This is a genomic window from Segatella copri (genome assembly GCF_026015625.1).
In the GTDB taxonomy this organism is placed as follows: domain Bacteria; phylum Bacteroidota; class Bacteroidia; order Bacteroidales; family Bacteroidaceae; genus Prevotella; species Prevotella copri_H.
This window is the reverse complement of the sequence record NZ_JAPDVG010000001.1, coordinates 3,361,542-3,419,212: the sequence shown is the minus strand read 5'-3', so window position 1 is coordinate 3,419,212 and position 57,671 is coordinate 3,361,542. Positions and strand designations below refer to the sequence as shown.

The 57,671-nt window shown below is 43.4% G+C and carries 61 protein-coding genes (2 of these 61 cut by a window edge); 10 read left to right on the top strand and 51 right to left on the bottom strand.

Annotated elements, in window-relative coordinates:
• From ONT19_RS14265 to hpt, 6 genes are all read right to left on the bottom strand, one after another.
• A protein-coding gene (locus ONT19_RS14265; protein ID WP_264953135.1) for a peptidoglycan DD-metalloendopeptidase family protein crosses the window boundary here: on the bottom strand, nt 1-158 show its 5' end (the start). 1,036 nt of this gene lie to the left of the window's left edge; only the first 158 of its 1,194 coding nucleotides appear in the window; it begins with the start codon at nt 156-158; its stop codon lies beyond the left edge, outside the window.
• Nucleotides 159-322: 164 nt separating this feature from the next.
• A complete protein-coding gene (pgeF, locus tag ONT19_RS14260) occupies nt 323-1,162 on the bottom strand; it encodes a peptidoglycan editing factor PgeF (protein WP_264953134.1) in 840 nt (279 codons plus the stop codon).
• A gap of 5 nt (nt 1,163-1,167) precedes the next feature.
• Complete coding sequence (gene obgE / locus ONT19_RS14255) at nt 1,168-2,328, bottom strand: GTPase ObgE (protein ID WP_006848787.1); 1,161 nt, start codon at nt 2,326-2,328, stop codon at nt 1,168-1,170.
• 143 nt (nt 2,329-2,471) lie between these two features.
• Nucleotides 2,472-3,044, bottom strand: coding sequence for an adenylate kinase (locus ONT19_RS14250; RefSeq protein ID WP_264953133.1), 573 nt, complete (start codon nt 3,042-3,044; stop codon nt 2,472-2,474).
• Between the two features lie 148 nt (nt 3,045-3,192).
• Entirely contained in the window at nt 3,193-3,435 is a 243-nt protein-coding gene (locus tag ONT19_RS14245; protein WP_117695689.1) for a DUF6722 family protein, read from the bottom strand.
• 10 nt (nt 3,436-3,445) lie between these two features.
• Nucleotides 3,446-3,985: a hypoxanthine phosphoribosyltransferase gene (hpt, locus tag ONT19_RS14240; protein WP_217326406.1), complete on the bottom strand. Its 540-nt coding sequence runs from the start codon at nt 3,983-3,985 to the stop codon at nt 3,446-3,448.
• 166 nt (nt 3,986-4,151) lie between these two features.
• Here hpt and ONT19_RS14235 point away from each other — a divergent pair, with 166 nt between their 5' ends.
• A complete protein-coding gene (locus tag ONT19_RS14235) occupies nt 4,152-5,666 on the top strand; it encodes an NAD(P)H-hydrate dehydratase (protein WP_264953132.1) in 1,515 nt (504 codons plus the stop codon).
• Between the two features lie 29 nt (nt 5,667-5,695).
• On the opposite strand, the gene ONT19_RS14230 is transcribed toward ONT19_RS14235, so the two are convergent.
• From ONT19_RS14230 to ONT19_RS14215, 4 genes are all read right to left on the bottom strand, one after another.
• Complete coding sequence (locus ONT19_RS14230; protein ID WP_264953131.1) at nt 5,696-6,703, bottom strand: LuxR C-terminal-related transcriptional regulator; 1,008 nt, start codon at nt 6,701-6,703, stop codon at nt 5,696-5,698.
• A gap of 307 nt (nt 6,704-7,010) precedes the next feature.
• The gene (gene tnpC, locus ONT19_RS14225) at nt 7,011-8,591 is read right to left on the bottom strand and encodes an IS66 family transposase (RefSeq protein ID WP_264952447.1); all 1,581 of its coding nucleotides are present in this window, start codon (nt 8,589-8,591) and stop codon (nt 7,011-7,013) included.
• A 100-nt stretch (nt 8,592-8,691) separates the two neighbouring features.
• On the bottom strand, nt 8,692-9,039 hold the full coding sequence (gene tnpB, locus ONT19_RS14220; RefSeq protein ID WP_117588063.1) for an IS66 family insertion sequence element accessory protein TnpB: 348 nt from the start codon (nt 9,037-9,039) through the stop codon (nt 8,692-8,694).
• A complete protein-coding gene (locus ONT19_RS14215) occupies nt 9,027-9,437 on the bottom strand; it encodes a hypothetical protein (protein WP_264952448.1) in 411 nt (136 codons plus the stop codon). The genes tnpB and ONT19_RS14215 overlap by 13 nt, the downstream gene beginning before the upstream one ends.
• A 340-nt stretch (nt 9,438-9,777) precedes the next feature.
• Between ONT19_RS14215 and ONT19_RS14210 the strand changes: the two genes are divergently transcribed.
• From ONT19_RS14210 to ONT19_RS14175, 8 genes are all read left to right on the top strand, one after another.
• Nucleotides 9,778-10,362, top strand: a complete 585-nt coding sequence (locus ONT19_RS14210) for a DUF3575 domain-containing protein (protein ID WP_217313129.1) — start codon at nt 9,778-9,780, stop codon at nt 10,360-10,362.
• 12 nt (nt 10,363-10,374) lie between these two features.
• The gene (locus ONT19_RS14205; RefSeq protein ID WP_264953129.1) at nt 10,375-11,802 is read left to right on the top strand and encodes a DUF3868 domain-containing protein; all 1,428 of its coding nucleotides are present in this window, start codon (nt 10,375-10,377) and stop codon (nt 11,800-11,802) included.
• A gap of 160 nt (nt 11,803-11,962) precedes the next feature.
• Nucleotides 11,963-13,465: an Mfa1 family fimbria major subunit gene (locus tag ONT19_RS14200; protein WP_264953128.1), complete on the top strand. Its 1,503-nt coding sequence runs from the start codon at nt 11,963-11,965 to the stop codon at nt 13,463-13,465.
• 338 nt (nt 13,466-13,803) lie between these two features.
• A complete protein-coding gene (locus tag ONT19_RS14195; RefSeq protein WP_264953127.1) occupies nt 13,804-14,919 on the top strand; it encodes a FimB/Mfa2 family fimbrial subunit in 1,116 nt (371 codons plus the stop codon).
• A gap of 34 nt (nt 14,920-14,953) precedes the next feature.
• Nucleotides 14,954-16,702, top strand: a complete 1,749-nt coding sequence (locus ONT19_RS14190; protein WP_264953126.1) for a hypothetical protein — start codon at nt 14,954-14,956, stop codon at nt 16,700-16,702.
• A gap of 24 nt (nt 16,703-16,726) precedes the next feature.
• Nucleotides 16,727-18,619 carry a hypothetical protein gene (locus tag ONT19_RS14185; RefSeq protein ID WP_264953125.1) on the top strand — a complete coding sequence of 631 codons (1,893 nt, stop codon included), beginning with the start codon at nt 16,727-16,729 and terminating at the stop codon, nt 18,617-18,619.
• Nucleotides 18,620-18,633: 14 nt separating this feature from the next.
• Nucleotides 18,634-20,481, top strand: coding sequence for a hypothetical protein (locus tag ONT19_RS14180; RefSeq protein WP_264953124.1), 1,848 nt, complete (start codon nt 18,634-18,636; stop codon nt 20,479-20,481).
• 293 nt (nt 20,482-20,774) lie between these two features.
• Nucleotides 20,775-21,581 (top strand): DUF5106 domain-containing protein, encoded by an 807-nt coding sequence (locus ONT19_RS14175; protein WP_264953123.1) that lies wholly within the window; start codon nt 20,775-20,777, stop codon nt 21,579-21,581.
• Nucleotides 21,582-21,734: 153 nt separating this feature from the next.
• Here the strand turns inward: ONT19_RS14175 and ONT19_RS14170 are convergent, their stop codons facing one another.
• The 5 genes from ONT19_RS14170 to ONT19_RS14150 form a co-directional block, all read right to left on the bottom strand.
• Nucleotides 21,735-22,217 carry a hypothetical protein gene (locus tag ONT19_RS14170; protein ID WP_119228771.1) on the bottom strand — a complete coding sequence of 161 codons (483 nt, stop codon included), beginning with the start codon at nt 22,215-22,217 and terminating at the stop codon, nt 21,735-21,737.
• A gap of 437 nt (nt 22,218-22,654) precedes the next feature.
• Complete coding sequence (locus ONT19_RS14165; RefSeq protein WP_022122161.1) at nt 22,655-23,668, bottom strand: class II fructose-bisphosphate aldolase; 1,014 nt, start codon at nt 23,666-23,668, stop codon at nt 22,655-22,657.
• 262 nt (nt 23,669-23,930) lie between these two features.
• Nucleotides 23,931-25,151: a sugar MFS transporter gene (locus ONT19_RS14160; RefSeq protein ID WP_264953122.1), complete on the bottom strand. Its 1,221-nt coding sequence runs from the start codon at nt 25,149-25,151 to the stop codon at nt 23,931-23,933.
• Nucleotides 25,152-25,193: 42 nt separating this feature from the next.
• Complete coding sequence (locus ONT19_RS14155) at nt 25,194-26,756, bottom strand: glycoside hydrolase family 43 protein (protein ID WP_218434870.1); 1,563 nt, start codon at nt 26,754-26,756, stop codon at nt 25,194-25,196.
• A 279-nt stretch (nt 26,757-27,035) separates the two neighbouring features.
• Nucleotides 27,036-30,077: a PEP/pyruvate-binding domain-containing protein gene (locus ONT19_RS14150; protein ID WP_119237485.1), complete on the bottom strand. Its 3,042-nt coding sequence runs from the start codon at nt 30,075-30,077 to the stop codon at nt 27,036-27,038.
• Between the two features lie 97 nt (nt 30,078-30,174).
• Between ONT19_RS14150 and ONT19_RS14145 the strand changes: the two genes are divergently transcribed.
• Nucleotides 30,175-30,726 carry a septal ring lytic transglycosylase RlpA family protein gene (locus tag ONT19_RS14145; RefSeq protein ID WP_264913993.1) on the top strand — a complete coding sequence of 184 codons (552 nt, stop codon included), beginning with the start codon at nt 30,175-30,177 and terminating at the stop codon, nt 30,724-30,726.
• A gap of 143 nt (nt 30,727-30,869) precedes the next feature.
• On the opposite strand, the gene ONT19_RS14140 is transcribed toward ONT19_RS14145, so the two are convergent.
• From ONT19_RS14140 to rpoB, 36 genes are all read right to left on the bottom strand, one after another.
• Nucleotides 30,870-31,694: a glycine zipper family protein gene (locus ONT19_RS14140; RefSeq protein WP_264953121.1), complete on the bottom strand. Its 825-nt coding sequence runs from the start codon at nt 31,692-31,694 to the stop codon at nt 30,870-30,872.
• 176 nt (nt 31,695-31,870) lie between these two features.
• On the bottom strand, nt 31,871-32,365 hold the full coding sequence (rplQ, locus tag ONT19_RS14135) for a 50S ribosomal protein L17 (protein WP_264953120.1): 495 nt from the start codon (nt 32,363-32,365) through the stop codon (nt 31,871-31,873).
• Between the two features lie 31 nt (nt 32,366-32,396).
• Nucleotides 32,397-33,392, bottom strand: a complete 996-nt coding sequence (locus tag ONT19_RS14130) for a DNA-directed RNA polymerase subunit alpha (protein ID WP_022122154.1) — start codon at nt 33,390-33,392, stop codon at nt 32,397-32,399.
• A gap of 12 nt (nt 33,393-33,404) precedes the next feature.
• Nucleotides 33,405-34,010, bottom strand: a complete 606-nt coding sequence (rpsD, locus tag ONT19_RS14125; protein ID WP_006848811.1) for a 30S ribosomal protein S4 — start codon at nt 34,008-34,010, stop codon at nt 33,405-33,407.
• A 57-nt stretch (nt 34,011-34,067) separates the two neighbouring features.
• Nucleotides 34,068-34,457: a 30S ribosomal protein S11 gene (gene rpsK, locus ONT19_RS14120; RefSeq protein ID WP_022122153.1), complete on the bottom strand. Its 390-nt coding sequence runs from the start codon at nt 34,455-34,457 to the stop codon at nt 34,068-34,070.
• A 21-nt stretch (nt 34,458-34,478) separates the two neighbouring features.
• Nucleotides 34,479-34,859, bottom strand: a complete 381-nt coding sequence (gene rpsM / locus ONT19_RS14115) for a 30S ribosomal protein S13 (protein WP_006848813.1) — start codon at nt 34,857-34,859, stop codon at nt 34,479-34,481.
• A gap of 99 nt (nt 34,860-34,958) precedes the next feature.
• Entirely contained in the window at nt 34,959-35,075 is a 117-nt protein-coding gene (rpmJ, locus tag ONT19_RS14110) for a 50S ribosomal protein L36 (RefSeq protein WP_006848814.1), read from the bottom strand.
• Nucleotides 35,076-35,092: 17 nt separating this feature from the next.
• Nucleotides 35,093-35,311: a translation initiation factor IF-1 gene (gene infA, locus ONT19_RS14105; RefSeq protein WP_006848815.1), complete on the bottom strand. Its 219-nt coding sequence runs from the start codon at nt 35,309-35,311 to the stop codon at nt 35,093-35,095.
• Nucleotides 35,312-35,600: 289 nt separating this feature from the next.
• Nucleotides 35,601-36,938, bottom strand: a complete 1,338-nt coding sequence (gene secY / locus ONT19_RS14100; RefSeq protein ID WP_006848816.1) for a preprotein translocase subunit SecY — start codon at nt 36,936-36,938, stop codon at nt 35,601-35,603.
• 4 nt (nt 36,939-36,942) lie between these two features.
• A complete protein-coding gene (rplO, locus tag ONT19_RS14095; RefSeq protein WP_006848817.1) occupies nt 36,943-37,389 on the bottom strand; it encodes a 50S ribosomal protein L15 in 447 nt (148 codons plus the stop codon).
• Between the two features lie 26 nt (nt 37,390-37,415).
• Entirely contained in the window at nt 37,416-37,592 is a 177-nt protein-coding gene (gene rpmD / locus ONT19_RS14090; RefSeq protein WP_006848818.1) for a 50S ribosomal protein L30, read from the bottom strand.
• A 16-nt stretch (nt 37,593-37,608) separates the two neighbouring features.
• A complete protein-coding gene (gene rpsE, locus ONT19_RS14085; protein WP_006848819.1) occupies nt 37,609-38,121 on the bottom strand; it encodes a 30S ribosomal protein S5 in 513 nt (170 codons plus the stop codon).
• Between the two features lie 6 nt (nt 38,122-38,127).
• Nucleotides 38,128-38,472: a 50S ribosomal protein L18 gene (gene rplR, locus ONT19_RS14080; RefSeq protein ID WP_022122151.1), complete on the bottom strand. Its 345-nt coding sequence runs from the start codon at nt 38,470-38,472 to the stop codon at nt 38,128-38,130.
• A gap of 18 nt (nt 38,473-38,490) precedes the next feature.
• Nucleotides 38,491-39,063, bottom strand: a complete 573-nt coding sequence (rplF, locus tag ONT19_RS14075) for a 50S ribosomal protein L6 (RefSeq protein ID WP_153093123.1) — start codon at nt 39,061-39,063, stop codon at nt 38,491-38,493.
• A gap of 14 nt (nt 39,064-39,077) precedes the next feature.
• Nucleotides 39,078-39,473: a 30S ribosomal protein S8 gene (rpsH, locus tag ONT19_RS14070; protein WP_006848822.1), complete on the bottom strand. Its 396-nt coding sequence runs from the start codon at nt 39,471-39,473 to the stop codon at nt 39,078-39,080.
• A gap of 74 nt (nt 39,474-39,547) precedes the next feature.
• Complete coding sequence (gene rpsN / locus ONT19_RS14065; protein WP_006848823.1) at nt 39,548-39,850, bottom strand: 30S ribosomal protein S14; 303 nt, start codon at nt 39,848-39,850, stop codon at nt 39,548-39,550.
• A gap of 5 nt (nt 39,851-39,855) precedes the next feature.
• Nucleotides 39,856-40,410: a 50S ribosomal protein L5 gene (gene rplE, locus ONT19_RS14060; protein WP_022122149.1), complete on the bottom strand. Its 555-nt coding sequence runs from the start codon at nt 40,408-40,410 to the stop codon at nt 39,856-39,858.
• The gene (gene rplX / locus ONT19_RS14055) at nt 40,410-40,727 is read right to left on the bottom strand and encodes a 50S ribosomal protein L24 (protein WP_234564235.1); all 318 of its coding nucleotides are present in this window, start codon (nt 40,725-40,727) and stop codon (nt 40,410-40,412) included. Before rplX ends, rplE begins: the two co-directional genes overlap by 1 nt.
• Nucleotides 40,728-40,747: 20 nt before the next feature.
• Entirely contained in the window at nt 40,748-41,113 is a 366-nt protein-coding gene (gene rplN, locus ONT19_RS14050; protein ID WP_006848826.1) for a 50S ribosomal protein L14, read from the bottom strand.
• A 2-nt stretch (nt 41,114-41,115) separates the two neighbouring features.
• Nucleotides 41,116-41,382: a 30S ribosomal protein S17 gene (rpsQ, locus tag ONT19_RS14045; RefSeq protein WP_006848827.1), complete on the bottom strand. Its 267-nt coding sequence runs from the start codon at nt 41,380-41,382 to the stop codon at nt 41,116-41,118.
• A 2-nt stretch (nt 41,383-41,384) separates the two neighbouring features.
• The gene (rpmC, locus tag ONT19_RS14040; RefSeq protein WP_006848828.1) at nt 41,385-41,579 is read right to left on the bottom strand and encodes a 50S ribosomal protein L29; all 195 of its coding nucleotides are present in this window, start codon (nt 41,577-41,579) and stop codon (nt 41,385-41,387) included.
• A 2-nt stretch (nt 41,580-41,581) separates the two neighbouring features.
• Nucleotides 41,582-42,010 carry a 50S ribosomal protein L16 gene (rplP, locus tag ONT19_RS14035; RefSeq protein WP_006848829.1) on the bottom strand — a complete coding sequence of 143 codons (429 nt, stop codon included), beginning with the start codon at nt 42,008-42,010 and terminating at the stop codon, nt 41,582-41,584.
• 16 nt (nt 42,011-42,026) lie between these two features.
• Nucleotides 42,027-42,758 (bottom strand): 30S ribosomal protein S3, encoded by a 732-nt coding sequence (rpsC, locus tag ONT19_RS14030; RefSeq protein WP_006848830.1) that lies wholly within the window; start codon nt 42,756-42,758, stop codon nt 42,027-42,029.
• 9 nt (nt 42,759-42,767) lie between these two features.
• Complete coding sequence (rplV, locus tag ONT19_RS14025; protein ID WP_006848831.1) at nt 42,768-43,172, bottom strand: 50S ribosomal protein L22; 405 nt, start codon at nt 43,170-43,172, stop codon at nt 42,768-42,770.
• 35 nt (nt 43,173-43,207) lie between these two features.
• Entirely contained in the window at nt 43,208-43,474 is a 267-nt protein-coding gene (rpsS, locus tag ONT19_RS14020) for a 30S ribosomal protein S19 (RefSeq protein WP_006848832.1), read from the bottom strand.
• 10 nt (nt 43,475-43,484) lie between these two features.
• Nucleotides 43,485-44,312 carry a 50S ribosomal protein L2 gene (gene rplB / locus ONT19_RS14015; RefSeq protein WP_022122147.1) on the bottom strand — a complete coding sequence of 276 codons (828 nt, stop codon included), beginning with the start codon at nt 44,310-44,312 and terminating at the stop codon, nt 43,485-43,487.
• A gap of 8 nt (nt 44,313-44,320) precedes the next feature.
• Nucleotides 44,321-44,614 (bottom strand): 50S ribosomal protein L23, encoded by a 294-nt coding sequence (rplW, locus tag ONT19_RS14010; RefSeq protein WP_006848834.1) that lies wholly within the window; start codon nt 44,612-44,614, stop codon nt 44,321-44,323.
• A gap of 15 nt (nt 44,615-44,629) precedes the next feature.
• Entirely contained in the window at nt 44,630-45,259 is a 630-nt protein-coding gene (rplD, locus tag ONT19_RS14005) for a 50S ribosomal protein L4 (protein WP_022122146.1), read from the bottom strand.
• Nucleotides 45,259-45,873, bottom strand: coding sequence for a 50S ribosomal protein L3 (rplC, locus tag ONT19_RS14000; protein ID WP_022122145.1), 615 nt, complete (start codon nt 45,871-45,873; stop codon nt 45,259-45,261). The genes rplD and rplC overlap by 1 nt, the downstream gene beginning before the upstream one ends.
• A 19-nt stretch (nt 45,874-45,892) precedes the next feature.
• The gene (rpsJ, locus tag ONT19_RS13995) at nt 45,893-46,198 is read right to left on the bottom strand and encodes a 30S ribosomal protein S10 (protein ID WP_006283658.1); all 306 of its coding nucleotides are present in this window, start codon (nt 46,196-46,198) and stop codon (nt 45,893-45,895) included.
• Between the two features lie 111 nt (nt 46,199-46,309).
• A complete protein-coding gene (gene fusA, locus ONT19_RS13990; RefSeq protein WP_022122144.1) occupies nt 46,310-48,424 on the bottom strand; it encodes an elongation factor G in 2,115 nt (704 codons plus the stop codon).
• A 27-nt stretch (nt 48,425-48,451) separates the two neighbouring features.
• On the bottom strand, nt 48,452-48,928 hold the full coding sequence (gene rpsG / locus ONT19_RS13985) for a 30S ribosomal protein S7 (protein WP_006848838.1): 477 nt from the start codon (nt 48,926-48,928) through the stop codon (nt 48,452-48,454).
• Between the two features lie 180 nt (nt 48,929-49,108).
• Nucleotides 49,109-49,489 (bottom strand): 30S ribosomal protein S12, encoded by a 381-nt coding sequence (gene rpsL, locus ONT19_RS13980; protein ID WP_006848839.1) that lies wholly within the window; start codon nt 49,487-49,489, stop codon nt 49,109-49,111.
• 243 nt (nt 49,490-49,732) lie between these two features.
• Entirely contained in the window at nt 49,733-50,059 is a 327-nt protein-coding gene (locus tag ONT19_RS13975; RefSeq protein WP_006848840.1) for a DUF3467 domain-containing protein, read from the bottom strand.
• Nucleotides 50,060-50,291: 232 nt separating this feature from the next.
• Nucleotides 50,292-54,626 carry a DNA-directed RNA polymerase subunit beta' gene (gene rpoC, locus ONT19_RS13970; RefSeq protein WP_117727213.1) on the bottom strand — a complete coding sequence of 1,445 codons (4,335 nt, stop codon included), beginning with the start codon at nt 54,624-54,626 and terminating at the stop codon, nt 50,292-50,294.
• A 31-nt stretch (nt 54,627-54,657) separates the two neighbouring features.
• Nucleotides 54,658-57,671, bottom strand: the 3' portion of a protein-coding gene (rpoB, locus tag ONT19_RS13965; protein WP_022122142.1) for a DNA-directed RNA polymerase subunit beta. 799 nt of this gene lie beyond the right edge of the window; the window shows 3,014 of its 3,813 coding nt (coding positions 800-3,813); its start codon lies off the right edge, out of view; its stop codon occupies nt 54,658-54,660.

The window sequence follows — 57,671 nt, the reverse complement described above, 5'->3', positions numbered from 1 at the left end:
TCTACATTAAATGCCTGACTCTGGGCAAAGAGACCGGGTGTTGCAATACTCACCTGCTGCTGTTCGGCTGCCGTGAATACATTTTTAGCGGGCATAAAGCTGCTCAGCGAGAACACCATGAGTCCTGCCACAGCCAATAGCCTCAATCCTTTTTTCATTCTTTTCATTATTTACTCTTTCTTTCTGATTTTCAAAATATTCTATAAACTATTAACTATAAATATTAACTGAAAAACATCCATTTCTCCCTCTCCGTTCTTACAGAAAAGGAAAAATGGATGTTATCTTGAAAACTATCTGATACTTACCTGCTACCAGGCTTTTACTTCAGCAAGATGCCTGTATAGATTCTGCCACTCTCTACACCCAGCTTTCTGGCAGAGAAGTACTCATCGCTATGGGCAAAGGTACAGATGCCACAATCCTGGATATTCTCTTCGGCCACTCCACAATGCAGAAGTATCTGTCTGTTGCAGAGCGGAAGATTGAGATGCCATTTCAGCGGCTGCACGATATTACCCTCAGCTGCCAGGCGCTCACGCTCAGCAGGATCAACCGAGAAGGCGGCATTAGGACGCTGCTCGGCAATCTCTTCCATAGGGAAAGCTGCCTGCTCGAACGCCTCGTAAACCTCATCGCCCACCTCGAAATGGTCGAGCGAAATGCCCGGACCTATCACCGCCTTCAACTTCTTCGGGTCGGTATGATAGGTAAACGCCATCTCCTGAATGGTTTTATGCACGATGCGAGCCAGCGTACCACGCCAGCCGGCATGGATGGCAGCCACAGCATGATGCTCCTCATCATAAAGAAGCACAGGGATGCAATCGGCAGTAGAAACACCGATACATACACCTTTCTGGTCAGTCATCACGGCATCTACACCTTCGAGCACCATCTTGCGGATATTCTCAGGCATGGTGAGAAACTCACCGGCAATATTGCGCACCTCTACTCCATGCACCTGATGGGGCATGATGATATGGGCTGTATCAATACCCAACTCTGTGGCAAGACGCTTGCGGTTTTCAGCCACATGTTCTGCATTGTCACCGCAAAACTCATTGATATTAAATTCGCCATAGTTGCCCTGGCTCACTCCTCCCTTGCGGGTAGTAGAGAAAGCCTTGACACCAGAAGCTACCTGATATTCTTTGATCATAACATTTATTCGTATTCGAAATCATCGAGGTCGTCAACATCCTCGATTTCATCCTCATCAATATATTCTACTACATCCTCGCCCTCTGCAGCCAGTTCCTGCTGGAAGCGAGACATATCCTTGTCACGGTGAACAAGCGTATCTTCGGCAGTAATCTCCTGAAGTTTGTTGCTCTCTGAATTGAGTTCCTTCCAGAGCACATCCTTCAGTTCCTGGATACCCTGTCCGGTAACAGAGGAGATGAAGACCACCGGCAAATCGGTAGGCAAAGTTTCCTTGAGCATTTCAATCAGCTCTTCGTCGAGCAGATCGCACTTGGTGATAGCCAGCACGCGATGCTTGTCGAGCATCTCTGGATTGAAGTTCTTCAGTTCGCCCAGCAATACTTCATATTCTTTCTTGATGTCGTCGGTATCGCCCGGAACCATGAAGAGCAGCAGAGAGTTGCGCTCTATATGACGGAGGAATCGCAAGCCCAAACCTTTTCCTTCGCTCGCGCCCTCGATGATGCCAGGAATATCAGCCATGACAAAACTCTGGTGATCGCGATAATCTACGATACCCAGCGATGGTTCGAGCGTAGTAAACGGATAGTTTGCAATCTTAGGACGGGCACTTGATACGGCACTCAGCAAAGTTGACTTACCGGCATTAGGGAAACCTACCAGACCTACATCGGCAAGGAGCTTGAGCTCCATGATGATGGTCATCTCCTGCATAGGTTCACCCGGCTGTGCATAGCGAGGAGCCTGGTTGGTAGAGGTACGGAACTGGAAGTTGCCCAATCCGCCACGACCGCCCTTGAGGAGCAGAACTTCCTGCCCGTCATAAGCCACATCGCATACAAACTTGCCTGTTTCGGCATTATATACCACGGTACCGCAAGGCACATCGATATAAATATCCTTGCCATCGGTTCCATGACACTTATCACGGCCACCATTTCCACCATGCTCGGCAAAGAAGTGGCGCTGATACTTGAGGTGCAGCAACGTCCAGTAGTTATGGTTGCCGCGGAGATAGATGCTTCCTCCACGTCCGCCGTCGCCACCGTCAGGACCGCCGTTAGGCTGGTACTTTACGTGGCGCAGGTGCATGGAGCCCTTGCCACCCTTACCAGAGCGGCATTGTATCTTTACGTAGTCTACGAAATTGGATTCAGCCATTTATATATTGTAATGTTAAATGTTAAATGTTAAGTGTTAAATTATCCCGAAAGGAATATTCCGTGTCAACATCAGGCTAGGTTTTCCCCGAAAGGCGTACGCCCAACTTAACATTTAACATTTAACACTTAACATTATATCAATTAGAGATTGTCGATTACATTGCAAACACGTGCGAAGATCTCATCTACAGTACCGAGACCCTCGATGTGGTGATGAATGCCTTCCTTCTCATACCAGTCGATGAGCGGAGCAGTCTGTGTATGATAAACATTGAGACGCTTCTTGATAGTCTCCTCGTTATCATCAGAACGGCCGCTTTCCTTACCGCGGTTAATCAGGCGAGCCATCAGCTCATCCTCAGGAACAGCCAGCTCAATCATCGCAGCAATCTTATGACCACGCTCAGAAAGCATCTTCTTCAGAGCCTCAGCCTGTGGAGTGGTACGTGGGAAACCATCGAAGATTACACCAGCGTGATCCTTACCGAAGCTATCGTATACACCTGCGAGGATGTCAATCATCAACTCGTCTGGAATCAACTGACCATTGTCGATATAACCCTTAGCTGTCTTACCAAGTTCTGTACCGTTCTTGATTTCGTTACGAAGTACGTCACCTGTAGAAATGTGACCGAGACCATACTTCTCGATCATCTTGTCGCTCTGTGTGCCTTTACCTGCACCTGGAGCGCCGAAAATTACGATATTTTTCATTTTTACCTTAATATATATATAAAATATTTATGTTGTGTCAGAAACTAATATTCATTCATCCATTTCTGTCCCCAAGGAGACAAAAGTATAGCAATAGTAACACCAAAGAAAACGGCAAACATGCCTAAAAAAATTAAAGTGTTCATACTTACATCCTCCTATTTTTATTATTAAACTTATTATATTTTTTACGCTTTGCTTCTTTTTCTTTCTTACCTTTCTTATCAAAATACAGAGCGAACCCGAAAAGTCCCGCTGCCAAGATAAAACTGACCAGATAAATAAGCCAATGCAGTTCTTCCCCCATATCTCCAACAAAAGTCGTAATAAACGTAGCTGTTATAAGATATTTGGAGATATCAAGAAAATAATCACTCAGTTTCTCCCACATGCTTCACCCCCTATTCTTCTACAATGGTGTAGATGTCGCGGAGGTTTCTGCCTTCTTGGTCATAATCCAATCCATATCCCACGATGAAATCGTTAGGGATTTCCATAACAGCATAGTTGATATCAAGATCAACCTTCAAGTTGCCTGGTTTCACGAGGAGCGAACAAATTTCGATGCTGGCAGGATTTTTCTTCTTCAGGTCTTCAATCATGTGAGCCATGGTGAAACCGGAATCTACGATGTCCTCTACGATAACCACGTGGCGGCCTGCCAAATCCTGGTTCAAACCCATCAGGGTCTTCATGCTGCCCGTAGAGGAGGTACCCTCGTAAGAAGCATACTTCACGAATGAAATCTCGCTTGGCACGGTAATCATTCGCATCAAGTCGGCTGCAAAGATAAATGCGCCGTTCAATACTGCCAGGAAGACAGGTTTCTTGCCTGCATAATCCTTGTTCAGACGGTCTGCTACGACCTGTACTTTCTTCAGAATCTCAGCCTCAGGAATCGATGTCTTGAAGCTTTTATCCTTGATCTTTACTATGCTCATAGTCTGTTCTATAATAATATTTTCTGCAAAATTACGAAAAAAACATGAAACTTCGTGCTTTCATCAACTATTTTTTGTACTTTTGCATGAAAATAACCGTTTATCTGCATGAGTTGACAAATTATCACGACAGTTCGCGCAGATAATACTAAGATTATCAGATAATATGAAGATTTTCACAAGCGCTCAGATTCATGAGTTAGATAAATATACCATTGAGCACGAACCTATCAGTTCGCTCAACCTGATGGAACGTGCAGCCAAAGCGCTGACACGTGCCATAGAAGAGGAATGGTCTAACCGCACTCCAGTGGTCGTTTTCGCCGGTCCGGGAAATAACGGCGGCGATGCGCTTGCTGTGGCGAGAATGCTCAGCGAGGATGGATATGATGTAAGTGTATACCTCTTTAATGTACAGAATAAACTGTCGGCAGACTGTCTTGCCAACAGGAAGCGTCTGCTGGATGCAAAGAGAGTGAAATTTACTGAGATAACCACCAACCTGGACCCTCCCAAACTGAATGCAGAAACGCTGGTGGTGGACGGACTCTTTGGAAGCGGACTCAACAAACCATTGGCTGGCGGATTCGCCGCGATGGTGAAATATATCAACCAGAGTCCTGCCAAGGTAGTAAGCATCGATATCCCTTCGGGACTGATGACCGAGGACAATTCCTATAATATCCATGCCAACATCATCCGTGCCACTCTGACCCTTACCCTGCAGCAGAAGAAACTGTCGATGCTGATGGCGGATAACCAGCAGTACCTGGGCAGACTGCGCGTTCTCGACATCCGACTTTCCCAGGAATTCATCCAGAATACGGAGTGCCGGTGCCGCATACTCGAAGAGAACGACATCCGTCCGCTCCTGAAATCGCGCAGCGACTTTGCCCATAAAGGCAGCATGGGTAATGCGCTGCTCATAGCGGGAAGTTACGGCATGAGCGGCGCTTCGGTATTAGCCACCAAGGCTTGTCTGAGAACAGGTGCGGGCAAGGTTACAGCCCATACCCCAAAACGGAATTATGAAATCATGCAGATTTCGGTACCTGAAGCGGTACTGCAGATGGATGCTGAAGAAACCATATTCAGCGAACCGGTAGATACAGAGATGTTCGATGCGCTGGGCGTAGGTCCCGGATTGGGACAGAACGAGACAACAGCCATCGCCCTCATCGCCCAACTGCGCCGTGCTACCTGTCCGCTCGTCATTGATGCCGATGCGCTCAATATTCTTTCCAGCCACAGGGCGTGGATGCAGCAGTTGCCTAAGAATATCATCATGACACCTCATCCGAAGGAGTTCGACCGGCTTGCCGGCAATGCGAGCAGCAGCTGTACCGAAAGACTGATGAAGGCAAGCGAACTGGCAGAACGCCTCCAGGCATACATTATATTAAAGGGACATTATTCTGCACTCTGCCACCCTGACGGAAAGATTGACTTCTGCAGTACGGGCAACAGCGGTATGGCTACAGCAGGCAGCGGTGATGTGCTGACAGGTATCATCACCGGTCTTCTGGCAAGAGGATACAAACAGGAAGATGCCTGTCGACTGGGTATGCATCTTCATGGTCTGGCTGGCGATCTTGCTGCTAAAGATCTGGGCAAAGAGAGCCTCATCGCCAGCGACATTATCCAGTATCTTCCGAAAGCATTCCTCAGATTGGAAGAATAATGATCAAGAAATAAGAATATCCATAAAAGTCAGGAGTTCTCGGCTTCTGACTTTTTTACTTGTTTCTGCGCATCATAGAACCTTACTTCCAAGGTTCTCCTCAAATCATCGCGACGGTCCATATTCAACTTTTTGCGAATATGGCAACGCTGGCTGGTGATATTTGATTCACTCTTATTGAGTTCTGCACAAATTTCCTTTAAAGTACGCCCCTGAAGAATCAGCTTGCATATTTCCTTTTCGCTGAAGGTAAGCCCATCACAAACCTGATCCCATGCCACTCTATTCAATTCTTCATTAAACAGATGTTCAGAAGCATGGGTAATAATCTTCTCCCGGACATCAGGAGTCAGACGCTTCATCAGGCTTTCTGCTGCTTCCGGTTGATTATCCTTCAAATCGGCAAGCATATTCAACGCCTTGTTTTCAACCCGAGCCATCCGTTTCGGCTGGCGTAACCCCTTGGTTACAATACTCATATTATATACTGCCACATAAACCAGCATCATGAAACCCAGGAAAATAGTCTTCAGACTGAACAGAACTGACATAAGCGGAATGCTGAACAGGTATATCAGCAACATCGGTATCATACCCACCGTGATGATGGTACAAGTCTTATACAAAGCTTGGCTTAACGCTGTAATAGCCAGGATAAAGACGACAAACAGGTTGCTGATAACGCTCAAATTATCATTAGCCAAACCGAAATTGATGCAAAATACGCTATCAAGAGCCAGTTTGGCGAACATCAGAAGGTAAAGAGAAGAAATACCTTTCACGAAAGCAATCTTCCGTTTCCAAATCAGGAACTGCAGGATGCAGAACACGAATGTATGCAAGCCACAGAGGCTTAAACCATAAGGTTCTTTCACCAGCAGAAAGAGCATAATATGATAAGGTATGATAACCAGCTCGCTTATCGTCAGAAGTAGAAAGGCGATAATGCGTCGGCGGTCTACCACACCACAATATTGAGGGCATAAATGATGCTCAACCCTCACAATCAGGTTTACAATGTCATTCTTCAGTTTCATTTCGCATTGGTTATTTTCTTAAATCTTATTTTTACTTTCGTAAGTCAAACGGCTCTTTTTCTAGGAAATTGTCATTTTTTTTAGGGAACTATTGATTCCGGCTGCAAAATTACAAATTATATCAGAAATCCTTGTTCAAATATCAGAAAATCGTGCAACTTTAACGATTTTAAGCATAAATCAGTGTACTATTTTGCTAAAAATGGCATTTTTCAGTATTTTTCAGTGATTAAAAATGTAAGCGGCTCCGCGTTTATACCTTGCATAATTCAAAAAAAAGCAGTAACAGCTGATTAAACAAATGCTGTTACTGCTTTTTCCATCGGTCAGGAAGTAAGTCTCTATATTTTTCTAATGGGGTATTGGGTTGCCATTCTACAGTCTTTTCTATTACGTCGCATATGTATTCAAACAGATTAATGCCATTCAGCCTGCATGAGATTGCGATAGAATATAGGATAGCCGCCCGGCTTGCTCCTTCGTGCGAACCAAAGAACATTGAGTTTCTTCTTGATAGTGATATGTACCTCTGGATTCTCTCAATGTAGTTGTTATCGAGAGCCGTATCACCTCTTTTGAAGATGTCACAAATGGCATTATATTCATTAAGGGCATAGCCGACCGCCTGCGCCAAGGTAGACTTGGGCAGCAAATCTTTCCTGGAAGATATTTCCTCCAGTTTCTCCAATAAATCCTGCAAAATGTCCGGTGCATATGACTGCCGATAGGCTAGATGGTCTTCAACGGTCCATCCATTTACCCCAACCTTATGTTTTTTGTCTTCTCGATAAAATCTGTTGAGGATATCTACGACCTCCTGAGCATCCTTGTCTTCCTTGCCGCAGTCGATGAAATCTCTCTTGACATGCTGCAGGCAGGCGATTCTCATAATGTCAGGATAAGCATCCGACTCCAGTTTCCGGTAAGGAGCATATGCATCACTCTGTATGGTACCTTTATAATCAGAGAATATGTTAAGTATGACCTGCTCAGAGCGTGATCCATCCTCATATACGAAGAAGACAAGTCCCAGTTTAGGCGCACTTACAGCCCAGAAGTAGCCTTTCTTCGAACCCTTGTCCGTAGGCTTTGTCTTGGCTAACAGCACTTTATGGTATGTCTCGTCTGCCGAGACATAATCCTGCTGCAACACTACTTGGCAGATAGCCTTATAGAAGTTTTCCAGTACATCGGCACTTCTGGCAATCAGTTTGTTTGCCGTGGCTTTCCTTAACGTAAACCCATTGTCGGCAAAGTATTTGATGATTCGCTCTACCGGCATGGAATAGATGTATCGCATCTGCAGGAGTCCTGCTGCAAAGGAAGGTGAATAGGAAGAATTCAACAACAGAGCCGGCGGAGTTTTCCCCGGATACATGATACTTCCATCAGTATAAGTGTTGATGTGATACACGGTCTTGATGAATTTGATGGGTTCCATGCTGTAACGTATACAGGTACGAGTTCCGAAGAGACGCAACGTCTTCAAAAACTCTGCATCCATGACAGGATCTATCGTAACATGCACCTCTTTCATCTCGTAATGCATGTCACGCTTGGCTCCGTTGTTTTTGCGTGCCTTTCTCTTTTCGGCCTGCTCTTCTTTCTTCTTGTCAAATTCCTCCTGGGTCATCGAGTCTTGTGGATTCTTTTCCTGACGTTCGGACTTCTTGCCTGAAACGAGCTTGCCGAGTGCCTTGTTCTGACGATTCGCTTTGTCAATGGCGATTCCTTTCTGGACGAGTAATTCTTCTAATGACTTTATACGTTCAATGAGTTCGTTGACCTGTGTAGTCAACGAACTCACCGTAGCATTAGCTTGCTGAAGCTGTTCGTTTGCAAGCTGAAGCTGTTCCTTTAAAAGTACTATAATTTCGTCCTTTTTCATAGTGCAAAGGTACGAAAAAATATCGAGATATGCAAGGATTTTTAGATATTTATTTTTCTATCTTGTTGATACACAGTTCATTAAATATAATCTTATGCGCCTATAGATTAAGCCGTTTCCTATATCTCATACTTTTCAGGCAAATTCCGCTCATGATGGCAGATAGCGTCTTGTACGGCATTTTGCATTGTTTGCTTTGGGGATCAAAGAATGGTAATTCAAAGGTTCCTCGCTCCAGTCGCTTCTGATACAGCAAGAAACCGTCGCCATCCCATTTTAGCATTTTTACCTGCTGGCGATTCTTTGAGAAGAAGATGAAGACGGCACCACCGAGTGGCGGCAGCTCCATCTCCGTCCTCACAATCTGGTACAGGCCATTTATGCCCATGTTCATTCGGACATATCGCTGGCAGACGTAATACTGGGTGTTTTCGTTTAATCCAAACATAGCAAGTCCTCCTTCTCGTAAAGTTTCATCAGATGCATGACTGATTTGGCACTACCTTTCTTGATGGTGACTATCGTTCCATTGGGAAAGGTTAAGGTTATGCCGAAAAGATAATTTTCCGGGCAGACGGAATCGGATGGCATTTCTATGGGAAGGAACATCATCCCAGTGTCCTTGGCTGTTGCTTCGGAACATTCCTTACGGGCTTCGGCCTGAAGCAGACGAATCTGTTGTTTGGCTAACCTAACAGAATAACCTTTCTCTGACATCCATCTATGCATCGAGCGATGGTTTACATGCCGTTCCTTTAAAAAAGGAATCAAACTGGCTTTTGGATTATGATTCAAATGAATCTGGAAGGCATTCCATGCCCTCTCATAACGTTCTGTTGCTCTCATAATTGCGTTGCTTTTAAAATTATATGGTGCAAAGGTAAGAACTTTTACGATAAAGGGAAAGGTATAAACGCGGAGCCGCTTACTTAAAAATTTGGTTGTATCCAATATTCGTTCTAATTTTGCGCCAGAAAACCAACGATATGAGATACAGACGAACTGAAAAGTAAGTTGAAAGTAAACTGAAAGGAGAAAAAGAACAGTTGAAAGTAAACTTCAGGAAACTAGAGTTCTCAGTAGATTCAGGTATTGGTAATCATTATAATTATAAAAGAGTATACGAAAGTAAAAGGTGATTCAAAATCACTCAATGTATTAAAAAAAAGAAAAGTTTAATTGAGGTATGAAGAAAAGGATTTTAATTGCGTTAGTAGCACTCGGCAGCCTTATCTGTCCTGCTCTAGCGCAGAAAGCTGCGGTAAAGACCAACTTGCTGTATGATGCAACGACAACCATGAACTTGGGTGTTGAATTCGGTCTTTCTCCAAAATGGACACTTGACGTATCCGGAAACTACAATCCTTGGACGTTTTCAAAGAACAAGAAATGGAAGCACTGGCTCGTTCAGCCAGAGGCCAGATACTGGTTCTGTAACAAAATGATGGGTTCATTCATCGGCTTCCATGCCTTGGGTGGATCTCACAACATCGGTGGCATGGATCTTGACTTCAAGTTCCTGGGCACTGATTTCTCTAAGCTGAAAGACTATCGGTATGAAGGATGGTTTATAGGTGCAGGTGTAGCTTACGGCTACGCTTGGGCTCTCTCGAAACATTGGAATCTGGAAGCTGAACTTGGCGTAGGCTATATCTACTCTAAGGCAGATAAGTTTAACTGTGCTCAATGCGGAGATAAACTTGAAGATGACAAGGCACACAACTATGTGGGCCCGACGAAAGCAGCCCTCAACTTAGTGTATGTTTTTTAAAAAGAATCAGAGATGAATACATATAATATAATAGGTAGTATGTTCGGAGCCTTGCTTATCGCTCTTCCTATATCAGCCGATAATACCCAGCAGGCTTACAAGAATCTGAAAATCCAGAACAAGGCAATCAGAAAGGTTGGCAACCAGGTGAAAGTGGCTATGGACTTGAACCTCGACCAAATTCAGCTTGCCAGCAACAAAGGTCTCATCTATACCCCAATGATCCTCAACGAAAAGGATACGCTCTTCATGCCGAGTGTTGAGGTGATGGGTAAAAAGAGATATATTTACTATCAGCGTAACCAGAAAACGGCTACGGCAAACCCACTCATCGTGGCACTCCGTAAGAACAAGACAGCACAAACGCTTCATTATGAATACGCCGCTCCGTTCAGCGACTGGATGAAGAACTCAAACTTCGCCATCAGTAATGATGCCTGCGGTTGCAACCAGCAACTTCTCGACGAAGGTATTCTGAATGCGGAAGGACGTGCATTCTCTACTCCGAAGAATCTCTTCAACGCTTATGTCCAGCCTAAGGCAGAAGCCGTAAAGGCAAGAAAGGAGAATGGTTCTGCCCGTTTGAACTTCAAGGTGAACAAGTGGGATATCCTGTACGATATGGGCAACAATGCCAGAGAACTGGATAATATCCGCAAGACACTCGACCTTGTAAAGAACGACTCGGATGTTACCATCACCAAGATAACCCTCCACGGCTATGCATCACCAGATGGCGGATATGCCAACAACAACAAGTTGTCGCATAACCGTACACAGGCGCTTTTGAAGCATATCCTGAAGACCTATCCTATTTCTTCAAAACTGTTTGCGGCCACAGCTACAGCAGAGGACTGGGCGGGAACCATCAAGTATGTAAATGAGAATGAGATTCCTCAGAAGGAAGCTGCACTTGAGATCATCAACAGCAACATGCAGCCAGATGCCAAAGAAAAAGCATTGCTCAAGAAGGCTCCTCAGGCTTATCGCTATCTCCTGCAGAATGTATGGCCATCACTTCGCCGTACCGACTATACGATAGAATATGATGTTCAGGCATTCAATGTAGCAAAGGCTAGAGAGGTTATCAAGCCCCGTCCTCAGAAGCTCTCACTTCAGGAGATGTATCTGGTAGCCCAGACTTATCCTAAGGGTAGCGCCGAATTCAACAATGTTTTCGACATAGCAGTAAGAATGTTCCCTGAAGATAAGCTTGCCAATCTCAATGCAGCCTCAGCAGCCATCGAACGTGGCGACAAGGTGAGTGCAGAGAAATATCTCCTGAAAGCTGGCGACAGCGCCGAGGCAAACAATGCCCGCGGTTGTCTGGCTTCCATGAAGGAAGACTATCAGACAGCCAAGCAATACTTTGAGAAAGCTATTGCCGGTGGTTTGAAGGAGGCGCAGGAAAACCTGGATAAAGTAAACCAGGCACTTTAAAGTAACTATTTACTTTCTATTTATATAAGTATAAGATAAAAGATGATGTAAAATACGATCTGTTTTCAGCGGATTGTGCCAATATGTGCGAAACTTAATTTTGAGAACAAGAATTAATAAAATATATTGTATAACTTTTTTTGTATTAAGTAAAAAGATTATGAAAAAAATGAATTTGCTCGTAATGAGCTTGGTTTCAGCCGCAGCTTTGTCTTTCACTAGCTGCAGCGACAGTGAGGATTTGGCTAATGACAAAGCAGGTCAGGAGAAGGTAGATGGTTTCTACATGACTTTGACCGTACAGTCTCCAAATGCTAGCGGTACTAGAACTTCAGTTCTTGATCCTACTGAGAATGCTACAGCAGGTGAAGCAGCTATCAAGACTGGTACTTTGTATTTGGTAGATAAGGATAATAAGATTGTTTTCTCTAAGGATCTTACGGAGCTGAATTGGTCTGGAGCCGTTAATGGTGAAAATGGTTCTACAACACCAAAGCAGGATGGTAATCAGACTTTCGAAATCAAGGTTCCTGCAGTTGAAGCAGGTCAAACATATCGTGTATATTTCCTGGCTGGTAGCAACAAGCCAGCAGGTGGTATGGACTTCGCTGCTACTAGCAACAACTTCTTCACTGCTGCTGAAAATAGCTTTGCATCTCCATTTGCAAACGATAACAACTTTGCTATGTTCAACCAGAACGATGCACAGGTAAATGGTAATGGTTATTCTGTAACCTTCATCCAGGCTAACAACAACTTGCAGAACCCTGCAAAGGTAACTTATAAATCAGCTGATGGAAATACTGAACAAAAAGGTGCAGCAATCAAGGTTGAGCGTGTAGTAGCTCGTATTGATGCTCCAAGTAGCACATCTGCAATTAGTACAGACGATCCAGCTGGTGCTTCAGAGGCTTTGAAGGTAGCTTTGAAGGATGCTAGAAAAAAGGTAGCTTCGTTTGAGTTGACAAACTATGCTATTTCTAACTTGGCAAACAAGTCTTACGTAATGCAGAATTGGAATTCTTCTGCACTTGTCATTCCTAGTGACAAAGATGGCTTCAGCTACATCCAGCCAAAAACTGCTTTCGGTGGAGATTACGATTACAAGAATGGTGGTTTCACTACTACAGCAACTAAAGTAAATTACGTATTCGAGAACAAATCAACAGAAAATCCAACATCTATGTACTTTGAGTACAAAGTTACTTTGAAAGACTACAGTGATGCTGATTTCAAGGATGATGCTACCAATGCAGGTACATTCTATCGTTACAACAACGTAATCTACACCTCTTTCGATCAGATCTTCAAAGATTATGCTGATGTTGCAAACCTTTTCGGCGAAGGCATGGATGCTAAAAAGATGAAGGAAGAATTGATGAAGGTCATCAATGACGAAGATAAGTTGGCTGAGTTCCGTCATACATACAACATTGAGGTATTCAAGGGAGGTAAGACATACTACAAGCAGGTTATCAAGGATAATCACATCGCCGGCATTATCCAGCGTAACAGCATCTATCGTCTCACTGTTAACAATATCTTCAATGTAGGTGCCCAGGTACCTAATGGTACTCCAACAGAGAATGATTTCTACTATCTCAACGTTACCGTTACTGTTAACCCTTGGGTTCTCAACAACCAGTCAGTTGACTTGCAGTAATATTCCGTCAAACCAGACAGATAAAATATAAATACTTATATATACCAATACTCTCGGGGGAGCAATCCTCCTCCGAGAGTTTATCAATCAAACGTTCGTTCTGAAAAGAACGAAAACATTCTTAAAAGATAACTAACATTGCCGCCCATGTATAAAAGGCGGGAGATACAAAGACGTGCCGTCATACCCCCAACCCGAAAGACTGGCACTTTTCATCCTTAGATAATAACGATGCCGAAGGCAACGAAACAGAGAGCTGATGAAGCAAAGATATTCGCTACCTACGGCACTCACTATATAAAATAAGTAAAAGTAAAAGATTATAAAAGATAAAGAATATGGCACATTTCCTCAACAACAAATGTTGCAAGCTGGTTTGCATCTCAGCCATCGCACTCACTTCTCTTTCATCATGCATGAAAGATGATATCACGAGCTGCCCTACAGCTAAGTTGTCGCTCAAATTCGACTATACTTATAATGTGAAAGAGGCTGATGCTTTCTCTGCTGAGGTGAAGAACCTCAACGTTTATGTATTCGACAAGAACGGTAAGTTCGTAGATAACTATACCGAGTCGGCTGACAAGTTTGAAACAGGTCATAAGATGGAAATCACAGACCTGCAAGCAGGCAAGTATACCTTCGTCTGCCTGGCTCGTGACAAGCAGCCTGCCGCAATGGGAACAAGAGCCGAAGGTGATGATGAGACCGAGTTTAGCTTTACTAAACTTACCCCAGGTATCTCTACCATCAACGACCTGCAAGAGGAAATGGGCAAAAAAAACGCAGAAGAATCCGTTAACGACAAGCACTTCACCGCCCTCTATACCGCACAGGACTCCCTCAACTTTGATGGAGAAAACGATGTGCAGGGAAAATTGAGTCTGATGAAGTGTACCAAGACATACCGCGTGGTGATGCTTCCATTCGAACCCGACCAGGAAGGATTCACAGCCGAAAACTTCGATGTAGAAATCAAAGGTTCCGCTGCCCTACTCGACTATAAGGGCGACAAGGTAAAGCCAAAGGCAATCACCTATCTTCCTTATGAGAAGAAACTGGTAGAAAACCACAGCGGTAAGACCGAGGTAGAAGGCGAAGACGTAGAAAAGGCGCTGGTTTACGACCTGTCATCATCACGTATGTTCGAAACCAAAGATGACAACAAGAGCCGCGCTGCCGACGGATCCAGCCAATATGATGACAAGCGCATCGTCATCACCGACAAGCGTATCAACAAAGTCATCTTCAACCACTCCCTGCCTTGGTTCCTCTCACTCTGTGCCAGCGACCGCTACGGCAAAGACTGGAGCGACCAGCAGTATCTGGACCGTCAGGACCATTACACCCTGGTATTCTACGTGCCAGCTCCAAGTTCTACCTACAGCATGGATGCAAGAATCAAGGTAAACAACTGGGTTCTGAATCTTCAGAATGCCGACCTGGGAAAATAAGAAAAGAAAGAAGTATAAGTAAAAGAAAGAAAACATGAAACGCTATCAATCTACTCTGACCAAGATGACACGCCCAGTGTGTATGGCACTCGCTGCTTTGCTCATGGTAGGCGCAATGGCATCCTGTTCAGAGAACGAAAATACAGAAACAGCTCAAAGCGACAATGCCTATCTGAGCCTCAGTTTCTCTACCGGCACCGGAAACAGTACCAGAGCCGGAGAAACTAGCGGAAAGGCTCTTGCCGACAATGAGACTGATGCAAATCCTACTCAGGAGAGCGACATCCACAACATCAAGGTGTGGGTGTTCAAATCAAATACCGGCGATGAAGCCACTCCTATCTCTTATAAAGCAGAGACGCTGAGCGAAGTGAAGAACGGTAACTATACCCTGAACCTCCGATTCCTGAGAAAGATTGGCGGCAAAGAAGTAAAGAACATCGACCTTTACATCCTGGCAAACTCTGAGAGCATCAACATGCTGGACCAGATGAAAGGCAAAGACCTCAGTTCTGTTACCCGCAAAGATCTGAAAGAAGTCAGCTTTACCTCACCTTTCGGTATCAATAGCGATGGTACTGCAGAAACAAAAGAAGTGCCAGCCGGAAAGGGACTCCCTATCTCCCGTGCCATCACCGAGATTTCTGTAGATAGTCATGTGGCTGATACAGAAGAAGGAGCCAAAGACAAAGGCATCAAGATTCCTCTGGTGCGCGCCGTTTCGAAACTCCATTTTTACTTTGCCCGCAAAAAGGGTAATGATGCCAATACCAGTCAGGTAAAGGTAACAAGAATAGAGGTAGAAGGCAATACCATCCCTACTGCCAGCTATGTTTTTCCCGACGAAGCGACATATAACGAGAATGGTTACAACCAGGACGTTACTAGTCAGAAATACAATTCGGCTACAACCTACGTATCAGACGCTCTGAAACTGGCAGGTGTAGAGAACAAGGATATCATGGAAGTGGAGGATCCTAAGAGTTTCATCAAAAAGAGTAATCAGTCAGCCCAGGAATATCTGGATGCTTTTGATAAGAAAGGAATCAAATCTCATGATCTCTGTTATCTCCGTGAAACCACCAAAGCCATCAAAGGCACCATCTACTATTCATTAGATGGTGGGAAAAACGAGAAGCACGAGACCTTCAATATTCCTTCTGATGGAAATGCCATCAGAAACAGAGAACTGGTAGTTTATGGTTATTTCCTCAACGGACAGATGGGCAAACTCACCGTTACTCCATCTATTCAGGAATGGCAGGATGGAGGAACATTCGATTTCATCGATGCCTCTACCAACGTGGTTATTCCTGACAAAGATCAGACCGACTGGGGCTACAAGGTATATTACGGTTTCCCAAAACTCGGACCGATGATTACGCTCGAGGATATCGATACCAAAGGTAAGCCTTGGATTCTCCAGACAGACAACCCGATGTTCGGATTCGTACAATGCGATAAGGATGGCAACTATGATGATCATAAAGATCCGGTTTACGATCCAATCATTTCAGACCAAAACGATGGAAACAAAATAATTGGATATACTTATCATATAGATGATTTCATCATCAATAAAAGTGGTAAGAAGGATACGCTTTACTTCTATGTGGTTCCGAAAAGCAGACTGGATCTGGCAAAGCCACACAATGTAAAGGCGCATGTCTTCCTGACGAAATATCCAAACGATAAGTTTATCCTGAATCCAGGTTTCAAATATAATGGATGTAAGGAGGGCAAATTCGCCGGTAAAGATATTCACTTTGAACAAGTATTATAAAGACAACAGAAAATAACATTCATCATGAAGAAGTTATATATAGACATAAGATTCGCAAAATGCATCTTGGCTCTTACGGCAGGATGGCTCATGGCAGGATGCTCAGCTGAAGACGAACTGGGAAACGGTTCGGCTACACAACAGCTGAGCATGACTCCCATGGTCAACGACCTGCAGACCACAAGAGTGAAGGAAGAAGAGAATCTTCATGAAAAAACTCTGTCTTCTCTTGACTTTAAGATGTTCGAACCAACAAATAATGGTGATTGTAGAATCGACTGCCAGTTTAAAAGTCCGGCAGAAAACCAGAAAGAGGTATTGGCTTCGGGCAGCTGGAAATCGAAACACCAGCTTGATGAGAATAATACTTATCCTTACTATGCAGTAGCCAATGCAAAGGATAATCTCAAGGGTAAGGACCTGGCAAAACTTCTTGCCAGCACCCAGCAGGATGATGATATCTGGATGCCAGCTACCAAGGTAAGCGACAAGAAATTCCTGATGAGCAGCCAAGGTGAGTATACCATCACCGAAAATCCGGAACAGGATATTCCAGTAGAACTGGTAAGAGCTGCTGCCAAAATCAAGCTGAACATCTCTTCTACGGTGAAGGATTACCATATTTCAGACGTTCAGTGGAAACTCATCAATTACAATACCAATACTACCATCTTTGCTGGTGATCAAACCGCAACTCCATCTATCATATCAGACAACAATACCTGGAGCCCGGCAGCATCTGCAGAAGATGAGAAGGGGAATAAGGTCTTCACGGTAACCACCTACAGTTATTCCACCCAATGGAAAACTCAGGAAACAATGCCACAGATTGTAGCAAAGGTCAACTTTAAATATAAGGACGATTCTAAAAAGGATACCCTGAAGGTATTGAATATACCGGTTCGTGACCCTCAGGGTGACAAGAAGTTAGACCGCAACTATATCTATACCGTCAATGCAGTCATCAAGTATCTGGATACCAATACGCATATCGATTACGACGGAGATACTGATTATCTGAAATGGGCGATTGCCAAATGGACCCAGGGTGGAGATACTTATGTGAAGGGAGATAAAGCAAGTTTCCTCGTGGTATATCCTACCCAACTGGACCTCAAGGATCCGATGGATTGGGGAACAGCAAACCAGTGCATCGACTGGTTTGCATCCTGCCCTATCTTTCAGCAACCAGAAAAGGAAGGATATTACTTTGATAAATATGGTAAAAAGATAGTGGATAACAACCTGGCTGGTCAGATCATCAGCCAGTCTGACAAAAGCGTTAGTGACGATAACCGAGGAAAGATAGATATTCATGGTAACAAACCAGAAAATACCATCAGCTACATCAACTTCCTCGTAAAGACTATCGACGGCTCCAAATCTCAGAAAGTGAATGTAAGGAAGTACCCTGCCATCTATTCACTCAATGTAGAAAGTACGGGTACTAAGAATCAATACCAAAATAAACGCCTATACACGATTCAACACTCAGTGACAAAGAGTAGTAACACCTATAGCGTGGCAAAGCCATCAGATAAAAATGACAATACGGTATCACCTGCTTTCATCATTGCCTCAACCATCAATAGTAGGTTGCAATCAATAGGCAGCAACGACGAAGCCAAGAAATACTGTGAACAGTACAAAGAAAAGGCTAAGACAAGGAAAGGCGAGGATCTTGATCTAAGCGGTTGGCGTTTGCCTACAAAAGAAGAGGTTAAAAAAATAATTAGTTTACAATCAGGCAATAACGCTATTCCTAATGATCTGTTACAAGGTGAATACTACTGGACATTCGATGGCGATAAGTCTGAAGAACAAAGTAACGCTAATTACAATGGAGCCTTTGTTCGTTGCGTACATGACTTGACACCAGATGAAATCGAGAAAATAGAGGATCAAGGTATAGAATAAAGAAGGTTAATGATATGAAACAAATAAGATTACATATTGGTATGATAGCAGTGCTGTTAACATTTATGTTGGCAGCCTGCACTGATTGTATAGTAGACAACGAGACTTCAAGCAACGAGGCTGAAGATGGTTACTATACCGCTCACTTCAATGTATCCATCCCCAGCTTCGAACAGCAGGTTACCCGAAGCACCCTGTTTACGAATGAAGGCATCGGGAAAAACTGCGTCAAGCTGTTCTGCTTCGATGAGGAAGGTCAGTTCGTGGGTTTTGGAAAAGTCGGGGAATTCGGTGAAATCAAAGGTTTCAGAAGAGACGTAAACGGCAACATCATACAAAACGGCGACAAAGATATCGACAATAATGGACAAACCACCCCTCGAAATTTTTCTGCCCAGATTCCCAATAAGACGGCTCGCATCCATCTGGTGGCAAATACAGAAAGCCAGTACAAGACCATCGACTGGGAAAACCAGTCAAAATGGGTGGGTATGCACGAGAATATACTGATGACCACCTTCGAGACAGAGTATGGTGAGGATCAGGCTGCGCTGACCCGATACTGGGGCTACATCAAGGAAGATTCACCAGAGAAGCTCAAGGAATATCTCCGCCAGGATAATACCAAGCAGGATTACATCATCCATCTTATCAGAGACAGAGCCAAGATTTCGGCAGAATGGAGTAAGCAAGCCAAAGAAGCTCCCAATTCAAACCTCAAAGACGAGGACTTGACGATGACTGTGGTGAATGGTATGGCATACGGAACGCTGGCTCCCTTCAACAGAGACAGTCTGTTATTCAACCCTACTACAGGAGATGATAAGTGGGAATGGAAGGTGGATTATGTAACTCCTGCCATCAGTAACAAAAAGATGAAAGGTGATAAAAAACAGATGTATAATCCTACCGCAGCATTCGAAGATAGAAACCTGCCTACTGATCCGGCAAAGGTATTGCTGAAATACAACGGACTATGTTACCTGATATACTTGCAGGATCAGGACAACGTTCCTTATGCCATCAAGCGAAATTACGAATATAAAATAATCATCGACAAACTGGACGAAAGCTGGGGTAAGAATAGTTTGGAGGAAGCGCTGAAAAGCGCACCTATCAATAATCCTTGGATTAGAGTGGAACAATACATTCCGGGAGTGAAGGATGGTAATTATGAACTCGCCATCAACGAGGGCACCTATCAGACCACCAATGCAGCTTCCGGTTCTGAACAATTCATCGAATTCACCTATAAGGGCGATGATGCAGCCGACAAGAAGCCTACGGATTTCGTGGCTTTATGGACTGAGAACCTGTCATTAGGAACTACAGCTGCACCAGTGGTTACCAGCTATGATTATAAGACCGGTACCGGTACCATTAAGTACAAGCTGGGCACGGTAGACAAGACCTGGCGAGAGGGCATCATCTACCTCACCGACAAGAAGCATGGACTCAACAGAAACATCCATCTCTATAGTGTGAGTGAGGCTAATTATGGCTTCCAATGGAACAATAAAGGAGAATTCACCATCACCATTCCTAAGGATTATCCTGACGGACTGGTGCCTGTGAATTTCAAAATCGCATCCAACGATATCTACCCAGAAGACTGGAAGGTAGAAATAGGTGATACTCAAGCCGAAACGGAAGGCAAATGCAAAACAGACAGCTGGTTTACCTATAAGGCTGAAGTAATCAAGAGGGATTCAAAAACTCTTCAGGAAAATGGAGAAAGAACCTATACATATACCTTTAAGTTGAGGAAAGTGCGCAGCAATGCCAAAAAGGTATGCTTCTGGCTGAAGGCTGATAACTTCAACCAAGGAAAGGCCAAGAAGTTTGAATTCACCTATCAGTAGTAAGTCTAAGAAAAGTTTAGTTCATATATCTGTATCGGGGCGCATATCGTTTCAAAATTTAAATGCCCCCAAATATCAATGAAATAGGTAATAAAATAATTATCATTTACTATACAAATAGAATGCGGGAACCAATAAATTAAACTAGACTGGTCGTTGGAACTGTAGTTGCCGAGGTGATCTCACCTTCTATAGTTCCGCGGCTTTTTTTTATATAAAAAACCTTGCCACTTTCAATTTTATTTTGTAATTTTGCACCCGTTAGTAATATCATTAATTCCAATATAAAGATGATGGCAAGATTCATATTCCTCAGTTTCTTCATGCTGGTTGGAGCCTTAGCCCCAACCAAGGCTCAGAACAGTTTCCCATACCCTGCTCTGCCAGACAGTCTGCGCAGCGTAGAGCAACGCGCAACATACCTGAGTGAGCACTATTGGGACAACTTCAACTTTTCCGACACCCTGGAACTGGCAAACAAGGAGATGGCAGAACAGGGCTTTGTCAACTTCATCGATATTCTGGCACGTTTCGACCAGGAAATAGCCCAGAAGGGTATCGCTGCCTTTACAGCCAAAGCTTACCAGCAGAAGCCATCTAAGGAGAAGTTTGAAAGCCTCATCGAGCATTATTATGAGAACCCTGAGTCGCCCATGCGCAACGATAGGGTATATGCCCTATTTCTGGAAGACATGGCTAAATCGCCATACTTCGATGAAACCGAGAAAGAAAGGATAGGATTTAAGCTGAAACAGGCAAGAAAGAACTTGCCTGGCACACAGGCTACCAATATCAGTTTTATGCTGGAAGACGGCAAGCCTCATCAGTTGAGCGATTACCGGGAAAAGAAGGTTATCTTATATTTCTACGATCCTGACTGCGAGAACTGCCACAAGATATCTGCATGGCTCGACAAACAGACAATACCAGCCGGCTTCAGTCTGCTCCGCATCGTAGCAGATAACCGCTTGAGCACGATTTACGGGCTCAAAGCCATGCCAACCATTTACCTGTTGGATAAAGAGAATAAGGTGATATTAAAAGACTGTACACCTGAACAGCTCATAGAAGCATTACAGGGAAATGAAAACAGAAAGTAAAACTAGACTGGTCGAAAGAAGCGACATCTGTTATTGAATAAACATATCATTTACTATCATTTGTCTTAACTTCGTATATTATATATCAACATACCATTCATTATAATTGTAACTTCATATCATTTATTATATATCTGAATTGCATTTTATAACTTAATTAGCTCGGGAAGAGTCATACTTCAACTTGAACTCCTCACGGGCGTGATTATTGCGCATGACAACAACCACATAGTCACCATCCTTAACTGTTCCTACCTTGGCAACAAGCGTATAATAACCATACTGACCAGACTTTCCATAATCACCTGTTTCGGTAATGATTAACTTCTTGCCAACCAACTGAGTTGCAAACTTGATATTTGTACCTTGGTCGAAGATTACATTCTTATGAGTCAGCATCAGCTGACCACCCGGAAGAACCTTGCAAACCAACTTCTCATCATTCTCAGCCTTACTGTTAGACTCCTCGCTTACGGCAGAGCCCGCAGTCATGGAATAGCTGAGCAAAGAGAAACCTGACTCATCGGTGGTAACGCGACTAACTGTTTCACCCATTTCATCGTCAGATGCACTGCAACTTACAAATCCTATTGTCATCATAGTCATAGCGATGACCATCATAAAATACTTCTTCATAGTTATACCATTTACTAATTGTTTTCATTATCATTTAAACCAGTCATCTTCAGATTCCAGCCTTTCGGCCTTACCATCCGATGCTTTTAAAAACAAACACCTTTCGGTTTAAATCATCTTTTACAATTACACAAATGATATGTTGGGAGGAGTGATATCATTTACTATTGGTTATCATTTACTATTGCTTATCATTTACTATAGGGCTTATACCCCTCTTACATGTCCTGTTCTTTCGTTTGAACATTGCAAATATAGGAAAAAAGTCAATAGGATGCAAGTTTTCTCAGTTAAATAATGTAAAGATTTTCATGTTATCGTGCACAATACGCATTACTTGCTGACAGATTGTATGATTGCGGGAAAAAAGGGGATAAAACAAAAGCGGGAACCCTTTCGGATTCCCGCTCATATCTTGTGTTGTAAAATCTCGAAGATTAGTCGAGGTTAGCCAACTTGTTGTCAGAATGAAGAACATCCTTGATCTTGTGGCTATAGAGGTCAACCATGTACTCACGAGCCTTACCGCAGTACTGACGTGGGTCGAAGTACTCTGGGTGAAGAGCCAATGTCTCACGAACACCTGCTGTGAAAGCAAGACGAGAGTCAGAGTCGATGTTGATCTTGCAAACAGCGCTCTCAGAAGCCTTAGTCAACTGCTCCTCTGGGATACCAACTGCATCTGGCAACTTACCACCGAACTTGTTGATGATATCAACATACTCCTGAGGAACTGAAGAAGAACCGTGGAGAACGATAGGGAAACCAGGAAGCTGCTCCTCAACTGCTGCCAATACGTCGAATGCCAATGGAGGAGGAACGAGGTGACCAGTCTTAGGGTCACGTGTGCACTGCTCTGGCTTGAACTTGTAAGCACCGTGAGAAGTACCGATAGAGATAGCCAATGAATCAACACCTGTACGTGTAGCGAAATCTACAACCTCCTCAGGCTTTGTATAGTGAGACTCCTCAGCTACTACGTCATCCTCAACACCAGCGAGGACACCGAGCTCACCCTCTACAGTTACACCGAACTGATGAGCGTAATCAACAACCTTCTTTGTCAATGCAATGTTCTCCTCGTATGGAAGTGCAGAACCGTCGATCATTACAGAAGAGAAGCCGAAATCTACACAGCTCTTACATGTCTCGAAGCTATCACCGTGATCGAGGTGAAGAACGATCTCAGGATGGTTGCAACCCAACTCCTTAGCATACTCTACAGCACCCTCTGCCAAGTAGCGGAGCAATGTAGGGTTAGCATACTTACGAGCACCCTTAGATACCTGAAGGATAACTGGTGACTTCAAGTTTGAAGAAGCCTGGATGATAGCCTGGAGCTGCTCCAAGTTATTGAAGTTGAAAGCAGGAACGGCCCAACCGCCCTTGATAGCTCTTGCGAACATGTCCTTAGTGTTCACAAGACCGATTTTCTTGTAATCTACTGCCATAATTTTACTTAATTTATTGTTTAATGAAACATTCTTTTTTTTCTTATATATAATAAGGTGTAGAACTTATGAGGCTCTTTCCTTACCGAGTGCAAATTTACCTTTTTCTTTTGAGACAACAAAATGATAATTCGATTTTTCGTGTTGCAATCGAGTTAAAAAAGTTAATTCCGCACCAATACCCTACAAAACACAAAGCTTTTGCTAAACGCAGTTAGCAATTTAACATCTTTATATTTACATCTTTCTGTCCAACCGCCAGTTACTTCTTGGTAAGTTTATATTCACGAGCCGCATAAGCCAGAACGATGACAAATCCTACGAGCGGTACCAGGAAAGGAAGCGTGAAATGAGTACGGTCGGCGATGAGTCCCATCAACAGGAAACCGCACCCTCCGATTGGCGTCATCATCAGAAGCGAAGAGGCTGTCTTGGTAAGGTTGCCCAAACCCGTGAGGGCGATACTGAAGATGGTAGGGAACATGATGGCCTCGAACATATAGTTGCAAAGCAGGGCTACCAGCGATAGCTTACCCAGATTTGACAGGACTAAAAGTATACAGACAACACACCCCACAGCGCAGATCAGCAACATCGTTGTTGCCTTGATTCTGCGCATAATCCAGGAACCGAGGAATCTGCCTACCATAAAGAATGCCAGCGCACAAGTCAGGGCTACGGAAGCCGTACGGTCGTCCATCCATTTCATGCCCGTAACGAAATTGATGAAGTAGGAATTGATTGAAATCTCTGCCACTTCATAGCTCAGCAAAGCCAGAAGTCCAAACACGAACATCTTGTGATGGGAAAAGAGTTTGCTGATATTAGAACCGGCTGCCTCATCTTCTGCTGTTGCCACATGACTGATTTCCGGTAAATCTACACGTGAGAAAACCAGAGCTATCACCAGCACCAGAATACCCAGAATGGTATAAGGCACCACCACATTGCCGCCCTCTTCGGTCTGGTTGAAGAGGAACTGACCGATGCAAAGTGTGGCGAAAATGCCACCCAATCCATTAAACGACTGCGATAAGTTCAGTCGGCTGGTAGCTGTTTCCTTGGCACCCAGTTCGGTAACATAGGGATTGGCGGCTGTTTCCAGGAACACCAAACCGCACCCGATAATGAAAAGGCAGAGCAGGAATGCTGAGAAACTGCCCACCGTAGCACCCGGGATAAAGAGCAAGGCGCCCACACCAAAAAGGAGCAGACCGAAGACTACTCCACGGCGATAACCATACCGGTTGATAAAGAAGCCAGCAGGTATTGCCATCAGGAAATAACCCAGATAGGTAGTAACCTGAATAAGGGCGGAATGAGTAATACTGATGTGCAGAGCATTCTGGAAGTGCTTGTTGAGTACATCCAGAATGGCACGAGCGAAGCCCCACAAAAAGAAGAGCGACGTAATGAGAATGAACGGGACAAGATATTTCCTGTCGGTTGTCTGATTTGTATCTGTCTGTTGTTCTGTTAACATTTTATTTATCTTTTCTTCTATAAAGAGTTATAGAAATACATTTTATTTTTCGTTGTAATGGAAATAGCCAAAGTCGGCATATCCACTCTTTTCCTTGCCTTCTGCAAACATACCGAGAACCACGCCTGTAAATCCACCGGCAACCTCAGTACTCATCAGGGAACAGTTCATGGAACCCAAGTCATGGAATTTCTTTCCATCAAAAGAATAGGCAAAACGGTACATCTCGCCATCGCTGCTGATACGCAACCTTACGGCGTCTTTGCGCAAACGGGGAACGCTTTTCACAACATAGTCGATGCTTTTCAGTTTGCAGCGCAAAGCCACCTGTTTCTTTGAAACGAAGAGGTCGAGATGACCATCATGAATCTGATAGACAGACAGACCTGCCTCTGCATCACCTTTCGTTACGACATCCGTCTCCAGGATAAAGTTGGCACTCTCCTGCCTGCGCCCCACAAAGGTAGGCTGCAGATTCTGCGTCAGGGTTCCATGAGGATAAAGACGCACGAAGAACTTCTCATCCACGGCCATCGTATCATTACGCAGATAATTGTCAGGAATAGGATTCTGCAACTGTACCCATTCGAAAGATCCGCTCGTCGGTGCATCCTCTGCATCTGCATCAAGATGCTTTTCCAAAGGAACACCAGGCAACAGTTTAGCCTTCATCAAAGTATCTGCAGGCAATCCACCGTTCACAACAGGCCATTCTCCCTCCTTCCACTCCACAGGAGCCAGGTAGGTTTCTCTTCCGAGATGATGATAAGAACCGCCAAAGTTGCGATAGGCTAGGAATACCATCCACCAGCTTCCGTCGGCAGCCTGAACCAAGTCGCCATGACCGGTACCCTGAATCTGCATCGACTGTCCCAGACGGCTGCAGTTGGTAAGAAGCGGATTGTTCGGATTACTCTCGTAAGGTCCCTCGATATTCCTGCTACGGGCGATAGTAAGACGATGCGCCAGTTCGGTTCCACCTTCTGAAATGAGAAGATAGTAATAGCCATCTTTCTTATAAATATGCGGTCCTTCAGGATAGCGTCCGCCATCCCCCTGCCACAGTTTCCTGCTCTCTGTAAGCTGTTCGCCCGTCTTTGGGTTTATCTCACAGAGCCAGATGGCATCGCCCGGATTGCTCACCATGTAGCATTTTCCGTTTTCGAAATAAAGCGAAGGATCGATGCCCTGCTGCTTCAGCCAGACAGGCTCGCTCCAAGGACCACGGGGGTCTTTGGCTGTAACCATGAAGTTGCCACCGTTGCCTACATTGGTAGTTATCATATAGTAAGTTCCCTCATGATAGCGGATGGTAGGCGCATAGATGCCAAGCCACGAACTGGCACCCTTCAAAGGAAGCTGACTCTCGCGGTCGAGCACATTACCAATCTGTTGCCAATGAACCAAATCCTTACTCTGGAAGATTGGCACACCGGGGAAATACTGGAATGAAGAGTTGACGAGATAGAACGTATCTCCTACCCGACACACGGATGGGTCGGGATGATAACCCGGAATAACGGGATTACGATATTCCTGAGCTGATACCGGCAAGCATGTCAATACCAGCATCCATAATAGTACAAACAGTTTTTGCTTCTTCATAAGGCATTCATTTTAGATGGGAACAAAGGTAAGGCTTTTCGATGGAAATTCCAAACTTTCCCAGGATTATTTGTTGTTTATATCAAATATAATTGTCTTTACTATCAGATGAAATCTCCGTTCATAGACGTTGAACGGCGGTTCAGCGTCGATGAACGGCGGTTCAACGTCGCTGAACGGACATTCAGCGTCGATGAACGAAGATTTCATTCTACTGTAAATACATCTTTAACTAGAAATAGAACGTTTCTGATGTCTATTCTGAGACAACTCTTCCCGTCATTCCTTCGGAATCAAGACGGCTCCCTCCTGCTTCTTACCATCCATCAGAATTCTCATCGGGTGCTCAAAGCGCACATGACGGACATATTGCGTCTCCTCTACAGCCGGCATGGCATCCAGGATTTCCTTATTTACAAAGCCGCCTTCACCGGTATTTGTATCTACCGTAAAGTATCCCACGCCAAAAGAGGTGAGGTTCTGGAAGAAGTGAGTACCCTGACTAGGATCGATATTGTAATTCTTCAGAGCCACCTCTACGATAACCCGGGCAGCGCTGATATGCGGCCACTTTACAGGTACACCCAGATAATGGTCGCTGGAACCCCAACGGCCAGGACCTATCAGCACATAGTTCTTGCCGTCAGCAAGGAACTTGCGGTTGATTCGTTCTATATCATCGGCTACATAAAAATTATTCATCGCAGAGAAGTGGTCATCATACTTCACATAAACCACATCAACCACATCTTCGCTGATGCCATGACCCAACGAATTGTGCGAACGCAACAGGCAGTCGGAATCAGGGATAGCCTTCACATCTTCATCAAGCATCTCCTTGGCATCGACGATAGGACGAATCTGAAGAAGATAGAATTCGCAAGTCCTGTCATTATTGATATTGCAGGCAAACTCTATCTCCACAGGTCTGCGCATAGCCCCTGCTCCATACTTCATCGACATCTGCAGTATCTCTGGCAAAGGCACCACTCCATGCTGGAGCACACTTGAGAAGGTTATCAGTTTGCGGCCATTCTCATAGACTCCATCATTGATGACCTGATCGTACGGATCGAAAGTAGATGCGATATAGGTAAGACTCTGGTCTTCTACGGCATCCTTCACCCGAAGTTTGAGAATATTAAAGCCATCATCTACCTTGAAATCATTGCCCACATGCTTCATATCCAGCGCATAGAACTGGGTCTGGGTGTCGCGCAGAGCCAGCTCAGTTTCCGATGTCTGGAGCACCTGATTCGGATGGTAAGGACAAACACGAAGGGTCTGACCTCCATCTACGATATATTTACCCAAGCCCAAGGCCAGACTGGCTATACCCTCTTCAGCCTCTTCATCACCTATCGGATAATAATTGAGCGAACGGAGCACACCGCTCATGGTAGGATAAAACCTTGTACCATAGTCTTTACCCACAACCTGCTGCAAGATAACAGCCATCTTTTCCTGATCAATGACATTACTCGTTGCGGTCATGTAAGCCTTCGAATCGCGATAGAACACAGAAGCATAGACACCCTTGATGGCACAGGCCAGCATCTGCAGCATCTGATACTTATCTTCCAGATACGGAATCATATAGGTAGAATAAATACCGGCAAACGGCTGATAGTGGGCATCTTCGAGCAGCGAACTTGAACGGATTGCGATAGGACTCCTGGTTGCCTCAAAGAAGGTGAAGAAGTCGGCTATCAGCGAATCGGGCAGCTGGGCATGCAGGAAGTGCTTCAGAATCTCATCGTCGCTAGCATCACTCAAAGCTATCGGATAGAGATTGTTGCTCATCATGAACTCGTCGAAGATATCGGTACAGAGCACCACGGTCTTCGGAATCTGCACGGTGGCATTCTCAAACTGATTGAACTCAGGATGGCGCTTGATGATGTTGTCGAGGAATGCAAGACCTCTACCCTTTCCGCCCAGGGAGCCTTCTCCGATACGGGCAAAGTGGGCATACTTGTCAAACTTCATGCGGTCGAAAACAGCCACTACACCGATGTTTTTCATGTGACGATACTGCACGATGGCATCGAAGATAATCTGTCGGTGAGCATCTACATCCTGTAATTTCTCCCAGGTAACATGCTTCAGGAAAGCTGATACAGGGAAGATGGCACGAGCACAAAGCCAACGGCTCATATGGTTGCGGCTGATATGATAGAGCATGGAATCGTTAGGAATATTGAAGATGTTATCCTGCAATTCCTTCAAACTATGAATGCGCATAATCTCCTCATGGGTCTTAGGATCACGGAATATGAAATCGCCAAAGCCCATGTGCTCTTCCATCAGACGGCGAAGATCTACGCTCATCTTCTTCGAGTTCTTGTCAACAAAGCGGAAACCTTCTGCCTCTGCCTTCGCACGGTTCTCACTTTCAGAACTTTCTATGATAAGCGGAACGAAAGGATCGTTCTTCCTGATATAACGGAAGAGTTGCAAACCTGCATCAGGACATTTCTCGCGACCGAAAGTATCCGTACGATGCTTAGGCTTCTCTTCAGGCATCACCTCATTACCAAAAGCTTTGGCAGCACTCTTTAGCGGGAAACGTGCATCGCTGATTACACCCAACGTGTTATCAGAATACTTATCATACAGTTTCTGGGCTTCCTCGTAAGTACGAGCCAAGACCACCTTAGGACGGCCACGCATACGCATGGTAGCCGCATGCCGGTTCAGAGCCTCCTGAGAAAAGTTCTTGCTCTGCTCCAATATATAATTATAGAGATTAGGCAATATAGAACTATAGAAACGGATAGAATCTTCTACCAGGAGAATCATCTGAACGCCTGCTTCCTGTATGTCATGTTCAAGATTCATCTTATCCTCTATCAGCTTGATGATAGAAAGAATAAGATTGGTGTTGCCAAGCCAGCAGAAGACATAATCGAAGATACTCAAGTCTTCATTCTGCATACGCTTGGTAATACCATGAGAGAAAGGCGTAAGAACAACACAATGGATATTGGGAAACTTACCCTTGATGTCGCGCGCTACGTCGAAGGCATCATTATCAGCATTGCCAGGCATGCAAATCACCAGATCTATGACGGTAGAACGCAGCACGGCAGCAGCCTCTTCGGTAGTAGAAACTTGAGTAAAGGTTGGCGGATAGCGGAGACCCAGCTCCATATATTCATTATATATCTTCTCTTCGATACGTCCATCATCTTCAAGCATGAACGCATCGTAAGGATTGGCTACAATCAGTACATTGTAGATACGGCGCATCATCAGATTCACAAACGATACGTCTTTCAAGTAGAATTTATTCCACTCCTGAGGTATATTATTTTCCATAAATGAAGTTAAAGTTTGTGCAAAGATACTGATTTTCTGAGATTTACTTGCATCTTTCAACATTTTTTTTTATATTTGTGCCATAAAATATGAAGATATGGTTACAAAATCTTTCATCACAGCCATCTTGGCTATATTCAGCCTGGTTCCATGCTACGGACAAAAGCACCAGCACGGCAAGGCATCATATTACTCTAAGAGAGCAACAGGTGCCCGTTCTGCAAGCGGCCAGAGAATACATCATGACAGTTTAACATGTGCACATCGGTTTTATCCCTTCGGAACGCACCTCAAGGTTACAAACCTTAGCAATGGCAAGAGTACTATCGTAAAAGTCATCGACAGAGGGCCGTTTGGAAGAGGTAGAATCATCGACCTATCATGGAAGGCTGCAAAAGAAATTGGTATGATTGCACAAGGCGTAGCGACTGTAAAAGTTGAAATGGTGGAAAACCCGATTCCTTACAAGCCAGAGGACACAAAATTACCTAAGATTGATTTCGAAGTGGCTGAAACGGAATATGAATTTCCAAACAAGTGGGGAACTACTGACAGGAATAAGGAAAATCATCACAGCAGTAAAAAAGGAACAAATAAAATTACTTCAAAGGTAATAAATAAAACAGAGCACCATAAAAGCAAAGAGTAACCAAGGCAGATCTAAAAAAGCACAATACAGATATAGCAAAAGTAAAGGCGAGAATCATCATTGATTCTCGCCTTTACCTTTTTATATATAACTGAATCCTAAAATAAGATACTATCATACAAATTCATGATCTTACCGGAATCTTATCTGGATTTTGTCGGAATATCAAACTGATTAACCTTGGAAATCGTCTTACCGCCTTGTATCACAGAAACACAGAAACAAGCTGTACCATTCTTCAAACGGTTATCAGCCTTGACCATTGCTGTATAGCGAATCACAGGACCAGGAGCAATACTTTCTACATGAACGCTTGGAGATATGAAAATATGTTTATTGCCAGTGGTCTCAATAACGGTTGGAACTACATCATACAACGTGTGAGCTCCGTTATTTCGGATTTCAAAAATAACCTTGGCTGTTTCATTCCGATTCAAAGTATTGTCCTCATTTGAATCAACAAAACGAGCATTCATGATTTCCAAAGAAGATGAATAAGCATAATTCTGCCCCAGTTCTTCCAGAGTAGAACTAGGAATAGTAGCTACAGGCTGCTGAGCACTATAACTTCCGGTATAATCCCTATCATTGAAATCATAAATCCTATCATCCCCCGAATGAGTTGAATCAAAGATTTCGTCATTGGAATAAACAGGTGAAGATTGCTGGTAAACTCCATCCTGATAAGAATGATGATCACGGTGTGATCTATCTCGATAAACAGATTCTCTTTGCTGCTGGGATTTCTGGTCAGCCTGACTACCAATGGCCGCTCCAACGGCAGCACCGCCAGCCATGCCGATAATAGTACCCATATCTGAACCTCTAGGACCACCAGACAAGCCACCGATAGCAGAACCAAGAATAGAACCAAATGTGGCACCAGCATAAGCACCACTTCCCGTATAAGTATCGCAGCTACTCAACAGCAAAGAAGAGCAAGCTACAAAAAGCATAATCTTTTTCATCTTCATTAAGCTTTAAATTTCTGCTGCAAAGATACAAAGAACTAAAAGAATAAAAACAAAAAAATCCCTAATAATGATTAGGAAAAACCCTAAAAGAGCAGATAGTTTTGAAAAGGGGACAAAAAAAGCGCCCTTGTCAAGACAAGGACGCTAAATTTATCTGAGATGATTGAAAATTATTCAGCCTTTGGAGCCTCCTCAGTTGCAGGAGCCTCAGTCTCAGCTACAGGAGCCTCTTCAGCCTTTGTTGACTTACGACTACGACGAGTCTTCTTAGCAGCAGCCTTCTGAGTCTTAGCCATATTCTCATCAAAGTCAACGAGCTCGATGAAAGCAATCTCAGCTGCATCACCCTGACGGGTACCCAACTTGATTACGCGAGTGTAACCACCTGGACGGTTAGCTACCTTCTCAGCTACCTCACCGAAGAGAGCCTTAACAGCATACTTATTCTGAAGATAACGGAAAACTACACGACGTGAAGTTGTTGTATCGTTCTTAGAACGAGTAATCAATGGCTCAACATACTTCTTAAGAGCCTTTGCCTTTGCGAGGGTCGTAGTGATTCTTTTGTGCTCGCTCAAGATAAGTGATGAAGCCATGTTAGCCAACATCGCATTACGATGAGAAGCAGTACGACCTAAATGGTTGAATTTCTTATTATGTCTCATTTTTTGTTTTTGCTTTTTGGACTACGAACCTTTAAGATTCCTTGTCTAATTTATACTTTGAAATATCAGTTCCAAAAGACAGATTCAGACTCTCGAGCAAATCATCAAGCTCTGAGAGCGATTTCTTACCAAAGTTGCGGAACTTCAAGAGGTCAGTCTTATTAAACTGAACCAAATCACCAAGAGTCTCGACATCAGCTGCCTTCAAGCAGTTGAGGGCACGAACACTAAGATTCATGTCTACGAGACGAGTCTTAAGCAACTGGCGCATATGAAGAACCTCTTCATCAAACTCCTGATTGCTCTCCTGATCCTGAGTCTCAAGAGTAATCTTCTCATCAGAGAAGAGCATGAAGTGATAAATAAGAATCTTCGCAGCCTCTTTCAGTGCATCCTTTGGACTAATGGAACCATCTGTTGTAATTTCAAGTACGAGCTTATCATAGTCGGTCTTTTGCTCAACACGATATGGTTCTACAGCGTACTTTACATTACGAATAGGGGTGTAGATGGAATCGATTGGGAGAACGTTAACGTCAGTGCAGAATTGACGATTCTCATCAGCAGGAACATAACCACGTCCCTTATTAATAGTCAAATCGATCTGCATCGAAGCTTTGGCATCTAAATGACAAATCACCAAATCAGGGTTTAACACTTCAAATCCAGTCAGATACTTACCGATATCACCTGCTTTGAATTCTGTAGAATTCTCAACGGTGATACTAACTTTCTCATTCTCGAATTCTTCTACTACTTGCTTGAATCGAACTTGTTTGAGATTCAAGATAATGTTAGTAACATCTTCCTTTACACCAGGAACTGAAGAGAACTCATGCTCAACACCCGCAATGCGGATCGTGTTAACAGCATAACCCTCCAATGATGAAAGGAGAATGCGGCGCAGGGCGTTACCAATGGTAACACCGAAGCCAGGCTCCAAAGGACGGAATTCAAACTTTCCGAACTGGTTATCAGCCTCTAACATTACTACTTTATCAGGTTTTTGAAATGCTAATATCGCCATTAATGTAATGATTTATTTAGAGTACAACTCAACGATTAACTGCTCCTTAATATTCTCTGGAATGTCGGCACGCTCTGGCTTGTGCAAGAACTTACCGCTCTTTGAATTATCGTCCCACTCAATCCATGGGTACTTGCTATGATTGAAACCTGCAAGAGCTGCTTCGATAACCTCGAGAGACTTAGACTTCTCACGAACACCAACAACCATACCAGGCTTAACTGCAAATGAAGGGATATTAACTACCTTACCATCAACAACGATGTGCTTGTGACCAACCAACTGACGCGCAGCAGCACGTGTTGGAGCGATACCAAGACGGAATACAACGTTATCAAGACGGCACTCGAGATTCTGAAGAAGAACCTCACCAGTAATACCATCAGCCTTAGCAGCCTTATCAAACATATTACGGAACTGACGCTCTAATACACCATAAGTGTACTTAGCTTTCTGCTTCTCTGCCAACATGACACCGTACTCAGACATCTTACGACGACGGTTGTTGCCATGCTGTCCAGGAGGGAAGTTTCTCTTGGACAAAACTTTGTCAGCGCCGAAGATTGGCTCACCAAAACGACGCGCAATTTTAGATTTCGGACCTATATATCTAGCCATAATATTATATAAATGCTATATTGTTTGTATCTTAATTAATAATGCTAACCTCAAGCGTTATACACGACGACGCTTTGGAGGACGGCAACCATTGTGTGGTAATGGAGTTACGTCAACGATTTCAGTAACCTCGATACCTGCACCGTGAATAGCACGGATAGCAGACTCACGACCATTACCTGGACCCTTAACATAAGCCTTAACCTTACGAAGACCAAGATCAAAAGCGACCTTTGCACAATCCTCTGCAGCCATCTGAGCAGCATAAGGAGTATTCTTCTTAGAACCACGGAAACCCATCTTACCAGCAGAAGACCAAGAAATGATCTGACCCTCATTGTTAGCAAGAGATACAATAATGTTATTGAATGAGCTATGAACGTGAAGCTGACCGATAGCGTCAACGCGTACATTTCTCTTCTTAGATGTTGCTTTTTGCTTTGCCATAATTAATTTCCTCCTTCAGAATTACTTAGTAGCCTTCTTCTTATTAGCAACAGTCTTCTTCTTACCCTTACGTGTACGAGCATTATTCTTTGTGCTCTGACCGCGAACTGGAAGACCATTACGATGTCTAACTCCACGATAGCAACCAATATCCATCAGTCGCTTAATGTTCATCTGGATCTCTGAACGGAGATCACCTTCAACTTTGAACTCAGCGCCGATAATTTCACGGATCTTAGCTGCCTGGTCATCAGACCACTCGCTAACCTTCAGGTCACGGTTTACACCGGCCTTATCCAATATCTTTGCTGAACTACTTCGACCAATACCGTAGATATAGGTCAATGCGATTTCGCCACGCTTATTCTGGGGCAAATCTACTCCAACAATTCTTATTGCCATTGTTTAAATAAATAATTAAAAAATTAATACCTTTCGTTTAAAGCGGTGCAAAAGTACAACTATTTTTTGAAATAACGGCACTTTTACAATACTTTAACATTAACCCTGACGTAATTTCATCTTAGGGTTCTTCTTGTTGATAACGAACAGACGACCTTTACGACGAACGATCTTACAGTCAGCTGAACGCTTCTTTAATGATGCTCTTGTCTTCATAACCTTATATATGATTATTATTTGTATCTAAAAACAATTCTACCTTTGGTAAGGTCATATGGACTCATCTCCACCTTTACCTTATCACCAGGTAAAATCTTGATGTAATGCATTCTCATCTTACCAGAGATATGAGCTGTGATGTCAACTCCATTCTCTAATTCTACTCGGAACATCGCATTTGACAATGCTTCTACAATTGTTCCATCTTGCTCAATAGCGGCTTGTTTTGCCATAATATAAATATTTGTCCTTCTTAATGTTAAACTTCTACGAATGAAGATAAAATTGTGCTTTATCTTTTCGAGCAACTTTGTGCCATCACTATCAGATAAAAATCATAATTAGATGACATATTAGCGGGAAAAGGCTCTCCAAGTGGATGAGGAATTACCTATCCAAATGGAGAGTCGTCTCACATAATATAGTAAATTCAAGTCAGCTTTACTTGAAGATGAAGTAAAACTGCACTCTGAATAATTTCATCTTCTGTCTTCAGAAATTTCTCATTTCAAAAGAAAAAGATTAATATGCAGCAACACCACCCTGACGCGTATGGCCTGAATTCAAAAGACCATCATAGTGGCGCATAAGCAAATGACTCTCGATTTGTTGTAATGTGTCAATGACAACACCAACCAAAATCAATAGAGATGTACCTCCAAAGAATTGAGAGAAAGCTTGCTGTACATCGAGAAGTCCTGCTAATGCAGGCATGATTGCAATAAACGCAATAAATAACGAACCTGGTAAAGTAATACGAGACATTACGGTATCAATGTACTCAGCTGTATCCTTTCCTGGTTTTACGCCAGGAATGAAACCATTGTTACGTTTCATATCCTCAGCCATCTGAGTAGGATTCAATGTAATAGCTGTATAGAAATAAGTAAATGCAATAACCAAGATTACATAAACAACATTATATAGCAAGCTACGATTATCCATCAACTGCTGAACAACACTACTAGCATTTTCAGACTGATAGCGAACTATTGCCAATGGAATAAACATTAAAGCCTGTGCAAAGATGATAGGCATTACGTTAGCTGCAAAAAGTTTCAAAGGGATGTACTGACGTGCACCACCATATTGCTTATTTCCAACCAAGCGTTTAGCATACTGAACAGGGATCTTACGTGTACCTTGCACCAAAAGAATTGATGCACAGACTACAGCATAAAGGATAAGAATCTCTACAATGAACATGATAAGACCACCACCTGAAATTGCCTGCAAACGAGAAGTTACCTCCTGAACGAAAGCCTGTGGCAAACGGGCGATAATACCAATCATAATAATAAGAGAGATACCATTACCTACTCCCTTGTCAGTGATACGCTCACCTAACCAAAGGATAAACATACTTCCTGCGGCCAAGATAATTGTTGCCGGTATCATGAATACCGTCCAACTAATACCTGTGGCTAGAGCATTGGCAGCCTGCATTTTCAAATTCAAAAGGTAACTAGGAGCCTGAAAGACCAAAATGGCCACAGTCAGGACTCTAGTATACCATTGTATTTTTTTGCGGCCGCTCTCGCCCTCGCGCTGCATCTTCTGGAAATAAGGTACAGCAACAGCAAGAAGCTGCATAACGATTGAAGCTGAGATATAAGGCATAATTCCGAGTGCAAAGATAGATGCATTGGAAAATGCACCACCAGAGAACATGTCCAATAGCGACATAAGACCGCCAGAGGTCTGCGACTGAAGTTTTTCCAACATGCCCGGATTGATACCTGGAAGTACCACAAACGAGCCAAAACGGTAAATAGCCGTAAACAGAAGAGTAATGAGGAGTCTCTGACGGAGATCCTCTATCTTCCAACAGTTCTTTAGTGTCTCAATAAACTTTTTCATTTACTTAGATTATAGTTGCGTTACCACCTACTGCCTTGATTGCTTCTTCGGCAGTCTTTGAGAAAGCATTAGCTTCAACTTCCAATTTTGCTTTAAGTTCACCGTTACCGAGAACCTTTACAAGCTCCTTGCCGTTTGTGAGGCCAGCAGCCTTAAGTTCCTCAATACCGATTTTAGTAAGGTTCTTTGCTTCAGCAAGAGCCTGAAGAGTTGAAAGGTTTACTGCGAAGTACTCCTTATGGTTGATATTCTTAAAACCAGCCTTTGGAACACGACGCTGCAATGGCATCTGACCACCTTCGAAACCAATCTTTCTCTTATAACCAGAACGAGCCTTGGCACCCTTATGACCACGTGTAGAAGTACCACCGAGACCAGAACCTGGACCACGACCAATACGACGACGTGAATGGGTAGAACCTGCAGCAGGTTTCAAATTATTTAATTTCATAATCGTTCCTAATTTAAAAAGATTAATTAATCAACTACACTTACGAGGTGATGAACCTTACGGATCATACCACGGTTGCTAGGAGTATCCTCTACCTCAACAACCTGAGAAATCTTGTGGAGACCAAGACAAGCGAGAGTACGCTTCTGATCTACTGGAGCACCGATTTTACTCTTAATCTGCTTGATTTTAATTGTTGCCATATTCGATTTTTCCTAATTAACCGTTAAATACTTTATCCATACTGATACCACGCTCACCTGCTACAGTATAAGCATCACGCATCTCTGCAAGAGCTGCGATAGTAGCCTTCACAAGGTTATGGGCATTTGAAGAACCCTTAGACTTAGCGATGACATCCTTGATACCTACGCTCTCAAGTACTGCACGCATAGCACCACCGGCCTTCAAACCAGTACCGGCAGCAGCTGGCTTAATAAGAACCTTAGCACCACCAAATGAAGTTTCAACCTCATGAGGAACAGTACCCTTGAGTACAGGAACCTTTACCAAGTTCTTCTTAGCAGCTTCAGTACCCTTTGCGATAGCAGCAGTAACCTCACCTGCCTTACCAAGGCCGTAGCCGATTACGCCATTACCGTCACCTACAACGACGATAGCAGCGAATGTGAAAGTACGACCACCCTTTGTAACCTTAGTTACACGGTTGATAGCAACCAAGCGATCCTTAAGTACTTCTTCGTTATTTACTTTTACTTTATCCATTGCCATAATCGTTTAAAATTTAAGACCACCATTACGAGCACCTTCAGCCAACTGCTTTACACGACCATGGTAAAGGTAACCATTACGGTCGAAAACTACTGCCTCAACGCCAGCAGCCTTAGCCTTCTCAGCAATGAGCTCGCCAACCTTAGTTGCCTGCTCCTGCTTAGGCATCTTCTCCAAACCGAGTGAAGAAGCTGATGCAAGTGTAGTGCCTGTCAAATCGTTAATAACCTGAGCGTAAATCTGCTTGTTAGAGCGGAATACACTAAGACGTGGACGCTCAGCTGTACCGTTCACACTCTTACGAATGCGGAACTTTATCTTAATTCGTCTTTCTACTTTCTTTGTTGTCATAATCGTAAATAATTAAAATTACTTAGCTGAAGCACTCTTACCAGACTTTCTGCGAATAACTTCACCCTTAAAGAGGATACCCTTACCTTTATAAGGCTCAGGCTTGCGGAAAGAACGAATTTTTGCACAAACGAGTCCCAACAACTGCTTGTCGCAAGACTCCAATGTCAAGATTGGGTTCTGGTTTCTTTCAGACTTAGTCTCAACCTTAATCTCCTTAGGCAACTGGATGAAAATAGGGTGAGTGTAACCCAAAGCAAACTCAATGATATTACCCTGGTTAGAAACACGATAACCAACACCTACCAATTCCAAAACCTTTGTATAACCAGCGCTTACACCAACAACCATGTTGTTAACGAGAGAGCGATACAAACCGTGGAAAGCCTGCTTCTGCTTAATATTTACAGGACTATTTTCATCGATTTCAAAGCTAATATGACCATCTGCATTATTAAACTTGATAGATGGATCAATCCACTGAGAAAGTTCACCCTTAGGGCCCTTTACTGTACAAACATGAGAAACCTCATCATAATTTACAGTAACACCTGCAGGGATACTAATTGGCAATTTTCCTATTCTAGACATATAAAAGCCTCCAATTAATAAATATAGCAAAGAACCTCGCCACCGATCTTAAGATCAGAAGCTTCTTTGTCTGTCATTACACCTTTGGATGTAGATAAGATTGCAATACCTAATCCGTTAATAACTCTTGGCATGTCCTTGTAACCGGTATACTTACGCAAACCTGGAGTTGACACGCGCTTCAAACACTTGATAGCGTTTTGCTTTGTAGTTGGGTTGTACTTCAAGGCAACCTTAATTGAGCCCTGAGGACCATCCTCTACAAACTTGTAATTGAGGATGTAACCTTTCTCGAAGAGGATCTTAGTGATCTCTTTCTTCAAGTTAGACGCAGGAACTTCTACAACACGGTGATGAGCCATGATTGCATTTCTGAGTCTTGTCAGATAATCTGCTATTGGATCTGTCATAAAATATAAATGTTTAATTAATCGGGACTACCCCGACAATATTAAATAAAAAAATATTCTTACCTTTGAAAGGATTACCAGCTAGCCTTCTTTACACCTGGAATCAAACCAGCAGAAGCCATCTCACGGAACTGGATACGAGAAATACCGAACTGACGGATATAACCCTTTGGACGACCAGTAATCTTGCAACGATTGTGAAGACGGATTGGGTTTGCATTCTTAGGGATAGCCTGAAGCTTACGAGCTGCCTCGTATGCTTCGGCTGGATCATTAGAAGTTGCAATAATCTTTTTCAGTGCTTCGCGCTTTTCAGCGTAACGAGCTACAAGCTTTGCACGCTTAACCTCGCGAGCTTTCATTGATTCTTTTGCCATATCTCTTAATCTTTATTTGCGTTCTTGAATGGAAGACCAAAAGCCTTCAAAAGAGCAAAACCTTCTTCATCAGTCTTAGCTGTTGTTACGAAGGTAATATTCATACCCTGAATACGATCGATCTCATCGATATTAATCTCAGGGAAGATAATCTGCTCTGTGATACCTAATGTATAGTTACCACGACCATCAAACTTGCTCTCAATACCCTTGAAGTCGCGAATACGAGGAAGAGAAACACGAACGAGTTTCTCCAAGAACTCGTACATACGCTCACGACGCAATGTTACCATAACACCGATAGGCATCTTCTTACGAAGCTTGAAGTTTGCAATATCCTTTTTAGAATATGTAGCAACAGCCTTCTGACCGGTGATAGCAGTAATCTCATTGATTGCTACATCAACAATTTTCTTGTCCTGAGTAGCATCACCAAGACCCTGATTGATGACAATCTTCTTCAATACTGGAATCTCCATAGCTGAAGAGTAGTTGAACTGCTTCTGAAGAGCAGGAGCGATTGTCTCCTTATATACTTTCTTTAACTGTGCTGTATCCATTACTTGATTTCCTCCCCTGACTTTTTAGCGATGCGAACAACGTTTTTACCCTCATGCTTGATAGCAACACGAGTAGCCTTGCCACTCTTAGGATCAATCAAACTCAAATTTGAGATATGAATAGGAGCCTCCTGCTTAACAATACCTCCCTGAGGATTCTTAGCAGATGGCTTAGTGCTCTTAGAAACCATGTGCACACCTTCTACGATAGCACGGTTCTCCTCAACGAGGACCTTAAGCACCTTACCAGTCTTGCCCTTATCTGCACCGGCAATAACGATAACGGTATCGCCTTTCTTAATATGTAACTTACTCATTACTTCTTACTTTTTAAATATTAAAGAACCTCAGGTGCCAAAGAAACGACTTTCATATTTACTGCACGAAGCTCACGAGCAACAGGACCGAAGATACGGCTACCACGAAGCTCACCTGCATTGTTAAGCAATACACAAGCGTTGTCATCGAAACGGATGTAAGAACCATCTGCACGACGAATTTCCTTCTTTGTGCGAACAATCAAAGCCTTTGATACTGCACCCTTCTTCAAATCACTTGATGGGATAACGTTCTTGACTGCAACAACAATAACGTCACCAACGCTAGCGTAACGACGGCCTGTACCACCGAGAACTCGAATGCAAAGAGCCTCACGAGCACCGCTGTTATCACATACTGTAAGTCTTGATTCAGTCTGTATCATAATTACTTAGCTTTTTCTACAATTTGTACTAATCTCCATCTCTTTGTCTTAGACAGAGGACGAGTCTCCATGATCATAACTGTATCACCTACGTTAGCCTCATTATTCTCGTCATGTGCATGGTACTTCTTTGTCTTCTGGACAAATTTACCATAAATAGGGTGCATCTCCTTGAACTTAGCTGCAATAACAATGGTTTTATCCATCTTGTTGCTAATAACAACACCCTGTCTTACTTTTCTTAAATTTCTTGTTTCCATCTGGACCATTATTATTTGTTAAGTTCTCTCTGACGAAGTTCAGTTTTCATACGTGCAATATCACGACGAGCAACCTTAATCTCTGATGGATTCTCAAGTGGAGTTACATTATGATTGATCTTCTTCTTGTTCAAAGCATCAACAGCTGCCTCCAACTTCTCAACCAATTCTTTGGTCTCGATATTTTTAATTTCTGCAATCTTCATAATTAAGCGTTTTTATCGTAATCACGTCTAACAATAAACTTAGTCTTAACAGGAAGTTTCTGAGCGCAAAGGCGAAGACCTTCTTTTGCAATATCGAAACTAACTCCTTCAACTTCGAAGAGAATTCTACCTGGTGTAACAGGTGCAACCCATCCTGCTGGATCACCCTTACCTTTACCCATACGGACATCAGCAGGCTTGCGAGTGATTGGCTTATCAGGGAAAATTCTAATCCAGACCTGACCTTGACGGTTCATATAGCGGTTCAATGCTACACGAGCTGCCTCAATCTGACGACTATCGATCCACTTTGATTCAAGAGTTTTGATACCAAAAGAACCGAAAGCCAATTGTGTACCTCTGTGAGCGTTGCCTTTGTTGCCACGACCATCTTGAGGTCTTCTATATTTAACTCTTTTTGGCTGTAACATGATAGCTTTCTAAAATTTAACGGTTATTGTTTCTTTTACGATTACCACCACGGTTGTTAGAGCGACCGTTACCACGGTTGTTGCTCTTATTGTCCTGTGAGAAGTTTGGAGTAAGATCAGCCTTACCATAAACCTCACCACGGCAAATCCAAACCTTAATACCAAGCAAACCTACCTTTGTAAGTGCCTCGCACTGGCAATAGTCGATGTCTGCGCGGAATGTATGAAGAGGAGTACGACCCTCTTTGTACATTTCTTTACGTGCCATTTCAGCACCATTCAGACGACCTGTAATCTGTACCTTGATACCCTCAGCGCCAGCACGCATGGTGTTAGCAACTGCCATCTTGATAGCGCGACGATAAGCAATCATGTGCTCAATCTGAGTCGCAATATTCTTACCAACTATAGTAGCATCAAGCTCAGGCTTTTTAACCTCGAAGATGTTGATCTGAATATCTTTCTTATAAAGCTTCTTCAACTCTTCCTTCAACTTATCAACATCCTGACCACCTTTACCAATGACAATACCTGGACGGGCTGTACAAATAGTAATGGTAACAAGTTTCAATGTACGTTCGATAATAATACGAGAAATGCTTGCTTTAGCAAGACGCTCGTTAAGATACTTACGGATTTTCTGATCCTCAACGAGGTTATCACCGAAGTTCTTACCACCGAACCAATTTGAATCCCAACCACGGATAACACCAAGTCGGTTACTAATCGGATTAACTTTCTGTCCCATTCTACTTAATTATTTTTCGTCATTAGTTTTTGCATCAACAAAAAGAGTTACATGGTTAGAACGCTTACGAATTCTATAACCACGACCCTGTGGTGCAGGTCTCATACGTTTCATTGTAACGCCTTCGTCAACGAAGACCTTACTGATATAAAGCTCACCGTCTTCAGCCTTGCGATTATTCTTAGCTTCCCAGTTAGCGATAGCTGAACGAAGTAATTTCTCTACATCAGCTGATGCCTGCTTCTTAGAGAAGCGAAGTACTCCGAGTGCACGGTTAACCTCCATACCACGAATCATGTCTACTACATAGCGCATCTTACGTGGAGAAGAAGGAACGCCTACCAACTTTGCGAAGTACAAGTTTTTACGGGCTTCTTTCAATTTCTCAGCCGCAATATGTTTTCTTGCTCCCATTATTTACTTAAATTTTAAATGGTTTAACCCTTAGCTTACTTTCTGTTACCAGAGTGACCGCCAAAGCGACGTGTTGGAGCAAACTCTCCAAGCTTGTGGCCAACCATATTCTCTGTAACATAAACAGGGATAAATTTGTTACCGTTATGAACTGCAACAGTATGTCCTACGAAATCAGGAGATATCATTGAAGCTCTAGCCCATGTCTTAACAACATTCTTCTTGCCACTCTCGTTCATAGCGAGAATTTTCTTCTCGAGAGAAACGTTGATGTATGGACCTTTTTTAAGTGAACGACTCATAATTTACTCTTTATTTTTTGTTAGCTCTTTCGATAATATACTTGTTAGAAAGCTTCTTAGGTGCGCGAGTCTTAAGACCCTTAGCGTACAAGCCCTTACGTGAACGTGGGTGACCACCACTCTGGCGACCTTCACCACCACCCATTGGGTGATCAACAGGGTTCATAACAACACCACGGTTGTGTGGACGACGACCCAACCAGCGAGAACGTCCAGCCTTACCAGACTGTTCAAGAGCGTGGTCAGAGTTACCAACACTACCAACTGTAGCTTTACAAGCACTCAAAATCTGGCGTGTTTCACCAGAAGGGAGCTTAATTACACAATAACTGCCCTCACGAGAAGTCAACTGAGCAAAATTACCAGCCGAACGAACCAACAAAGCACCCTGACCAGGACGCAACTCGATGTTGTGGATCACTGTACCTACAGGGATGTTTGCCAAAGGAAGACAGTTACCGATCTCAGGAGCAGCTTCTGCACCTGACATCAAAGTAGCGCCTACCTCAAGTCCGTTAGGAGCAATAATGTAACGTTTTTCACCATCAGCGTAGTAAAGCAATGCGATACGAGCCGAACGGTTTGGATCGTACTCGATTGTCTTAACAACTGCTGGAACACCATCTTTCTCACGTTTGAAGTCGATTAAACGATACTTCTGCTTGTGACCACCGCCAATGTAGCGAACGGTCATCTTACCGGTGTTGTTTCGACCGCCGGTAGAACGTTTACCGTAAACGAGAGACTTCTCTGGCACGGATGCAGTAATATCCTCGAACGTGCCAATAACCTTGTGTCTTTGACCCGGAGTAACCGGTTTTAATTTACGTACTGCCATTTTTTATTTTAAATATTGCTGTAAAAATCAATTGTATCGCCCTCCTTAAGAGTAACGATTGCCTTCTTGAACGCATTCTTCTGACCCTTAACAAGACCTGCCTTAGTGTAACGGGCAGAGCGCTTGCCAGCGTAACGAATAGTGTTCACGTCAACTACTGTAACATTATACAGACTCTCAACTTCCTTCTTAATCTCGAGCTTATTAGCCTCAGGACGAACAACGAAGCCATAGCGGTTAGGCTGCTTGTCTGTAATCTTGGTCATCTTCTCAGTAACCAATGGTTTGATAATAAATGCCATATTCTAATATCTCCTTTATTTTGTTAAGATCTGGTCGATAGTCTCCAGCGACTTTTCTGTAATCACTACTACATCAGCGTTCAAAACTTTGTACGAATTGACGTTAGATGCGAGGATAACCTCAGCGCGCTGTAAGTTACGTGCAGACAAATATACGTTTTTATTTGATTCTGGCAAAACGAAGAGCACTTTTTTGCCCTCAATTTTAAGATTCTTAATAATACTTAAGAATTCTTTAGTCTTTGGAGCCTCAAATGTAAAGTCTTCCAACATTACGATTGCGCTTTCCTGTGCCTTATAAGACAGAGCAGACTTACGAGCAAGAATCTTTACTTTTTTGTTGAGCTTGAAGCGGTAATCACGTGGTTTAGGACCAAAAACGCGAGCACCACCTACGAGTACAGGTGAGTTAATATCACCACGGCGAGCACCGCCGCCGCCCTTCTGACGACCAAGCTTACGAGTAGAACCGCTCATCTCGCTTCTCTCCTTAGACTTAGCTGTACCCTGACGCTGGTTAGCGAGATACTGCTTTACGTCAAGATAGAGAACGTGATCGTTAGGCTCAATGCCGAAGACTGCATCATTAAGAGCTACCTTGCGGCCGGTCTCCTGACCTTTGATATCTAATACGCTAACTTCCATTATTTCTCAATTAAAACAGTTGAACCTTTGCATCCAGCGAAAGAACCCTTAACAATAAGAAGATTCTGCTCTGGAATTACCTTTAACACCTGAAGGTTCTGAGTTGTAACTCTGTCACCTCCCATTTGGCCGCCCATGCGCATACCCTTGAATACCTTTGCAGGGTAAGAACAAGCACCAATAGATCCCGGCTTACGAGCGCGGTCATCCTGACCGTGAGTAGACTGACCTACACCACCGAATCCGTGACGCTTAACAACGCCCTGGAAGCCTTTACCCTTTGATGTACCAATTACATCAACGAACTTGCAATCGTTGAAGATTTCAACTGTAATTGTGTCACCGAGGTTGTACTCCTCATCAAACTTGAACTCGGCCAAGTGCTTCTTAGGTGTTGTGCCTGCCTTCTTGAAGATTCCCATCATAGGCTGAGAAGTACGCTTCTCCTTTGCCTCTTCGAAACCTAACTGATAAGCCTTGTAACCATCCTTTTCTACAGTTTTCACCTGGGTTACAACACAAGGACCTACTTCGATAACAGTGCACGGAATATTCTTACCGTCGGCACTGAAAACGGATGTCATTCCGATTTTCTTTCCAATTAATCCTGGCATTTCAATTTAATTTAAATAATTAGACTTTGATTTCTACTTCTACACCACTTGGCAATTCAAGCTTCATCAAGGCATCAACTGTCTTAGCTGTTGAGCTGTAGATGTCAATGAGACGCTTGAAATCTGAGAGCTGGAACTGCTCGCGAGACTTCTTGTTAACGAAAGTACTGCGGTTTACAGTAAAAATACGCTTGTGTGTTGGCAATGGAATAGGACCACTAACGATAGCGCCTGTTGCCTTTACAGCCTTCACAATCTTCTCAGCTGACTTGTCAACCAACTGGTGGTCGTAAGACTTCAGCTTAATTCTGATTTTCTGACTCATTTTTAAAATTAAGTTATTATTATATGAATTATTTAGTCTAATGGAAGAAGAGGTACGCTGCTTAAGAGTCATTCGCTAAGCAGCGCCTCATCTTACCGTTATTCTTTGTTATTAAAGAAGATCTGCGTGACCCTTAACCTCCTCCAACACAGCCTTAGCAATTGTTGAAGAAAGAGGTGCATGATGATCGTACTCCATAGAACTTGTTGCACGACCAGAAGTGATAGTACGCAAAGCTGTTACATAACCGAACATCTCAGCCAATGGAACCATTGCCTTTACGATGCGAGCACCGCTACGACCTTCTTCCATACCCTGAACGAGACCACGGCGCTTGTTCAAGTCACCGATTACGTCACCCATGTTCTCTTCTGGAGTAACAACCTCTACCTTCATGATAGGCTCCATCAAAACAGGACCAGCCTTAGGGCAAAGTACCTTGAATGCCTGATGTGCTACCAACTCGAATGACAACTGGTCAGAGTCAACTGGGTGGAAGCTACCATCGGTCAAAGTCACCTTCAAACCTGTCATTGGGAAGCCACCGAGTACACCATTTGACAAGCAATCAGCGAAGCCCTTCTGTACAGATGGGATGAATTCCTTAGGAACGTTACCACCCTTAACCTCGTTGATGAACTGCAAGTCGCCTTCCTTGTAATCCTCGTCCTTAGGACCGATGGTTACATCGATACAAGCGAACTTACCGCGACCACCAGACTGCTTCTTATAAGTTTCACGGCTCTGAGCTGTCTTAGTGATAGCCTCCTTGTAGTTAACCTGAGGCTTACCCTGATTACACTCAACCTTGAACTCACGCTTCAAACGGTCAATGATGATATCCAAGTGGAGCTCACCCATACCAGAGATAATTGTCTGACCGCTCTGCTCGTCTGTACGAACTGTGAAGGTTGGATCCTCCTCAGCCAACTTTGCGAGACCATTATCCATCTTAGCGATGTCAGCCTGGCTCTTTGGCTCTACTGCGATAGAAATCACAGTATCAGGGAATGTCATAGACTCCAATACGATTGGGTGTTCCTCGTCACAGAGTGTATCACCTGTACGGATATCCTTGAAACCTACACCTGCACCGATATCACCAGCATCGATAGACTCCATTGGGATTTCCTGCTTAGAGTTCATCTGGAACAGACGGCTGATACGCTCGCGCTTGCCAGAACGTGGGTTGTAAACATAAGAACCGGCAACGACCTTACCTGAGTAAACGCGGAAGAATACCAAGCGGCCCATGAATGGGTCAGTAGCAATCTTAAATGCGAGAGCAGATGTTGGTTCATCCTCAGATGGTTTACGATCCTCTTCCTCCTCTGTATCAGGGTTAGTACCGATGATATTTGGAGTATCCATTGGTGAAGGCAAGAATGCACATACATAGTCGAGCAATGGCTGAACACCCTTGTTCTTGTATGAAGAACCGAGCAACATTGGGCAGCACTCCATAGCACAGCAACCCTTACGGATAGCAGCAAGAAGCTTTTCTTCTGGAATATCCTTACCATCGAGATAAAGTTCCATAACCTCATCATCGAAGTTTGCAGCACCCTCGAGGAGCTTATCACGCCACTCAGCAGCCTCGTCAGCCAAGTCTGCAGGGATATCCTCTACATCATACTCAGCACCCATAGTCTCATCGTGCCAAAGGATAGCCTTCATCTTAATGAGGTCAACTACACCCTTGAAGTTCTCCTCTGCACCAATAGGAATCTGAATAGCAATTGGATTAGCGCCCAAGATATCCTTCATCTGCTGAACTGTCTCGAAGAAGTTAGCACCAGAACGGTCCATCTTGTTTACATAACCGATACGAGGTACATTATACTTATCAGCCTGACGCCATACAGTCTCAGACTGTGGCTGAACACCATCAGCTGCAGAATATGTAGCAACAGCACCATCAAGTACACGGAGAGAACGCTCAACCTCAGCAGTGAAGTCAACGTGTCCCGGAGTATCGATCAAGTTGATCTTATAAGACTTACCGAGATAGTTCCAATTACAAGTTGTAGCCGCAGAAGTGATAGTAATACCACGCTCCTGCTCCTGGGCCATCCAGTCCATTGTAGCAGCACCATCGTGTACCTCACCAATCTTATGAGTCTTACCTGTATAGAACAAAATACGCTCAGAAGTTGTTGTCTTACCAGCATCGATATGCGCCATGATACCGATGTTACGAGTCAAATGTAAATCGCGATTTGCCATTTTCTTTTAACTATATTATATATTAAATTAGAATCTAAAGTGAGCGAACGCACGGTTAGCCTCAGCCATACGATGCATATCCTCCTTACGCTTAAATGCACCACCCTGATTATTAAAAGCATCCATGATCTCTGCAGCAAGCTTATCAGCCATAGTCTTACCACCGCGCTTACGTGCAAAAAGAATAAGATTCTTCATAGAAATACTTTCCTTACGATCAGGACGAATCTCTGTAGGAACCTGGAAGGTTGCACCACCGATACGACGGCTCTTAACCTCTACCTGAGGAGTAATATTATCAAGTGCCTGCTTCCAGATTTCAAGAGCAGACTTTTCCTCGTTAGACATCTTAGCCTTTACAATGTCAAGTGCATTGTAGAAAATCTCATAAGATGTATTCTTCTTTCCATCATACATCAAATGATTTACGAACTTTGAGACCTTCTGGTCATTGAAGACAGGATCTGGAAGGATCACTCTCTTCTTTGGTTTTGCTTTTCTCATTTTAAATAAAACTTTTTTTAATTCTGCATGGGGCTGTATAATGTTCTTCAACGCTCGCACCCGAGCATTTACTCAACCTGATTACTTCTCCAGCAAAACTTTTATTAAATATTTTAACCCCAACTCCCGACCTTCTCCGACCGTGAGTCTGCGGTTTTGTCTAAAATTTAAGAAGCTATATTACTTCTTTGCCTTAGGACGCTTAGCTCCGTACTTAGAACGACGCTGTGTACGATTCGCAACACCTGCAGTATCAAGTGTACCACGGACAATGTGATAACGTACACCAGGAAGGTCCTTTACACGACCACCGCGAACCAAAACAATTGAGTGCTCCTGCAAGTTGTGACCCTCTCCTGGAATATAAGAGTTTACTTCCTTTGAGTTTGTCAAACGTACACGTGCAACTTTACGCATTGCTGAATTAGGCTTCTTAGGAGTTGTTGTATAAACACGAACACAAACACCACGACGCTGAGGACAAGAATCCAAAGCTGGTGACTTGCTCTTGTCTACAAGAACTCGTCTGCCTTTTCTTACTAACTGTGAAATAGTAGGCATAATTTTACTTTTTAATTTATATATTTATTTTTATTTATTGTCTTATTTCGATGTAAGCCACTACTTTATAGAGCCTTTTCGGGGTGCAAAGGTACGATTTTTTCGGCAAACTACCTAAATATTAAGGAGACTTTTAAAAAACGAAGGCTAGTTTTAACTTTATATAACTATTAAAAACGAATATTATAAAGAAAAAGCGGAATTTAGCAGAGAATTTAGTCTTAGTATGTATGCTGTAGTACATTATGCCTCACCCTTTGGTGTGCCAAATGGAGCGATTGTACGTTCTTGCTCATCAGACAACTTAATTTTACCGAAGGACTGCTCATAGTTATAAATATTGCTCTGCAATGCCTGGAGCAATCGCTTAGCATGCTCAGGTGCCATGATAACACGACTCTTGATCTGAGGTGCAGGCATGCCAGGAAGTGCACATGCAAAATCCAAGATGAAGTCTGAACTAGAATGAGTAATCAGTGCCAAGTTAGAGTATGTACCCTCTGCAACTTCAGGGCTGATGCCCATCTGGAACTGATTCTGCTGCTGTTGATTATTCTTATTTTCTTCCATAATTTTACTAAGTTAATAGGATTAAACTTTAAATGATAGTGCAAATTTACACATAATATCTGAAAAAAACGAATAATCTGCCACTTATTTTAAAAAAAACATCATAAGACAACAGAAGATGGAATCTTGATTCTTTGCTTTTTTTCATCTGTTACAGATAATAAAAGGGTGCGCCATAGACTTATGACGCACCCTCATTATACCTATTTATATATAGTACTCTATTCTACGATTATTCTCCTATTGGAGAATCAGCATAGTCGAGCACATTTTTCTTATTAGCCTGCATACGCTCATATTCTTCTTTAGAGCCAACGATGAGCTTATCCCACTGACGAAGACCAGTACCTGCAGGAATCAAGTGACCACAGATAACATTCTCCTTCATACCCTCAAGGTAATCAACCTTACCACGGATAGCAGCCTCATTCAAGACCTTAGTAGTTTCCTGGAATGATGCAGCACTCATAAAGCTCTTAGTACCAAGAGCAGCACGAGTAATACCCTGGAGGATCTGTGTAGAAGTTGCAGATACGGCATCACGAACCTGTACAAGTTTCAAGTCACGACGCTTCAATGCAGAATTTTCATCACGCAATCTACGAGCCGTTATGATCTGACCTGGTTTGAGACTTTCACTATCACCACCGTCAGTAACAACCTTCTTACCCCAGATACGATCATTCTCTTCTGCAAAGTCAAGTTTATCAACCAACTCTTGCTCCAAGAAGGTAGTATCACCTGGATCGTCAATACGAACCTTACGCATCATCTGACGTACCACAACCTCAAAATGCTTATCATTAATAGCCACACCCTGAAGACGGTAAACGTCCTGGATCTGGTTAACAATATATTCCTGAACAGCGGTAGGACCCATGATGGCGAGAATATCGCCAGGAGTTACACTACCATCAGAAAGAGGAGTACCAGCACGTACAGCATCATGTTCCTGTACCAAGATCTGCTTAGAAAGAGATACAAGATACTTCTTCTGATCGCCTGTCTTAGATGTCACGATGATCTCACGATTACCACGCTTTACCTTACCCATAGTTACCTCACCATCGATTTCAGATACAACAGCAGGGTTAGAAGGGTTACGAGCCTCAAGAAGCTCAGTTACACGAGGGAGACCACCAGTGATATCACCTGCACCACCTACAGCACGAGGAATCTTAACCAAAACCTCACCGGTATTAATTGTCTGTCCATCCTCAACTGCCAAGTGACCACCTACAGGGAAGTTGTATGTACCAAGGATTTCACCATTAGCATCGATAACATCACAAGATGGAACCATTGCCTTATTCTTGGAATCGGTGATAATCTTCTCCTCCAAACCTGTAGTCTCATCGACCTCAGCACGGTAAGTCTGATCCTTCTGAACGTCATTGAACTTCAATGTACCCGCATACTGGCTGACGATAACGGCGTTGAATGGATCCCAACGGGCGATAACGGTATCCTTCTCTACGATTTCACCCTCCTTGTGATACAATGAAGAACCGTAAGGAACATTCAAAGTTGCAAGAACGATGTTTGTATTAGGATCCACGAAACGGATTTCAGCCAAGTGGCTTACTACCTTTTCGCACTTGATATCGTTTCCTTCCTCGTCTTCCTCTACGAATGGTACTGTGCTCAACTCGTCAAACTCGATACGAGACTTATTCTTCGCAGCAATCTTAGCATTGGCAGCAGCATTAGATGCAATACCACCGGCGTGGAATGTACGGAGAGTCAACTGTGTACCAGGCTCACCAATAGCTTGAGCAGCGATGACACCAACGGCTTCACCCAACTGTACCATACGGGCTGTTGCCAAGTTACGGCCATAGCACTTCATGCAGACACCCTTTTTGCTCTCACAGGTGAGAACCGAACGAATTTCAACACTCTCGATAGGAGATTCATCAATAGCCTTTGCCTTAGCCTCGGTGATTTCTTCACCAGATTTGACAATCAGTTCACCAGTTGTTGGATGAATAACATCATGCACAGAAACACGACCCAAAATACGCTCATAAAGAGATGAAATAATCTCATCACCATTCTTTAAAGCTGTACAAACCAAGCCACGCAATGTACCACAATCCTCTTCGGTGATAATAACATCGTGAGAAACGTCTACAAGACGACGAGTCAAATAACCAGCATCGGCAGTCTTCATAGCGGTATCAGCAAGACCCTTACGGGCACCGTGAGAAGCGATAAAGTACTCCAATACAGACATACCCTCCTTAAAGTTAGAAAGGATAGGGTTCTCAATGATCTGCGCGCCCTCTGCACCAGCCTTCTGAGGTTTAGCCATCAAACCACGCATACCAGACAACTGCTTAATCTGATCCTTAGAACCACGGGCTCCGGAATCAAGCATCATGTATACGGCGTTGAATCCCTGGTCAGCTTCGGTCATCTCCTTCATCAAGATATTACCCAAATCTGTATTTACGTGAGTCCACGCATCAATAACCTGGTTGTATCGTTCCTTGTTGGTGATGAAACCCATATTATAGTTATTGGTAATTTCCTCAACCTCCTTGCGACCGCGCTCAACAATAGCTTCCTTCTCTGGTGGAATAATAATATCACCAAGGTTGAATGACAATCCTGCGACATAAGCCATACGATAACCTAAGTTCTTGATTCCATCAAGGAATTCACAAGCCTTAGCCATACCAACAGCCTTGATAACATTAGAAATCAAACCACGGAGGGTTTTCTTGGAAATCACATCATTGAAGAAGCCAACTTCATCAGGAATGATACCATTAACGATGACACGTCCAACAGAAGTTTCTACCATTCGTTTCTGGATTGTACCATCAACCAAGTCGTCAACTACAACCTTAATCAAAGCATGAAGATCACATCGGCCCTCGTTACGAGCAATCAATGCCTCTTCAGGACCATAGAATGTCAAGCCCTCACCCTTTGCACCTGGACGAATCTTAGTAATATAGTAAAGACCAAGCACCATATCCTGAGAAGGAACGGTGATAGGCGCACCATTAGCTGGGTTGAGAATGTTATGACTCTGAAGCATCAGGATTTGAGCCTCCAGAACAGCCTCATTACTCAATGGGAGGTGAACAGCCATCTGGTCACCATCGAAGTCGGCGTTGAACGCTGTACATGCCAATGGATGCAACTGAATAGCCTTACCCTCAATCATCTTAGGCTGGAATGCCTGGATACCGAGTCGGTGAAGCGTAGGGGCACGGTTCAACATAACCGGATGACCCTTCATTACATTTTCAAGAATATCCCAGATAACTGGCTCGCGACGATCAACAATCTTCTTGGCACTTTTTACAGTCTTTACGATACCACGCTCTATCAACTTACGAATGATAAATGGTTTGTAAAGCTCTGCAGCCATCAGTTTTGGAAGACCACACTCACCCATCTTCAACTCTGGACCTACAACGATTACAGAACGGGCAGAATAGTCAACACGCTTACCCAGCAAGTTCTGACGGAAACGACCCTGCTTACCCTTTAAAGAGTCAGAGAGTGACTTCAAAGGACGATTGCTCTCACTCTTTACTGCAGAACTCTTGCGTGAGTTGTCGAACAAACTGTCAACAGCCTCCTGCAACATACGCTTCTCGTTACGAAGAATAACCTCAGGAGCCTTGATTTCAACCAATCTCTTCAAACGGTTGTTACGGATAATCACACGACGATAGAGGTCATTCAAGTCTGATGTTGCAAAACGACCACCATCCAATGGTACCAACGGACGAAGCTCAGGTGGAGTAACAGGAATAATCTTCATGATCATCCATTCTGGCTTGTTAATACCTTTACTAGCACGGAAACCTTCTACAACTTGCAGACGCTTCAGAGCCTCAGTTTTACGCTGCTGACTTGAATCGTTATTTGCGCGATCGCGGAGTTCGTATGACAAAGAGTCAAGGTCTACATTCTGGAGCAACTGATAAATTGCTTCAGCACCCATTTTTGCTATAAACTTATTTGGGTCAGTATCGTCCAAAAGTTCATTGTCACCATTAGGATCATACTGGTCAAGAAGAGCCATATATTCATCTTCTGACAAGAGATCAAGTTTGTGAGAACCGTTCAATTCAAGACCATCAGCATCAGTCTTTCCCTCAAGAATACCAGGCTGGATAACTACATACTTCTCGTAGTAAATGACAGCATCTAGTTTCTTGGTCGGCATACCCAAAAGGTAACCAATCTTATTTGGAAGAGAACGGAAATACCAAATATGAGCAACAGGTACGACAAGCTCAATGTGACCTGAGCGTTCACGACGAACTTTCTTCTCTGTAACCTCTACACCACATCGGTCGCAGACGATTCCCTTATAACGGATACGCTTGTACTTGCCGCAGGCGCATTCATAGTCCTTAGTAGGACCAAAAATACGCTCGCAGAACAAGCCATCACGCTCCGGCTTATATGTACGATAATTAATGGTTTCCGGTTTAGTAACCTCACCATACGAATTTTCCAAGATCTCCTCTGGCGAAGCGAGACCGATGGTAATCTTCGTAAAATTATTCTTTACCTTTGTATCTTTTTTGAAAGCCATGTTTCTATATATAAATTAGGGGTTCTCAAAATTAATCAAGTTTGATGCTCAAACCAAGGCCACGAAGCTCATGGAGCAATACGTTAAGTGACTCAGGAATACCAGGAGTTGGCATTGGATCGCCCTTTACGATTGCTTCGTATGCCTTGCTACGTCCTACAACATCATCTGACTTAACAGTCAGGATTTCCTGCAAAACGTGGCTTGCACCGAATGCCTCGATAGCCCAGACCTCCATCTCTCCGAATCGCTGACCACCAAACTGTGCTTTACCACCAAGTGGCTGTTGTGTAATCAAAGAGTATGGACCGATAGAACGAGCGTGCATCTTATCCTCAACCATATGACCTAACTTCAAGAAGTAAGTCATACCAACAGTAGCTGGCTGGTCAAACTGCTCTCCAGTCTCACCATCATAAAGGTAAGTTGAGCAGAAACGTGGCAAGCCTGCCTTATCTGTCCATTCAGAGAGATCATCCAATTTAGCACCATCAAAGATAGGAGTAGCAAACTTTACACCCAACTTTTTACCTGCAGCACCCAAGATACACTCGAAGATCTGACCAAGGTTCATACGTGAAGGCACACCCAATGGATTCAATACCATATCTACAGGACGACCGTCAGCCATAAATGGCATATCCTCCAAACGAACTACCTTAGACACAATACCCTTATTACCATGACGACCGGCAAGTTTATCACCAACCTGGATTTTACGCTTCTTAGCAATATACACCTTAGCCATCTGAAGAATACCTGATGGAAGTTCATCACCAATAGTGATAGCAAACTTACGACGCTTTAATTCAGCATCAAGTTGCTTATACTTGCGGATATAGTTCATAATAAGTCTCTGAATCAAGCCATTGGTATGCTCATCCTTAGTCCACTTATTAGACTGAACACCATCATACTCCAAATTCTTCAAGGCTGTAGCAGTAAAGGTACTGCCCTTGGTGATAATCTCAGCACCTGTATAATCCTTAACACCCTCAGAAGTCATACCTTCTGTAAGTGTAAGCAACTTGTCTACGAGGATATCCTTCAAGTCATCACCCTTTGCCTCATACTCCTCATCAATCTTAGCAAGAATAATCTTATCCTGCTTCTTTGACTCACGGGTCTTGATAGCACGAGAGAACAACTTCTTGTCAATAACAACACCACTCAATGATGGATTTGCCTTCAATGAAGAATCCTTCACATCACCAGCCTTATCACCAAAGATAGCGCGAAGCAACTTCTCTTCTGGTGAAGGATCACTTTCACCCTTAGGCGAAATCTTACCAATCATGATATCACCTGGCTCAATTCTTGCGCCAACACGCACGATACCATTATCATCAAGATCCTTTGTAGCTTCCTCGCTGACATTAGGGATATCAGATGTGAACTCCTCTACTCCACGCTTAGTTTCACGGACATCAAGAGAGTATTCGTCAACATGTACAGATGTCAATACGTCATCACGAACCATACGTTCAGAAATAACAACAGCATCCTCATAGTTGTAACCCTTCCAAGGAATATAAGCTACAAGCAAATTACGACCCAAAGCCAGCTCACCGTTTTCTGTCGCATAACCCTCAGTCAGGATATCACCCTTCTTTACACGCTGTCCCTTATTACAGATAGGACGCAAGTCGATGGTCATATTCTGGTTGGTACGACGGAACTTAGGAATACGATACTCCTTCAAAGCTGGTTCGAAGCTTACAAACTCATCGTCTTCTGTGCGATCGTAAAGGATACGGATAGTTGTAGCATCAACATATTCGATAACACCCTCACCTTCTGCTGTAACCATAGTACGTGAATCCTCACAAACTTGCTTCTCAAGACCAGTACCTACGATTGGAGCATCATTATGAAGCAATGGTACAGCCTGACGCATCATGTTACATCCCATCAACGCACGGTGACCATCATCATGCTCCAAGAATGGAATCAAACCTGCGGATACAGAAGCAATCTGCTGTGGAGAGACGTCAACATAATCAACTTGATCCGGACCTACAACAGGATAATCAGCATCCTGACGACACTTTACTACATCACGAATGAAAGAACCATCAACAGTCAAAGGCGCATTACCCTGACCGATAATCTTAGACTCTTCATCCTCAGCAGTCAAGTATACAACATCCTCATTAGCCATATCGACCTTGCTATCATTCACCTTACGGTAAGGAGTAACAATAAAACCAAGATCATTAATCTTTGCATACATACAGAGAGAAGAAATCAAACCGATGTTTGGACCTTCAGGACTCTCAATAGGGCAAAGACGACCATAGTGTGTATAATGTACGTCACGAACCTCGAAACCGGCACGCTCACGAGACAAACCACCAGGACCTAAGGCAGAAAGACGACGCTTATGAGTTACCTCAGCCAGAGGGTTAGTCTGGTCCATGAACTGTGACAATGGATTAGTTCCAAAGAAAGAATTGATAACACTAGAGATTGTCTTAGCATTAATCAAATCTGTTGGAGTAAACACCTCATTGTCGCGAACATTCATACGTTCACGGATAGTACGGGTCATACGTGCCAAACCAATAGAGAACTGGTTAGCCAACTGCTCACCTACAGTACGAACACGACGATTAGACAAGTGGTCAATATCGTCAACTGTTGCACTAGAGTTGATCAGCTGAATAAGATATTTAATGATCTCAATAATATCTTCCTTAGTCAAGACACGAACATCAATGTCAGTATCAAGATTCAATTTCTTATTGATACGATAACGACCTACCTCACCCAGATCATAACGCTTATCAGAGAAGAACAGGTTTTGGAAAACCTCACGTGCACTTGCGTCATCTGCAGGATCAGCATTACGCAACTGACGATAGATATAGTTAACAGCTTCCTTCTCAGAGTTACTTGGATCCTTTGCCAAAGTATTGAAGATAATAGTAAACTTGTTGGCAGCTTCCTCATCCTTATGAAGCAGAACAGTCTGCGCTCCACTCTCAACAATCTCCTCAATATTATCAGCAGTAAGTTCAGTCTCACGCTCCATGATTACTTCAT

Coding starts and splice junctions, on each gene's coding strand:
- rplW (WP_006848834.1), bottom strand. CDS start 44,614: ATGGCATTTATTATCAAACCATTGGTTACTGAGAAGATGACCAAGATT.
- ONT19_RS14235 (WP_264953132.1), top strand. CDS start 4,152: ATGAAGATTTTCACAAGCGCTCAGATTCATGAGTTAGATAAATATACC.
- ONT19_RS14160 (WP_264953122.1), bottom strand. CDS start 25,151: ATGTTAACAGAACAACAGACAGATACAAATCAGACAACCGACAGGAAA.
- ONT19_RS14130 (WP_022122154.1), bottom strand. CDS start 33,392: ATGGCGATATTAGCATTTCAAAAACCTGATAAAGTAGTAATGTTAGAG.
- ONT19_RS14205 (WP_264953129.1), top strand. CDS start 10,375: ATGAATACATATAATATAATAGGTAGTATGTTCGGAGCCTTGCTTATC.
- ONT19_RS14200 (WP_264953128.1), top strand. CDS start 11,963: ATGAAAAAAATGAATTTGCTCGTAATGAGCTTGGTTTCAGCCGCAGCT.
- ONT19_RS14165 (WP_022122161.1), bottom strand. CDS start 23,668: ATGGCAGTAGATTACAAGAAAATCGGTCTTGTGAACACTAAGGACATG.
- ONT19_RS14210 (WP_217313129.1), top strand. CDS start 9,778: ATGAAGAAAAGGATTTTAATTGCGTTAGTAGCACTCGGCAGCCTTATC.
- ONT19_RS14250 (WP_264953133.1), bottom strand. CDS start 3,044: ATGAAAAATATCGTAATTTTCGGCGCTCCAGGTGCAGGTAAAGGCACA.
- ONT19_RS14195 (WP_264953127.1), top strand. CDS start 13,804: ATGGCACATTTCCTCAACAACAAATGTTGCAAGCTGGTTTGCATCTCA.
- rplC (WP_022122145.1), bottom strand. CDS start 45,873: ATGCCAGGATTAATTGGAAAGAAAATCGGAATGACATCCGTTTTCAGT.
- rpoC (WP_117727213.1), bottom strand. CDS start 54,626: ATGGCTTTCAAAAAAGATACAAAGGTAAAGAATAATTTTACGAAGATT.
- rplV (WP_006848831.1), bottom strand. CDS start 43,172: ATGGGAGCAAGAAAACATATTGCGGCTGAGAAATTGAAAGAAGCCCGT.
- secY (WP_006848816.1), bottom strand. CDS start 36,938: ATGAAAAAGTTTATTGAGACACTAAAGAACTGTTGGAAGATAGAGGAT.
- rpmC (WP_006848828.1), bottom strand. CDS start 41,579: ATGAAGATTGCAGAAATTAAAAATATCGAGACCAAAGAATTGGTTGAG.
- ONT19_RS14150 (WP_119237485.1), bottom strand. CDS start 30,077: ATGGAAAATAATATACCTCAGGAGTGGAATAAATTCTACTTGAAAGAC.
- tnpC (WP_264952447.1), bottom strand. CDS start 8,591: ATGAAAAAGGACGAAATTATAGTACTTTTAAAGGAACAGCTTCAGCTT.
- rpsQ (WP_006848827.1), bottom strand. CDS start 41,382: ATGGTCCAGATGGAAACAAGAAATTTAAGAAAAGTAAGACAGGGTGTT.
- rpsL (WP_006848839.1), bottom strand. CDS start 49,489: ATGCCTACTATTTCACAGTTAGTAAGAAAAGGCAGACGAGTTCTTGTA.
- rplN (WP_006848826.1), bottom strand. CDS start 41,113: ATGATACAGACTGAATCAAGACTTACAGTATGTGATAACAGCGGTGCT.
- rplP (WP_006848829.1), bottom strand. CDS start 42,010: ATGTTACAGCCAAAAAGAGTTAAATATAGAAGACCTCAAGATGGTCGT.
- rpsJ (WP_006283658.1), bottom strand. CDS start 46,198: ATGAGTCAGAAAATCAGAATTAAGCTGAAGTCTTACGACCACCAGTTG.
- ONT19_RS14140 (WP_264953121.1), bottom strand. CDS start 31,694: ATGAAAAAGATTATGCTTTTTGTAGCTTGCTCTTCTTTGCTGTTGAGT.
- rplF (WP_153093123.1), bottom strand. CDS start 39,063: ATGTCTAGAATAGGAAAATTGCCAATTAGTATCCCTGCAGGTGTTACT.
- pgeF (WP_264953134.1), bottom strand. CDS start 1,162: ATGATCAAAGAATATCAGGTAGCTTCTGGTGTCAAGGCTTTCTCTACT.
- rpmJ (WP_006848814.1), bottom strand. CDS start 35,075: ATGAAGACAAGAGCATCATTAAAGAAGCGTTCAGCTGACTGTAAGATC.
- rplQ (WP_264953120.1), bottom strand. CDS start 32,365: ATGAGACATAATAAGAAATTCAACCATTTAGGTCGTACTGCTTCTCAT.
- rplR (WP_022122151.1), bottom strand. CDS start 38,472: ATGACAACAAAGAAAGTAGAAAGACGAATTAAGATAAAGTTCCGCATT.
- infA (WP_006848815.1), bottom strand. CDS start 35,311: ATGGCAAAACAAGCCGCTATTGAGCAAGATGGAACAATTGTAGAAGCA.
- rpsK (WP_022122153.1), bottom strand. CDS start 34,457: ATGGCAAAGCAAAAAGCAACATCTAAGAAGAGAAATGTACGCGTTGAC.
- rpsG (WP_006848838.1), bottom strand. CDS start 48,928: ATGAGAAAAGCAAAACCAAAGAAGAGAGTGATCCTTCCAGATCCTGTC.
- rpsE (WP_006848819.1), bottom strand. CDS start 38,121: ATGGCAATGGATAAAGTAAAAGTAAATAACGAAGAAGTACTTAAGGAT.
- ONT19_RS14145 (WP_264913993.1), top strand. CDS start 30,175: ATGGTTACAAAATCTTTCATCACAGCCATCTTGGCTATATTCAGCCTG.
- obgE (WP_006848787.1), bottom strand. CDS start 2,328: ATGGCTGAATCCAATTTCGTAGACTACGTAAAGATACAATGCCGCTCT.
- rpsH (WP_006848822.1), bottom strand. CDS start 39,473: ATGACAGATCCAATAGCAGATTATCTGACAAGACTCAGAAATGCAATC.
- ONT19_RS14180 (WP_264953124.1), top strand. CDS start 18,634: ATGAAACAAATAAGATTACATATTGGTATGATAGCAGTGCTGTTAACA.
- fusA (WP_022122144.1), bottom strand. CDS start 48,424: ATGGCAAATCGCGATTTACATTTGACTCGTAACATCGGTATCATGGCG.
- ONT19_RS14155 (WP_218434870.1), bottom strand. CDS start 26,756: ATGAAGAAGCAAAAACTGTTTGTACTATTATGGATGCTGGTATTGACA.
- rplD (WP_022122146.1), bottom strand. CDS start 45,259: ATGGAAGTTAGCGTATTAGATATCAAAGGTCAGGAGACCGGCCGCAAG.
- tnpB (WP_117588063.1), bottom strand. CDS start 9,039: ATGTTTGGATTAAACGAAAACACCCAGTATTACGTCTGCCAGCGATAT.
- ONT19_RS13975 (WP_006848840.1), bottom strand. CDS start 50,059: ATGGAAGAAAATAAGAATAATCAACAGCAGCAGAATCAGTTCCAGATG.
- ONT19_RS14170 (WP_119228771.1), bottom strand. CDS start 22,217: ATGAAGAAGTATTTTATGATGGTCATCGCTATGACTATGATGACAATA.
- ONT19_RS14245 (WP_117695689.1), bottom strand. CDS start 3,435: ATGTGGGAGAAACTGAGTGATTATTTTCTTGATATCTCCAAATATCTT.
- rpsC (WP_006848830.1), bottom strand. CDS start 42,758: ATGGGACAGAAAGTTAATCCGATTAGTAACCGACTTGGTGTTATCCGT.
- ONT19_RS14190 (WP_264953126.1), top strand. CDS start 14,954: ATGAAACGCTATCAATCTACTCTGACCAAGATGACACGCCCAGTGTGT.
- ONT19_RS14230 (WP_264953131.1), bottom strand. CDS start 6,703: ATGAAACTGAAGAATGACATTGTAAACCTGATTGTGAGGGTTGAGCAT.
- rpsS (WP_006848832.1), bottom strand. CDS start 43,474: ATGAGTCGTTCACTTAAAAAAGGTCCATACATCAACGTTTCTCTCGAG.
- ONT19_RS14185 (WP_264953125.1), top strand. CDS start 16,727: ATGAAGAAGTTATATATAGACATAAGATTCGCAAAATGCATCTTGGCT.
- rplB (WP_022122147.1), bottom strand. CDS start 44,312: ATGGCAGTACGTAAATTAAAACCGGTTACTCCGGGTCAAAGACACAAG.
- rpsM (WP_006848813.1), bottom strand. CDS start 34,859: ATGGCAATAAGAATTGTTGGAGTAGATTTGCCCCAGAATAAGCGTGGC.
- rplO (WP_006848817.1), bottom strand. CDS start 37,389: ATGAAATTAAATAATTTGAAACCTGCTGCAGGTTCTACCCATTCACGT.
- rplX (WP_234564235.1), bottom strand. CDS start 40,727: ATGAGTAAGTTACATATTAAGAAAGGCGATACCGTTATCGTTATTGCC.
- hpt (WP_217326406.1), bottom strand. CDS start 3,985: ATGAGCATAGTAAAGATCAAGGATAAAAGCTTCAAGACATCGATTCCT.
- rpmD (WP_006848818.1), bottom strand. CDS start 37,592: ATGGCAACAATTAAAATCAAGCAGATTAAGAGTAAAATCGGTGCTCCA.
- ONT19_RS14215 (WP_264952448.1), bottom strand. CDS start 9,437: ATGAGAGCAACAGAACGTTATGAGAGGGCATGGAATGCCTTCCAGATT.
- rplE (WP_022122149.1), bottom strand. CDS start 40,410: ATGGATACAGCACAGTTAAAGAAAGTATATAAGGAGACAATCGCTCCT.
- rpsD (WP_006848811.1), bottom strand. CDS start 34,010: ATGGCTAGATATATAGGTCCGAAATCTAAAATTGCGCGTCGTTTTGGT.
- rpsN (WP_006848823.1), bottom strand. CDS start 39,850: ATGGCAAAAGAATCAATGAAAGCTCGCGAGGTTAAGCGTGCAAAGCTT.
- ONT19_RS14175 (WP_264953123.1), top strand. CDS start 20,775: ATGGCAAGATTCATATTCCTCAGTTTCTTCATGCTGGTTGGAGCCTTA.